Annotated in this window: 53 protein-coding genes (2 of these 53 only partly in view); 23 read left to right on the top strand and 30 right to left on the bottom strand. The window is 52.3% G+C overall.

Going from position 1 to position 57,671, the window contains the following annotated elements:
* From xseA to ACQ0MK_RS13220, 6 genes are all read left to right on the top strand, one after another.
* On the top strand, positions 1–74 hold the 3' end of the coding sequence (gene xseA / locus ACQ0MK_RS13245; RefSeq protein ID WP_430473017.1) for an exodeoxyribonuclease VII large subunit. The gene continues 1,606 nt to the left of window position 1, outside the view; only the last 74 of its 1,680 coding nucleotides appear in the window; its start codon lies beyond the left edge, outside the window; its stop codon occupies positions 72–74.
* A complete protein-coding gene (locus tag ACQ0MK_RS13240) occupies positions 74–928 on the top strand; it encodes a M23 family metallopeptidase (protein WP_430473016.1) in 855 nt (284 codons plus the stop codon). Before xseA ends, ACQ0MK_RS13240 begins: the two co-directional genes overlap by 1 nt.
* Before the next feature lie 15 nt (positions 929–943).
* Positions 944–2,500, top strand: a complete 1,557-nt coding sequence (locus tag ACQ0MK_RS13235; protein ID WP_430473015.1) for a gamma-glutamyltransferase family protein — start codon at positions 944–946, stop codon at positions 2,498–2,500.
* A 391-nt stretch (positions 2,501–2,891) separates the two neighbouring features.
* Positions 2,892–4,124, top strand: coding sequence for a response regulator (locus ACQ0MK_RS13230; protein ID WP_430473014.1), 1,233 nt, complete (start codon positions 2,892–2,894; stop codon positions 4,122–4,124).
* On the top strand, positions 4,121–5,296 hold the full coding sequence (locus tag ACQ0MK_RS13225; RefSeq protein ID WP_430473013.1) for an HD domain-containing phosphohydrolase: 1,176 nt from the start codon (positions 4,121–4,123) through the stop codon (positions 5,294–5,296). Before ACQ0MK_RS13230 ends, ACQ0MK_RS13225 begins: the two co-directional genes overlap by 4 nt.
* Positions 5,297–5,410: 114 nt before the next feature.
* The gene (locus ACQ0MK_RS13220) at positions 5,411–6,805 is read left to right on the top strand and encodes a two-component system sensor histidine kinase NtrB (protein WP_430473012.1); all 1,395 of its coding nucleotides are present in this window, start codon (positions 5,411–5,413) and stop codon (positions 6,803–6,805) included.
* A gap of 26 nt (positions 6,806–6,831) precedes the next feature.
* Here ACQ0MK_RS13220 and ACQ0MK_RS13215 read toward each other — a convergent pair whose 3' ends face one another.
* From ACQ0MK_RS13215 to ACQ0MK_RS13190, 6 genes are all read right to left on the bottom strand, one after another.
* Positions 6,832–7,425, bottom strand: a complete 594-nt coding sequence (locus ACQ0MK_RS13215; protein ID WP_430473011.1) for a hypothetical protein — start codon at positions 7,423–7,425, stop codon at positions 6,832–6,834.
* A 111-nt stretch (positions 7,426–7,536) separates the two neighbouring features.
* Positions 7,537–8,436 carry a lauroyl acyltransferase gene (locus tag ACQ0MK_RS13210; protein WP_430473010.1) on the bottom strand — a complete coding sequence of 300 codons (900 nt, stop codon included), beginning with the start codon at positions 8,434–8,436 and terminating at the stop codon, positions 7,537–7,539.
* Positions 8,429–9,400 (bottom strand): tetraacyldisaccharide 4'-kinase, encoded by a 972-nt coding sequence (gene lpxK, locus ACQ0MK_RS13205; protein ID WP_430473009.1) that lies wholly within the window; start codon positions 9,398–9,400, stop codon positions 8,429–8,431. Before lpxK ends, ACQ0MK_RS13210 begins: the two co-directional genes overlap by 8 nt.
* Entirely contained in the window at positions 9,393–10,685 is a 1,293-nt protein-coding gene (locus ACQ0MK_RS13200; RefSeq protein ID WP_430473008.1) for a 3-deoxy-D-manno-octulosonic acid transferase, read from the bottom strand. Before ACQ0MK_RS13200 ends, lpxK begins: the two co-directional genes overlap by 8 nt.
* Positions 10,682–11,449 carry a lysophospholipid acyltransferase family protein gene (locus ACQ0MK_RS13195; protein WP_430473007.1) on the bottom strand — a complete coding sequence of 256 codons (768 nt, stop codon included), beginning with the start codon at positions 11,447–11,449 and terminating at the stop codon, positions 10,682–10,684. Before ACQ0MK_RS13195 ends, ACQ0MK_RS13200 begins: the two co-directional genes overlap by 4 nt.
* A gap of 27 nt (positions 11,450–11,476) precedes the next feature.
* The gene (locus tag ACQ0MK_RS13190; protein ID WP_430476031.1) at positions 11,477–13,207 is read right to left on the bottom strand and encodes an ABC transporter ATP-binding protein; all 1,731 of its coding nucleotides are present in this window, start codon (positions 13,205–13,207) and stop codon (positions 11,477–11,479) included.
* Between the two features lie 254 nt (positions 13,208–13,461).
* On the opposite strand from ACQ0MK_RS13190, the gene ACQ0MK_RS13185 reads away from it, so the two are divergent.
* Positions 13,462–14,274, top strand: coding sequence for a hypothetical protein (locus tag ACQ0MK_RS13185; protein ID WP_430473006.1), 813 nt, complete (start codon positions 13,462–13,464; stop codon positions 14,272–14,274).
* Between the two features lie 56 nt (positions 14,275–14,330).
* Here ACQ0MK_RS13185 and ACQ0MK_RS13180 read toward each other — a convergent pair whose 3' ends face one another.
* Positions 14,331–15,476 carry a glycosyltransferase family 4 protein gene (locus ACQ0MK_RS13180; RefSeq protein ID WP_430473005.1) on the bottom strand — a complete coding sequence of 382 codons (1,146 nt, stop codon included), beginning with the start codon at positions 15,474–15,476 and terminating at the stop codon, positions 14,331–14,333.
* Entirely contained in the window at positions 15,473–16,390 is a 918-nt protein-coding gene (locus tag ACQ0MK_RS13175; protein WP_350042428.1) for a UDP-2,3-diacylglucosamine diphosphatase, read from the bottom strand. The genes ACQ0MK_RS13180 and ACQ0MK_RS13175 overlap by 4 nt, the downstream gene beginning before the upstream one ends.
* 219 nt (positions 16,391–16,609) lie before the next feature.
* Between ACQ0MK_RS13175 and ACQ0MK_RS13170 the strand changes: the two genes are divergently transcribed.
* A complete protein-coding gene (locus tag ACQ0MK_RS13170; protein ID WP_430473004.1) occupies positions 16,610–17,563 on the top strand; it encodes a diacylglycerol/lipid kinase family protein in 954 nt (317 codons plus the stop codon).
* Positions 17,564–17,626: 63 nt separating this feature from the next.
* Here the strand turns inward: ACQ0MK_RS13170 and ACQ0MK_RS13165 are convergent, their stop codons facing one another.
* Positions 17,627–18,976 (bottom strand): TldD/PmbA family protein, encoded by a 1,350-nt coding sequence (locus ACQ0MK_RS13165; protein ID WP_430473003.1) that lies wholly within the window; start codon positions 18,974–18,976, stop codon positions 17,627–17,629.
* Between the two features lie 231 nt (positions 18,977–19,207).
* Here ACQ0MK_RS13165 and ACQ0MK_RS13160 point away from each other — a divergent pair, with 231 nt between their 5' ends.
* The 3 genes from ACQ0MK_RS13160 to ACQ0MK_RS13150 all read left to right on the top strand — a co-directional run bounded on the left by ACQ0MK_RS13160 (position 19,208) and on the right by ACQ0MK_RS13150 (position 20,413).
* Positions 19,208–19,819 carry a hypothetical protein gene (locus ACQ0MK_RS13160; protein ID WP_430473002.1) on the top strand — a complete coding sequence of 204 codons (612 nt, stop codon included), beginning with the start codon at positions 19,208–19,210 and terminating at the stop codon, positions 19,817–19,819.
* A gap of 61 nt (positions 19,820–19,880) precedes the next feature.
* On the top strand, positions 19,881–20,123 hold the full coding sequence (locus tag ACQ0MK_RS13155) for a type II toxin-antitoxin system CcdA family antitoxin (RefSeq protein WP_430473001.1): 243 nt from the start codon (positions 19,881–19,883) through the stop codon (positions 20,121–20,123).
* On the top strand, positions 20,123–20,413 hold the full coding sequence (locus ACQ0MK_RS13150; protein WP_430473000.1) for a CcdB family protein: 291 nt from the start codon (positions 20,123–20,125) through the stop codon (positions 20,411–20,413). Before ACQ0MK_RS13155 ends, ACQ0MK_RS13150 begins: the two co-directional genes overlap by 1 nt.
* A gap of 10 nt (positions 20,414–20,423) precedes the next feature.
* Here the strand turns inward: ACQ0MK_RS13150 and ACQ0MK_RS13145 are convergent, their stop codons facing one another.
* Complete coding sequence (locus ACQ0MK_RS13145) at positions 20,424–21,950, bottom strand: UbiD family decarboxylase (protein ID WP_430472999.1); 1,527 nt, start codon at positions 21,948–21,950, stop codon at positions 20,424–20,426.
* Between the two features lie 264 nt (positions 21,951–22,214).
* On the opposite strand from ACQ0MK_RS13145, the gene ACQ0MK_RS13140 reads away from it, so the two are divergent.
* The 3 genes from ACQ0MK_RS13140 (at position 22,215) to ACQ0MK_RS13130 (ending at position 25,362) form a co-directional block, all read left to right on the top strand.
* Positions 22,215–22,571: a DUF4170 domain-containing protein gene (locus ACQ0MK_RS13140; RefSeq protein ID WP_430472998.1), complete on the top strand. Its 357-nt coding sequence runs from the start codon at positions 22,215–22,217 to the stop codon at positions 22,569–22,571.
* Between the two features lie 16 nt (positions 22,572–22,587).
* A complete protein-coding gene (locus ACQ0MK_RS13135; RefSeq protein ID WP_430472997.1) occupies positions 22,588–23,337 on the top strand; it encodes a hypothetical protein in 750 nt (249 codons plus the stop codon).
* 327 nt (positions 23,338–23,664) lie between these two features.
* The gene (locus tag ACQ0MK_RS13130) at positions 23,665–25,362 is read left to right on the top strand and encodes a methyl-accepting chemotaxis protein (RefSeq protein WP_430472996.1); all 1,698 of its coding nucleotides are present in this window, start codon (positions 23,665–23,667) and stop codon (positions 25,360–25,362) included.
* A gap of 80 nt (positions 25,363–25,442) precedes the next feature.
* On the opposite strand, the gene ACQ0MK_RS13125 is transcribed toward ACQ0MK_RS13130, so the two are convergent.
* The 3 genes from ACQ0MK_RS13125 to ubiA form a co-directional block, all read right to left on the bottom strand.
* Positions 25,443–26,150: a class I SAM-dependent methyltransferase gene (locus tag ACQ0MK_RS13125; protein ID WP_430472995.1), complete on the bottom strand. Its 708-nt coding sequence runs from the start codon at positions 26,148–26,150 to the stop codon at positions 25,443–25,445.
* Between the two features lie 69 nt (positions 26,151–26,219).
* The gene (locus tag ACQ0MK_RS13120; RefSeq protein WP_430472994.1) at positions 26,220–28,019 is read right to left on the bottom strand and encodes a cation:proton antiporter; all 1,800 of its coding nucleotides are present in this window, start codon (positions 28,017–28,019) and stop codon (positions 26,220–26,222) included.
* A gap of 77 nt (positions 28,020–28,096) precedes the next feature.
* Positions 28,097–29,050, bottom strand: coding sequence for a 4-hydroxybenzoate octaprenyltransferase (gene ubiA, locus ACQ0MK_RS13115; RefSeq protein WP_430472993.1), 954 nt, complete (start codon positions 29,048–29,050; stop codon positions 28,097–28,099).
* A gap of 59 nt (positions 29,051–29,109) precedes the next feature.
* On the opposite strand from ubiA, the gene ACQ0MK_RS13110 reads away from it, so the two are divergent.
* Together ACQ0MK_RS13110 and ACQ0MK_RS13105 are read left to right on the top strand one after the other, a co-directional pair.
* Positions 29,110–29,910, top strand: coding sequence for a 16S rRNA (uracil(1498)-N(3))-methyltransferase (locus tag ACQ0MK_RS13110; RefSeq protein WP_430472992.1), 801 nt, complete (start codon positions 29,110–29,112; stop codon positions 29,908–29,910).
* 11 nt (positions 29,911–29,921) lie between these two features.
* Positions 29,922–31,292, top strand: coding sequence for a glutamate--cysteine ligase (locus tag ACQ0MK_RS13105; protein ID WP_430472991.1), 1,371 nt, complete (start codon positions 29,922–29,924; stop codon positions 31,290–31,292).
* Between the two features lie 70 nt (positions 31,293–31,362).
* Here the strand turns inward: ACQ0MK_RS13105 and glpD are convergent, their stop codons facing one another.
* The 5 genes from glpD to phnD form a co-directional block, all read right to left on the bottom strand.
* The gene (gene glpD, locus ACQ0MK_RS13100) at positions 31,363–32,883 is read right to left on the bottom strand and encodes a glycerol-3-phosphate dehydrogenase (RefSeq protein ID WP_430472990.1); all 1,521 of its coding nucleotides are present in this window, start codon (positions 32,881–32,883) and stop codon (positions 31,363–31,365) included.
* Between the two features lies 1 nt (position 32,884).
* Positions 32,885–33,709, bottom strand: coding sequence for a phosphonate ABC transporter, permease protein PhnE (phnE, locus tag ACQ0MK_RS13095; RefSeq protein WP_430472989.1), 825 nt, complete (start codon positions 33,707–33,709; stop codon positions 32,885–32,887).
* Positions 33,703–34,509 carry a phosphonate ABC transporter, permease protein PhnE gene (gene phnE / locus ACQ0MK_RS13090; RefSeq protein ID WP_430472988.1) on the bottom strand — a complete coding sequence of 269 codons (807 nt, stop codon included), beginning with the start codon at positions 34,507–34,509 and terminating at the stop codon, positions 33,703–33,705. Before phnE (ACQ0MK_RS13090) ends, phnE (ACQ0MK_RS13095) begins: the two co-directional genes overlap by 7 nt.
* The gene (gene phnC / locus ACQ0MK_RS13085) at positions 34,506–35,303 is read right to left on the bottom strand and encodes a phosphonate ABC transporter ATP-binding protein (RefSeq protein ID WP_350042445.1); all 798 of its coding nucleotides are present in this window, start codon (positions 35,301–35,303) and stop codon (positions 34,506–34,508) included. The genes phnE (ACQ0MK_RS13090) and phnC overlap by 4 nt, the downstream gene beginning before the upstream one ends.
* Before the next feature lie 84 nt (positions 35,304–35,387).
* Positions 35,388–36,386: a phosphate/phosphite/phosphonate ABC transporter substrate-binding protein gene (gene phnD, locus ACQ0MK_RS13080; RefSeq protein ID WP_430472987.1), complete on the bottom strand. Its 999-nt coding sequence runs from the start codon at positions 36,384–36,386 to the stop codon at positions 35,388–35,390.
* A 211-nt stretch (positions 36,387–36,597) separates the two neighbouring features.
* Between phnD and ACQ0MK_RS13075 the strand changes: the two genes are divergently transcribed.
* Positions 36,598–37,389 carry a DeoR/GlpR family DNA-binding transcription regulator gene (locus tag ACQ0MK_RS13075; protein ID WP_430472986.1) on the top strand — a complete coding sequence of 264 codons (792 nt, stop codon included), beginning with the start codon at positions 36,598–36,600 and terminating at the stop codon, positions 37,387–37,389.
* Positions 37,390–37,533: 144 nt separating this feature from the next.
* Entirely contained in the window at positions 37,534–38,925 is a 1,392-nt protein-coding gene (gene fumC / locus ACQ0MK_RS13070) for a class II fumarate hydratase (protein WP_430472985.1), read from the top strand.
* Between the two features lie 65 nt (positions 38,926–38,990).
* On the opposite strand, the gene ACQ0MK_RS13065 is transcribed toward fumC, so the two are convergent.
* Positions 38,991–39,470 carry a DUF2867 domain-containing protein gene (locus ACQ0MK_RS13065; RefSeq protein WP_430472984.1) on the bottom strand — a complete coding sequence of 160 codons (480 nt, stop codon included), beginning with the start codon at positions 39,468–39,470 and terminating at the stop codon, positions 38,991–38,993.
* A gap of 62 nt (positions 39,471–39,532) precedes the next feature.
* Here ACQ0MK_RS13065 and ACQ0MK_RS13060 point away from each other — a divergent pair, with 62 nt between their 5' ends.
* The 4 genes from ACQ0MK_RS13060 (at position 39,533) to ACQ0MK_RS13045 (ending at position 41,976) form a co-directional block, all read left to right on the top strand.
* The gene (locus tag ACQ0MK_RS13060) at positions 39,533–40,027 is read left to right on the top strand and encodes a DUF2946 family protein (protein ID WP_430472983.1); all 495 of its coding nucleotides are present in this window, start codon (positions 39,533–39,535) and stop codon (positions 40,025–40,027) included.
* Between the two features lie 72 nt (positions 40,028–40,099).
* A complete protein-coding gene (locus ACQ0MK_RS13055) occupies positions 40,100–40,621 on the top strand; it encodes a copper chaperone PCu(A)C (protein ID WP_430472982.1) in 522 nt (173 codons plus the stop codon).
* Between the two features lie 118 nt (positions 40,622–40,739).
* Complete coding sequence (locus ACQ0MK_RS13050; RefSeq protein ID WP_430472981.1) at positions 40,740–41,246, top strand: cupin domain-containing protein; 507 nt, start codon at positions 40,740–40,742, stop codon at positions 41,244–41,246.
* Positions 41,247–41,328: 82 nt separating this feature from the next.
* Positions 41,329–41,976, top strand: coding sequence for a LysE family translocator (locus tag ACQ0MK_RS13045; protein WP_430472980.1), 648 nt, complete (start codon positions 41,329–41,331; stop codon positions 41,974–41,976).
* A 100-nt stretch (positions 41,977–42,076) separates the two neighbouring features.
* On the opposite strand, the gene ACQ0MK_RS13040 is transcribed toward ACQ0MK_RS13045, so the two are convergent.
* From ACQ0MK_RS13040 to tldD, 11 genes are all read right to left on the bottom strand, one after another.
* Positions 42,077–43,072 (bottom strand): peptide ABC transporter ATP-binding protein, encoded by a 996-nt coding sequence (locus ACQ0MK_RS13040; protein ID WP_430472979.1) that lies wholly within the window; start codon positions 43,070–43,072, stop codon positions 42,077–42,079.
* Positions 43,072–44,085, bottom strand: a complete 1,014-nt coding sequence (gene dppD / locus ACQ0MK_RS13035) for a dipeptide ABC transporter ATP-binding protein (protein WP_430472978.1) — start codon at positions 44,083–44,085, stop codon at positions 43,072–43,074. The genes ACQ0MK_RS13040 and dppD overlap by 1 nt, the downstream gene beginning before the upstream one ends.
* A gap of 3 nt (positions 44,086–44,088) precedes the next feature.
* Positions 44,089–45,024 carry an ABC transporter permease subunit gene (locus ACQ0MK_RS13030; RefSeq protein ID WP_430472977.1) on the bottom strand — a complete coding sequence of 312 codons (936 nt, stop codon included), beginning with the start codon at positions 45,022–45,024 and terminating at the stop codon, positions 44,089–44,091.
* 14 nt (positions 45,025–45,038) lie between these two features.
* Positions 45,039–46,049 (bottom strand): ABC transporter permease subunit, encoded by a 1,011-nt coding sequence (locus ACQ0MK_RS13025; RefSeq protein ID WP_430472976.1) that lies wholly within the window; start codon positions 46,047–46,049, stop codon positions 45,039–45,041.
* A gap of 120 nt (positions 46,050–46,169) precedes the next feature.
* Positions 46,170–47,777: an ABC transporter substrate-binding protein gene (locus ACQ0MK_RS13020; RefSeq protein WP_350042459.1), complete on the bottom strand. Its 1,608-nt coding sequence runs from the start codon at positions 47,775–47,777 to the stop codon at positions 46,170–46,172.
* Between the two features lie 406 nt (positions 47,778–48,183).
* The gene (locus tag ACQ0MK_RS13015) at positions 48,184–49,206 is read right to left on the bottom strand and encodes a threonine aldolase family protein (protein WP_430472975.1); all 1,023 of its coding nucleotides are present in this window, start codon (positions 49,204–49,206) and stop codon (positions 48,184–48,186) included.
* A gap of 121 nt (positions 49,207–49,327) precedes the next feature.
* Positions 49,328–50,350: a threonine aldolase family protein gene (locus tag ACQ0MK_RS13010; RefSeq protein ID WP_430472974.1), complete on the bottom strand. Its 1,023-nt coding sequence runs from the start codon at positions 50,348–50,350 to the stop codon at positions 49,328–49,330.
* Positions 50,351–50,468: 118 nt separating this feature from the next.
* A complete protein-coding gene (locus ACQ0MK_RS13005; protein WP_430472973.1) occupies positions 50,469–52,751 on the bottom strand; it encodes a CHASE2 domain-containing protein in 2,283 nt (760 codons plus the stop codon).
* A gap of 33 nt (positions 52,752–52,784) precedes the next feature.
* A complete protein-coding gene (locus ACQ0MK_RS13000; RefSeq protein ID WP_430472972.1) occupies positions 52,785–54,236 on the bottom strand; it encodes a FecR family protein in 1,452 nt (483 codons plus the stop codon).
* A 2-nt stretch (positions 54,237–54,238) separates the two neighbouring features.
* Positions 54,239–55,813, bottom strand: coding sequence for a tetratricopeptide repeat protein (locus tag ACQ0MK_RS12995; RefSeq protein ID WP_430472971.1), 1,575 nt, complete (start codon positions 55,811–55,813; stop codon positions 54,239–54,241).
* A gap of 147 nt (positions 55,814–55,960) precedes the next feature.
* Entirely contained in the window at positions 55,961–57,394 is a 1,434-nt protein-coding gene (tldD, locus tag ACQ0MK_RS12990; protein ID WP_430472970.1) for a metalloprotease TldD, read from the bottom strand.
* Positions 57,395–57,603: 209 nt separating this feature from the next.
* Here tldD and ACQ0MK_RS12985 point away from each other — a divergent pair, with 209 nt between their 5' ends.
* On the top strand, positions 57,604–57,671 hold the 5' portion of the coding sequence (locus tag ACQ0MK_RS12985; protein WP_430476030.1) for a DUF3422 family protein. It continues 1,201 nt past the right edge of the window; the window shows 68 of its 1,269 coding nt (coding positions 1–68); it begins with the start codon at positions 57,604–57,606; its stop codon lies beyond the right edge, outside the window.

Genomic DNA, 57,671 nt, shown 5'->3' with positions numbered 1-57,671 from the left:
CCATCAAACCAAAACCGGTGAAAAAGAAAAAACCGAACCCACAGGACGATGACAGGCAGGGGAGCCTTTTGTAATGCGTTTGGCAATCACGACCCTTTTGGCGGCATCCGGATTATTGGCCGCAAGCCTGTCGGTTCAGGCGGCTGAGCCAACCTATCAAGGCCAGTTTGTTCAAGGCGGGATCGTTTTTGGTCAAACCGATGCCGGTGATCAGGTTCTGCTGGATGGCGATGCGATTGATACCATAGCGCCAGATGGCCGGTTCATCCTTGGTTTCCCGCGCGATTATGAAGGCCCGGCGAAAGTCAGCATTAAACATGCAAATGGCAATGTCGAAGAATTTGCCTATGACATCGGTGACCGTGAATTTAACATTCAACGCATTGATGGCCTGCCGTCGAAAATGGTGACGCCGGATCCGAAAGTGATGAGCCGGATCAAGGATGATTCACGTCAGGCCCGCGAAGCCCGGACGGAACGCTTTACCGAGAAGTTCCTTGAAAACGGGTTTATCTGGCCGGTTCTTGGTCCGATCAGTGGTGTTTACGGATCACAACGTATTTTAAATGGCGAACCGCGATCCCCACATTGGGGAGTGGATGTTGCCGTTCCAACCGGAACGCCGGTTGTTGCCCCGGCCGACGGAATTGTGACCCTTGCCCATCCCGATATGTATTTTTCGGGTGCGACACTGTTCATCGATCACGGCCTTGGCATGGTTTCGGCATTTCTGCATTTGTCGGAAATTGATGTGAAGGTCGGTGACGTTCTTAAACAGGGCGATTTGATTGGGAAGGTTGGCGCATCTGGTCGGGCAACCGGGCCGCATCTTGATTGGCGGATCAATGTCGGGGCGGCACGGGTGGATGCCCAATTGCTGGTCCCACCTATGGAAGAAGCACAAAAGGCGGCAAACGCCAATAATTGATGGGAAACGTATGCCATGAAAACACACGGGGCCGTTGCAGCAGGACATGATGTCACCGCACGCGCTGCTTCTCGTGTGCTTGACGAAGGTGGCAATGCGTTTGATGCGGTGATTGCCGCAATGTGGGCGGCCTGTGTTGCCGAACCTGTTTTGGCTTCTCTTGGCGGGGGCGGGTTTGTCATGGCCCGGCCAGCGGGGAAACCGCCCAGACTTTATGATTTCTTTGTTGAAACCCCGCTTGAAAAACGCCCGCGCGAAGATCTGGAATTTGAAAGCCGCTTTGCGACTTTTGCCGGTGGCGTAAGTCAGGAATTTCACGGTGGCTATGGATCGGTGGCAACACCCGGTGTGATTGCCGGATTGTTCAAGCTCCACGGCGATCTGGCAAAACTGCCGATGGCACAATTGGCCGAACCAGCGATCATTGCCGCACGGGAAGGCATCATCCTTGATGCCTTTCAACGCTATGTCATGGGGATAGTTCAACCGCTTTTGGCGTTTTCGCCCGATAGCCGGTCGGTGTTTGGAAAGCCCGGATCGACCGATGAACGCGGATTTGAATTGCTTGATGAAGGTTCACTTCATCGTCAGCCAGATTTGGCAGAAAGCATTTCCTATCTGGTGCGGATGGGTGCGGATGGGTTCTATCATGGTGATCTTGGCCATGCATTGGTGCGGGAATGTCAGGAATTAGGCGGTTATCTGACGGCAGAGGATTTGGCGGCCTACCGGGTTTTGATCCGCGATCCGCTTTTGGTCGGCGGGCGCAAAGGGCGGTTTGTTTTAAATTCTCCACCGGCATCTGGCGGGGTTCTGGTTGGATTTGGCCTTAAACTGGCGCGTGAGGTGGCCTTGGGAAGTTTTGGGTCGGCCCGCCATCTCGAAGCCATTTCACGGATCATTCATGCCACAGGGCTGGTGCGCGGTGACTATGGTGCATCCTCGGCCATTTTGGCAGACGAGCTTTGCGAACGCTATCGTCTGATGATTGGCGAACGACCGTTAAGTCAGCAGGGCACGACCCATATTTCCGTTGTGGATGAGCATGGCAATCTTGCTGCTGCCACGATCTCGAACGGGTCTTCATCGGGCCGGGTTGTGCCGCAAACCGGGATCATGATGAATAACATGCTGGGCGAAGCAGATTTGTCACCCGATGGGTTCCATCATTGGCCCTGCGGGGTTCGGATGACATCGATGATGACGCCTGCACTTTATCTCGGCGATGACGGCAGTGCGGTTGCGTTGGGATCGGGGGGATCAAACCGCATCCGGTCGACAATGCTTCAGGTGTTGCTGAACATGGATGTGTTTGACATGACGCTTCATGGTGCGGTGGCAGCCCCGCGTATGCATGTCGAAGAGGGTCTTTTGTCGGTTGAACCGGGATTTGATACGGCCCTTTTGGATCGACTTAGCCTTGACAACCAGCAGCGTTGGGATCGGGAAGATATGTTCTTTGGCGGGGTGCATGCCGCAAAGGTCAGTGCCGGTGGGGTCAAGTTCTCAGCCGTGGGGGATGCCAGACGCAATGGCAATCAGATCATTGGTGCGCGCGAAGACGATGCTTGATCGTTTTCGATAACTTGCCTGTATTGGTGATGGTTCTGCGAACTGCTTTTACATGATCAGCCGTTAATAACGCGCATCACTAGATTTGCATAAATTCGGCGTGCCCGATTATGTGAATTGATTTGTCCACTCGAGGCAAACCTTCATTAACGCAAACCTACCTGTCTGCCGCCCCTCCAAAAAACAACTGCTGCGATCTATTGCACGCTAGGTTTCAAATGTGACCTGACTCTGTTGTGTTCAGGCGATTGCAGACTTATCTAACAGGTAGTTACTGTTCGTATTTCTAAAGTTGGAAAGTAAGGATTATCTCAACCGACAAGGTTAACTGCATTAAATCAATGCGTGATATCCGAAGATTGGCCGAAATAAAAAAGAGCCAGAAGGAGGAATGAATCTGAGCAGTATATTGTTTGTCGATGATAGCGAAAATGTTCTATGGGGACTGCGCCGCCGTTTGCGTTCGGCATGCCCAGAATGGGATGCCACGTTCGTGTCTAGTGGCGCAGAAGCGCTGTCTGTATGCGATGAACATACATTCGATGTTATTGTGACAGACATGAAAATGCCGGGAATGGATGGCGGCGAACTTCTGAAGCAGGTTCAAAACAAGTTCCCGGATACAGCACGCATTATTTTGTCAGGTTTTTCTGAAGACGAAACAATTTTGCGGACTTTGGGGCGGGCGCATCGGTATCTTGCTAAACCATGTGATGACGAAATTCTTATCAATTCAATTCGTCAAATGCTTGATATTCGCAGCTTGCTACCCGAACCCCATATCAGAAGCATTATCGGGAATATAGAGGGACTAGCATCTCCGCCTGATACATATTTACGGCTCGTTACGGCACTTGAAGACCCGAATGTCGATAGTGACACAGTTTCTGCGATTGTTTCCGCAGATATCGCACTAACGGCTGAAATCCTTAAATTGACCAATTCAGCATATTTTTCGGTACCGACGAAGATTACTTCAATTAACCATGCCATTCGCATGATCGGAACTGAAACACTTAAATCAATAACGCTGTTTATGGGGTTGTTTAAGGGGTTTGAAGGCCCAAGCATCGTCAGCTCACGGATGTCGACACTTTGTCGCCGATCTCAGCAAATTGGGGTTGCTGCTTCGCTTATCGCTGAACATGAAAAGCTGGACAAAGAAGCTTGTCGTCTACTTCCGGCAACAGGAATGTTGAGTCACGTGGGCAGCCTGATCCTTAATCTTAACTATTATGAAAAGATGGAACAGGCCTTTGAGCTGATGGAGCGTAAAAATATCTCGATCATTGAAGCAGAAAAGGAACTGTTTGGCGCAAGCCATCCCGAGATAGGCGCTTATCTGCTTGGGCTTTGGGGGTTTGCTGATCCTGTTATTCAGGCTGTTGCACATCACCATTGTCCGGCAAACCTTGCTGGTGATGAAATGACGGGACTGTCTGCGCTATACGTTGCCCAACATTTGACCCGTGAGCTCTCCATGCCAGCGGTCGAAGAAACAACGATTGATCTTTCTTATATCAAACGTATCGGGAAGAAAGAGAAGCTTCCCGAATGGTGCAAAATAGTCGGTTTGGTTCTTGAGAGTTACAATGAGAGCGGTCGTAAAAAGGGGAAATCATGATGGTCGATCAGCGTGTTTTGTTCGTGGATGATGATGAAAACTTGCTTATGGCTTTGCGCCGCCAGTTACGCGGAAAATTTGATCTTCAGACGGCAGCCGGTGGCCAGTCTGCATTAAAGATGTTTGCAGAAAATTCATTCGCAGTTTGTGTTGCTGACATGCAAATGCCAAATATGAACGGTCTTGAGTTTCTTGAGAAAGTACAAAAAATAAGTCCTGACACAGTACGTATTATGCTGACGGGAAATGCTGATCAGGCAACAGCGGTAAATGCCATTAACAAAGGCAGGATTTTTCGTTTCTTCTCCAAGCCATATGAAATGGAGGATTTGGAGAACGCGCTAAACGACGCAATCCGACAGCACCAACTTATTACCGCGGAAAAGACCCTCGTACAGGAAACGCTGGCCGGGAGCGTAAAAGTTCTTACAGATATTATGGCGCAGCTCAATCCAGCCGTGTTTGGTCGGGCGATGAAGATTAAAGGCTGGTGTGACCGGGTTTCCAAGGATCTGAATTATCCCCGCCCGTGGGAGCTGGGTATTGCCGCCCTTTTATATCCGATCGGTATGATTGCTTTGCCACCAGATGTGTTGGCGCGGATGGCAGATGAGAAACCGTTGCAGCCTTTGGAGCGTGACCTTCTGAAACGGACCCCTGAAGTTGGCAGTAAACTTATCGGAAATATCCCACGGCTTGAAGCCGTGGCAGAAATTGTCCACATGCAAAATCGAAATTTTGATGGTAGCGGATTTCCGCAAAATGGACCTGCAGGTGACGGCATACCGCTAGGTGCACGCATACTGCGCATCATTCGAGATTTGGCCGAAATCGGAGATGGGCCTCTTCCGACGGACATAGATTTTGATACGTTGAAGCGCCATCAACACCGCTATGATCTTGATCTTTTCATGAAGATTCGCGACTTGATCGGTGTTGTGGATGAAGACGGCGACCTTCCCCCTGAGGGTCGGGAAATGGTGGTTCGTATTGCGCAGCTCCGTGTCGGAGACTTCTTGATGACAGATCTTGAAACGACTGAAGATCATGTTTTGCTTACGCATGGAAATTACATCTCAGAAGTTCAGCTTCAGCGTCTAAGGGTGTTCCAAAAGGCACATACTTTCAGGGAGCCCGTCGAAATCAAGCGAGGGGTACGCCAGACTGGATAGCCGAGGGTAATGAAGCGGGCTTGGGGAAAATCGTGTCAATTCCTGAGAAATGGAAATTCAGGGCTCATTTTCTAGATTTCACGGAATATGAGCGTTCTAGGCTGGGAAAATGCGGTGAATAAGAAAGAGCAAGACGAAAAAGTTCTTCTTGGCGACCAAGTGGCAGATACAGAGGGCGACGAGCTTCTTGTTGCTGCGCGGGAAATTGATGTGTCTGATGAAGTCAGGGAACAATACCTGGCTTTAATGACTGAGCAGCAAAACCGTCACAGAGAAACCACAGAACGCCTGAAGACGATTTTAGATAGCATCGTTGAAGGTATCTTGATCGTTGATAATGTGGGCACCATACAGGATCACAACAAATCCGCTTCCAAGATATTGCATGACACTGAGGGCCACCTGCTTGGCAGCAATGTTGATCGAATGTTCATTGATCGCAAATCGACATCCAGGAACAAACTTCTTAACCGCTGCATAAATATTCGCAGTGGTGCGTTGCAATATGATTACACAGAAACAATGGCCCGAAGGCTTGATGGTGACAGCTTTCCAATGGAGATCACATTAAGCCCAGCCAATTTCACCGGCGAGATGAGTTATCTCTATATCTTTCGTGACATTACACAGCGCAAAGAAGCAGAAAAAGCGCATAAGCGACTGGAAGGAGAATTGCGCGAAGCCTTGAAGCTGGAAGCTATTGGTCACCTTGCGGGTGGGATCGCCCATGAAATCAATACGCCAAGCCAATATATTCGCGACAATCTGAAGTTTCTGAATGACGGATATGGCGCGTTGTCGCGAATTGTCGGACTTGCGCTACATACCTTGTGGACGCATCAAAAAGATTTGCCCGATGGCGCATTTCGGCAATTTGTACAGAAAATGCGCGATAGCGATGTCGAATTTTTGCTTGATGAAATCCCCCATGCCACTCAGCAATCGCTTGACGGGATCAATCAGGTTGCCCAGATCGTTTTGTCGATGAAGGAATTCTCTCATCCCAGTGGAGCAGAGAAAACGGCAACAGACATAAACCGGGTTCTTTCAAACGTTGCCGTGATTTCCAGAAATGAATGGAAACATTGTGCGAATCTGATCGAAGAATATGATCAGGAAATTCCCCATATCCCGTGTCACGTCAACGAGCTAAACCAAGTTTTCCTTAATCTGATTGTTAATGCATCCCAGGCAATTCAATCTGCGGGGCGACCGGCGGAAGAAGGCGAAGTCAAGATCAAGACTGCTTTTCTTGATGACAGCATTCTTGTCAGTATTTCCGATAACGGCACCGGTATTTCTAAGGAAAATAGATCAAAGGTGTTCAATCCATTCTTTACGACCAAAGATGTTGGAAAAGGAACAGGTCAAGGATTGTCCATCACTCATGACATTGTTCAAAAACGTCATGGTGGGCGCGTATGGTTTGAAACTGAAGAAGGTAAGGGGACAACATTTTTTGTGTTGCTGCCCGGAGAAGATCGGGTTGGAGGCGAAGACAAAGCGTAATGCCAGATGGGGATTGTGCTGTAACCCTATCGGATACGCTGAATAACCGCGAAGATCAGCGAGAATATCGCAACCAGAATAATGGCGACCGTTGCAATCAGCAATGCCTGTTTGGTGCGCAATTCATTGGCTTCTTTACGTTCGATATAAATGATGACGTTCCGGCGCAGCTGATCCATTTCCGGGGCGACATCAAGACTGTTCAGATAGAGTTTGGCGCCGGCGCGTGCCAAAAGATCGTTGGTCTTGTTCATTTCCTGCGTGAACAGGGCATAGCGTTCTTCGGTGTCAGATAGATCCCCCATCAGGTTTTCATCGTTCTCATACGTATGGGCGATGGTGATGGTGGTTTGGGTAAGACCAGATGGATCAGTTTCAACGCATTCAGCAAGGGTTTTGCTGCTTTCATCGGTGGCGCATTCAACCGGGCGGTTGCCATATTCTTCCAAGGCCTTGCGCAAGTGTTCTTTAAGTTGGAGGTCAAGTTCAGATAAACGCAAACGGATATCGCGCGCTGTTTCCTGGATGTTATCGTTGTCATGGTCAAGCGCCATGCTTGGCCAAACGATAAAAATCGATCCAGCGACCATCAAACACAGAATGATCAATAAACGGCGCAAAAAACGAGGGCTCCTGGCAGCATTCTGAAAGGCGAGAACCGCGAGTGTGCGCGATCAGGGTTCGTAATCAGTTAATGAATGCCATAACACTCAAATTAATGGGTCCTGATCCTAGTTAGGCCAGCGTCGATGAACCCAAAGCCACTGTTCAGGGCGCTCGCGGATCCAGGATTCCATCGTCGCATTTACGTCCGTCATAATGTTTGCAATATCCGTGCGACGATCACCGGTCTTTTCAATATTAAGGGCCGGATAAAACGTCATACGGAAATGCGCACCTTCAAGACGTTCAACACGAACGGGAATAATGGGTGCATCATATTTCAAGGCAAATTGCGCCAAGGCGGGGGCGGTCATGGCATCCCGACCAAAGAACGGAACCGCAATGCCGTCGCTCATTTTCTGATCGACCAGCATGCAGGCATGCCCGCCTTCCTTCATGAAGCGGGTGAGTTTACGCGCACCGTCAGGGCCTTTTTTTACCAGCTGCCCACGGAAAGTTTTCCGCGCGCGCATGAACAGGCCATCAACCCATGGATTGTCGGGCGCGCGATAGACACTCATCATGTCCATATCAAGCACGCTGGCAATGCACATGCTGACTTCCCAATTGCCAATATGGCCGGTAAAGAACAGTCCGGCTTTGCCGTCGTCCTTGGATGCCAGACCGTGTTCGGCACCAATAATCTCGATGCGGGGGCCACCGGGCTGCATTTTGTGCAGATGGGGAATTTCGGCCGCAGACCGGCCAAGATGTTCCCACATACCAGCGATGATTTCTTCGATTTCTTCGGCAGATTTTTCCGAAAAGGCGCGCCGAAGGTTGTTGCGGGCCTTTTTTGATTGGCCAAGTCTTGTGCCAATCTTACGCAAAATCCAGCCGCCAAAATTGGATGCCATATCAACGGGCATTGCGGCAAACAGCCAATAGATCAGATATGCACCAAACCCCTGCAGCGGGTGCGAGATGTATTTCTGACGCATTTGATAGAATTTGCTGTTCTTATCCATTGGCAAGTACGGTCTTCACAATCGTCGAAAGCTGATCTGGTGCATCAAAGGCCAGTCGAATATCCAAACTGCTTATGCCGTCGCGGCTTTCCATTGGCAAGCGCATCAGGTCTTTTTGCGTGGTGACAAGGGTTGCGCCAAGCTGCTCTGCCTGTGTCCGCAAGCTTATCAGCTCGTGCTTGCTGAAGACATGATGGTCGTCAAAGTCTTGGGTTTTGACGATTTCGGCCCCAACCTGTTTTAAGCTGTCATAAAACTTTTCCGGGCGTCCGATGCCGGCAAAGGCCATGACCTTTTGATTGGCAAAATCAGCACCATTAATCGGTTCGATCTGTGCACGGAGTACCGGAACAGACGCAGGCTGGTCCGTAATGAATTTTGGCGTCTGATCGCCGATCAGGATAATGGCCCGGACCTTTTCAAGGCCGCTTAGCAGGGGTTCGCGCATTGGGCCTGCGGGCATGACCTGACCATTGCCAATGCCATAATGGCTATCAACAACAGCAAAACTGCAATCCTTGATCAGGGATGGGTTCTGCAACCCATCATCAAGAATAATTGCATCCGCTCCGGCCGCATGGGCCATTTCAGCACCAAGAAAACGTTCGCGCGAAATCCAGGCAGGACCATGGTGGGCAAGTAACAGCGGCTCGTCGCCAACCTGTGCGGCGCGGTCATTGTTCGGATCGACGCGATGTGGACCCAAAATTGATCCGCCATAGCCGCGGCTTACGAAATGCGGTGTACGGCCAAGGGCGGTTAAAAGTTCGAACAGGACAATGGCTGTTGGCGTTTTGCCAGCACCCCCAACCGTAAAGTTCCCAACGCAAAAAACCGGACATCCGGGATGGCGGGCGGTTATGGTCAGGTTCCGAATACATGTCCCGGCACGCCAGAATGCTGAAAGCGGTCTTAGGAGTGTCGGGACAATTCCGTCATGTTGCCAAAAACGCGGATCACGCATGATCCACCTCTTGGATCGCTTTTTCGCTCATGATCGGGCGCAATGCATCAAGGGTGCGATCAAGAACTTCTGCCTTGGAATTGGCATAAGCAAGACCGGCATCGGCGATCTTTTGCACTGTTGCGCTATCGCGCAACAGTGCACCAACCTGACGGGTCAAATCTGCACCGTCTGCGGCGGGACGGCAGGCACCTGCTGCCCGCATTTCTTCGCTGATGGTGATGAAGTTGCTCATATCCGGGCCATGCAGAATGGCGCAACCAAGTCTGGCTGGTTCGAGCGGGTTTTGGCCACCGGTTGCACACATGGTTTTACCCATAAAGCAAATCGGCGAGATGCGATAAAACAGACCCAACTCACCAATGGTATCAGCCAGATATATGTCGGTTTGCGGTGTAATCGCGTGACCAAGGCTGCGACGTGAAACCTGTAATCCTTGGGCGATCAAGTCTGCTTCGATGTCATCAGCACGATTGGGATGGCGCGGAACGACGATGGTCAAAAGACTATTATGTGTCGCGATCAGTTCCTTGTGAACGTCAGCGGCAATGCGTTCTTCGCCTTCAAAGGTACTTGATGCCAGCCAGACCGGGCGTTGGCCGATCTGTTCGCGCAAGTTTGCAAGTTCGGTGTCATCCGCCGGAAGCGACGGGGCCGTGAATTTTAAATTCCCGGCGGTTTTTACATGGGTTGCACCCAGGCTTTCAAATCGTTCGGATTCTTCGACACTTTGGGTCAGGATCAAATCAAACGCCGCAATGACCGGGCGAATGAAGGACGGAAACCGTGAATAGCCCTTAAAGCTTTTGGCCGAAATGCGCCCATTGAGCAGAACCAGCTTCACACCGGCCTTTTTGGCCTTGGTTAGCATGTTTGGCCAAAGATCACTTTCAAGCCAAAGTGCGACATCCGGTTTCCAGTGATGGAGAAAGCGCGCAACGCTGACTTGCCGATCAATCGGAATGAATTGATGGATCACCCCGTGTGGCAAACGGTCATGCATCAATGCCGCCGAGGTAACCGTGCCGGTGGTTACAAGCACCGAAACATTCGGGTATCGTCGACGAATTTCATCAATGACCGGCAAGGCAGACAGGGATTCACCGACACTGGCACCATGTATCCAGACAAGGTTACCTTTGGGGCGCATGGCACTGGGATGACCAAAGCGTTCGCCAATCCGTCCCGGATCTTCCTTGCCGCGGTTTTTCCGGCGGTTGAGATACAGATAAAGAGCCGGGCCAAGCAGGCGTGTTGCCGCGCGATAGGCGTAAAACAGGCTCATTTATCAGCTTCCTCCGCCGCCATTTCGGACCGTTTCTGTTTTGCCTTTTCATTGGGGCCAGCAGGCGGAATGGTTTTAAGGCCAAGGGCCGCGTCGGTGTCCTGCGTTAACTTGGTCAGGGCTGTTTCAAGTTCAAGCCGTTTGGCTTCAATACCAGCTTCGTCAAGTTTGCGATCAACATGGATCGGATCGCCCCAGTGAAAGACACCACGGGAAAATGGCAGGGGCAGAACAAACCTGTCCCAACTGCCCAGCACCTTGCGGTTGGATGCAGAATAGGTCAGGGGGAAAATCGGGACATTGCCCATCCGGGCGGCCTGAATGATACCGTCTGATGCCCGCATGCGGGGTCCGCGTGGTCCATCCGGGGTCATGCCAACAACTTCACCAGCCTTCAAGGCCTTCAGGATTTGCCGCAGGGCCGCAGCACCGCCTTTGCCCTTGCCGGTCGATCCCGCAATGGTTTTGGGGCCGAAATAGGCAATGGTGCGGGAAATGATATCCCCATCGCGGTGGGCTGAGATCAGCATATTAAACGGACGATCCCCGCCAACAGAACGCCATGTATAGGGCATCATCAACAGCCGCTGGTGCCAGAAAGCAACGATGAACGGTTTGCCTTCGGTCAAGTAATGGGCAGGATGATCGCCACCCTTGGTTTGCCAACGTCCTGTCGTATGGATCAGGCGCACATAGTTTGCCGCGAGCCAGCACAAAGTGCTCCGCGTGGTGTCGCCTCTGATGATCCGTTTATGCCACTGCACGCCCGTAAATCCCGAAATTGTCCCGGATCAGTTTCCGTTTTCTTCTGAGAATTGCAGATTGTAAAGGTTCGCATAAGCGCCTCCAAGTGCAAGCAATTCTTCGTGTTTGCCTTGTTCGGTTACCCGACCGTTATTGATCACACAGATTTTGTCTGCGTCAACAATGGTCGACAGACGGTGCGCGATGACAAGAGTGGTCCGGCCCTTCATCAACTCGGCCAGTGCGCCCTGAATATGGCGTTCTGATTCGGTATCAAGAGCAGATGTTGCTTCATCAAGCAGCAAGATCGGTGCGTTTTTCAACATCGCACGGGCAATGGCAATACGCTGGCGCTGTCCACCGGAAAGCTTCACACCGTTTTCACCGACAATGGTGTCATAGCCTTCTTCCAGTAGCAGGATGAAGTCATGGGCGGCGGCATGGCGGGCTGCATCTTCGATTTCGGCCTCCGTCGCACCGGCACGGCCATAGGCAATATTGGCGCGAACCGTATCATCAAACAGGGTGATTTCCTGACTGACTAAGGCGGTAGCTTTGCGCAAGCTTTCAAGCGTTATGTCGCGAATGTCCTGACCGTCGACGCTAATCGCACCATTATCAATGTCGTAAAACCGCGGGATCAGGTTAAGGATGGTGGATTTACCCGCACCCGACGGCCCGACAAGGGCGACGGTTTCGCCCGCCTTGATTTCAAGATCAATATCACGAAGAGCGGTGATTTCCGGGTTATAGGCAAAGGACACCTTGTTGAAATTGATGTTCCCGCCCGAAATGTTTAGCTGTTTTGCATCCGGGGCATCTTTGATTTCAGGTTCAAGGTCAAGAACCATAAAGACACGCTGGGATGCAGCAAGACCCGACTGCAAGCTCATATTGATATTGGCAAGGCGCTTGACCGGTTCATAGGCCAGCAAAAGGGCGGTAATAAACGAGAAGAAACTGCCCGGATCGCTTGCGCCATCAATCACCCGGCTGCCGCCGTAAATGATGATGGTGGTGATGGCTGCACCGCCCAGCGTTTCCATGATCGGGGATGACCGTGCGCTGACGGTTTGTGCCTTGAAGCTGAGTTTGAAAACCGTCTCGACAAGTTTTTCCATACGCGAACATTCGTATGGCTCCATGCCATAGGCTTTTACATGGCGAACGCCTTGGAAAGTCTGTTCCAGAAGGGTGGCAAACTCACCGATCTGTTGCTGGGTATTGGCCGATACCTTGCGCATGCGTTTGCCCAAACGCGCAATTGGCAAAATGGCAGCTGGAAAGACCGTGAAGGCAATGATCGCCAATTGCCAATCCTGATAAAACATCACGCCAATCAGGACGAGGGCCGTGAGTAAATCCTTACCGAACCCTGTAAGGGCAACAGAGACGGCAGCACGCATGGAAGTGATATCGCTGGTGAAGCGCGTAATCAGTTTCCCGGTGTTTGTGCTGTGGAAAAATCCGATGTCGAGGCGGATGACATGGGCGTATAGCTTGTTTTGAATGTCGGCAAGGATACGACCGCCGACATAGCTCATCAAAACGGACTGGCCATAGTTGGCAAAGCCTTTGAGGGCAAAAGAGAAAAGAACCGCGACACCAACAGGGACGAGCATTGCAGAGTTCTGTTTGACGAAGACCTCGTTAATCACGGGATCCATCAAATAGGCATAGCCGCCTGTGGCACCCGCCATCAGCGCCATACAAATCAAAGCGAGAACAATTTTGCCGAAATAGGGGGCTACTGCATCCTGCACGATGCGCTTGACCATCGGCCAAGTGCCCCAGTGTTCAGCAGTCGGGTCCATCGGATTATTTCGCAATGATCTCTTCCTGGTCGTTCGCGCCATTTCCGATTGTATCAATTCGATACTATCTATATGGATATGGCCTCAAAATAAGATTTATTACACGCGCTGTTGCTAGCATGCCCGGACATAGGCGGCAAGCCACTGGAGACGTGTGACGGGCACAAAATCGGTCTGCTGGTCCGCAGATGACGAAGAGCGACATATAAGACAAAAAAATGAACGAGCAACTCCACCTACTTGTCGAACATACAATAGCCCAAGGTGTTGGCGCGCGCGTTTTTGCGCTGCGCTGGGAAAACCGCCGTATCTGGGTCAAACAGGCGGTTCCGGCAAAACACAAAGTCTGGCACCGGTTGCAGCGGTTTCTTGCCAATATTACGGGCATTTCTTTGCTGCGCCCAACGGTGTCTGCCGGTGGGCAAACCGGCCTTGAAAGCGAAGCCAATACCTTGCGGAAACTCGCAAGCCAAGGGGTTCTTGTTCCTGATATTGTTGATATCGGACAGAACTGGCTGGCCATTGGGGATAATGGCGGCATTTTGCAAACGCGCATCGAAGACGACATGTTTGCCAATAATCTGGAAGCTGTCAAAGATCACATATCTTCTGCGGGTGCGTCCTTGGCCGAACTGCACCATGCCGGTATGGCGCATGGTGCGCCATTGTTGCGAAATATGACTCTTCGGGACGACGGAAAGATTGGGTTTATTGATTTTGAAGAAGATCCAAATGCGCGCATGCCAATGATTGATGCGCAGGCGCGTGACATCTTGTTGTTTGTCTTTTCGATCCAGCGTGAATTCAAAAAACGCCCGGAATTTCTGCGTTTAGGTTGGCATGCCTATATGCGTGCAGCAGGTGCCGATGCGCCGCAACTTGTGCCGCTTCGAAAAGTGTTCGGCTTGCTGCGCCCGGTCTATCTGATCTTGCGACCCTTCCGGCGTTGGTTGGGGACCGATGCGATCAATGGCCTAAGCGCCTATCGCATATTGCGCAAAACCCTGTGTGAAGAAGCAATTCAGCCTTGATCGCACTTCTAATTTAACGCCCATATCTGCATGTAACCGAACGGGTCGCCAGCACCTTATTGTGCTGGCTGACCGATCGGTTCAGTCGTGTCGTTTGGCGCAGTTGTCTTGTCGCTGTCAGTGTGGATTTTAATATCCTCTGGCGTGTGTCGTGCTGCGTCATCAAGGGATATGCGAATGGCCTCAATCCCATCAAATCCACCGGAAAATGGTGCCAGATTATGCAGAAACTGGCTGGCGGAATTGTGCCAGCTATATTGTTCGGCCAAGGCGCGGGCGTCTTCGCTTTTAAGTTCCAACGCAGCCATGGCAGCTTCGCGAAGATCGGCATCAATTGCACCGGCCTTGGTACCGCGAACAATGTCGGCGGGGCCCTGAACCGGGAAGACAGCAACCGGTGTGCCTGATGCCAAGGCTTCCAGAATAACAAGGCCAAATGTGTCGGTCTTGCTGGGGAAAACAAACACATCAGCAGACGCAAAGGCAGTTGCCAGTTCTTCGCCGATTTTTTTGCCGAGAAACTGCGTATTGGGGTATTTTCCCTTAAGTTCGCCTAGCTGCGGGCCATCGCCGACGACGAATTTTGTGCCGGGCAAATCAAGGTCGAGAAAATGACCAATATTCTTTTCAACCGCAACCCGCCCAACAAACAGCCAATGCGGTTTTGGAAAGTCACCAAAACTTGCTTCTGGTCGTGGACGAAACAGGTTTAGATCAACCCCGCGTGACCAGATATGAAGATTGTTGAACCCCCAATCAGAGAGTTCCTGACGCAGGCTTTCGGTTGCGACCATCACCGACTGGGATTTCGAATGGAATTTCCGCATGCCGCGATAGGAAATAGATAACGGCAAGCGCCACCGCGCATGAATATATTCCGGGAAACGGGTGTGATAGGCGGTCGAGAAGGGCAAGCCTTTTTTAAGGCAATAAGCCCGTGCGGCCTGCCCCAACGGCCCTTCGGTCGAAATGTGGATTGCGACCGGGTGCAGGGCTTCGATCATTTTGGCCATTTTCCGTTTGGCAAACAGGGCCAAGCGGATTTCCGGATAGGTTGGGCAGGGAATGGTTTTAAACTGATCGGGCGAGATGACATGCACGTCATGCCCCATCTCGCCCAATTCGCCCCGTACGGTTTCAAGGGTACGGACAACACCGTTGACCTGTGGATACCAGGCATCGGTTACGATCAGTATTTTCATGCAGTCTTTCCAATCGGTGCATCATCGCGTTTTTGGGACGCGTTGGATGCGGAACTGCCCGAAGCATGGGCGATACGGAACATGGAAATCAGTTTACCAAGGCCAAGCGACGGCGCACTGGCGGCATCGCGACCGGGTGTGGAATGGGTCATGGCCATTTGACGCATTTCGGCCCAATGAAGTAGTTCCAGCTTGCCATCCATGTCTTCGACAAGGGCAGTGCAGCTTTCGACCCAGTCACCGTCATTGCAATAAAGCACATCCCCGATCATGCGTTTCTCGGCATGATGGATATGCCCGCAAACCACACCATCCACCTTGCGTTTGGCAGCGGCGTGAGCGACGGCGTTTTCAAAATTGCAGATGAATTGAACCGCATTTTTCACCCGGTTCTTCAGATAGGCCGAAAGCGACCAATATCCATAGCCAAGGCGACGGCGAATACCGTTGTAATAGCGGTTAAGCGTAATGGCGAAATTGTAAGCCGTATCGCCAAGATAGGCGAGCCACTTGGCGTATTTAACAACCCCGTCAAATTCATCGCCATGAATGACCAAAAGGCGTTTGCCATCGGCTGTTTCGTGAATGTCGTTCATTTTAACTTCGACATGCCCGAAAGTCATGTCGACAAACTCGCGGGCAAATTCATCATGGTTTCCGGGCACAAAGATAACTTTGGCGCCATTTTTTGCCTTTTCCATGATTGTCGTGATAACGGCGTGATGACTTTCCGGCCAATGCCAGCTTTTCTTAAGCCGCCAGCCATCAATAATGTCACCGACCAGATAATAGGTGTCTGCCGTTACTTCATTGAGGAAATCCAAAAGAAGATCTGCCTGACATCCACGTGTCCCCAAATGGACGTCTGAAATCCAGACCGTGCGGTAATGCGGTTGCAGCGTCATCGCTGTCATTGCCGCTCCTCCGTATCCTGCCAAAAGGATGGCTGGAACCCGACGGTTTAAAACGCCGAATACTGTCCCCAACCAGTATCGGTTTAAAATAAAACGCGCGAACATATAACCCGTTCACAGAAATTTCGCAGTTCTGTAAAGCAACTGTTACATGTTTTCTTTCATATGGTAGTGCGTATGTATGATTTATTTCGGTTTTATTTCGGAAGTATGTTCTGAATGACCCATGCCGGTGTGACTGTGATCTTCAATCCACGTGCGGGTGGTAATAAACAACGGTTTTTGTCCAAGATTCTGCAGCATGCGGGGATCAAGGTGGAATTGTTGCAAACCACTCATCCCGGACATGCCCGTGAACTTGCGCGCAAAGTACGTGCACATCAGCGTCTGTTCGTTGCAGGTGGGGATGGATCGTTAAACGAGGCCCTGAATGGGTTGCTTGATGCCCAGATTGACGGCCATGAGGTGCCACCCCTTGGCGTTATCCCCTTGGGGACGGCCAATGTGTTGGCCGTTGAAGTCGGGCTGGAATGCAAAGCCAAGGCCGTCGCGGATTATATCAACAATCCCGGCATGGTCTGGGTTCGCCCAGGCTTGGTAAACGGGCGGGCATTCTTCCTGATGGTCGGAATGGGGACGGATGCCGATACCGTTGCCAATGTGTCGCTTAAGCTTAAACGCATGATCGGTAAGGGGGCGTATGTTCTTGAAGGTATCCGCAATATTATCTTTCCGCGCCATCGTGATTTTGAAGTGAATATTGGCCGGGAAAATTATCGGGTTGCCGGCGTCGTTATTACCCATGCTCAACATTATGGTGGCGCGTTCATCATATCACCGAGTGCAAAACTGACCGACAATGCCTTTGACGTGGTTTTAATGCCCGGAAATAGCATTGGTGCGCTATCGCGTTACGGATTGGCCCTGACCCTTAATCGCCTGCACGAACAGACCGACGTTTCCGTCGTGCGGGCGGAGCGTATCACGATTGAAAGCCATTGCGGCCCCGCACCCTTACAAATTGATGGTGAAAGTGCTGGTAAGCTTCCGTGTGAAATCAGTCTTTCACCATATCCCGTGCGGCTGATGGTGCCCCCGGCATATGCACAGACCTGCAATGGACAAGAGGAACCAGAATCAAAAGGTGCATTGCTGCGCATTGCGGTTGATTAATCCACACACCACCGGCACCGGGTTTGTAGGTTTTCTATTCTGGTTTTAATTATTGACGGCGGATTATTGCCCAGCCAGTGTCATGCCATCAACACGCAATGTCGGGGCATTGGTACCGTATTTGAATGTAAGATCGCTTGCCGGAACCACGGTTTTGAACATCTCTTTGAGATTGCCCGCAACGGTGATTTCAGACACCGGATAGGCCAATTCACCATTTTCAATCCAGTACCCGGATGCACCGCGCGAATAATCGCCGGTCACGCCATTCACACTGCTGCCGATCATCTCGGTGATGTAAAGGCCCTGCTTGATGTCCTTGATCATGTCTTCGGGGGAGATCGTGCCCGGTTCCATGTAAAGGTTGGTGGTCGAAGGCCCCGGAAGGCTACCGGCCCCACGCGATGCATTGCCGGTGGATTTCAGCCCCAACTGGCGTGCAGATCGCAAATCCATGATCCAGGTTTTCAAAACACCGTTTTCGATCAGATAACGTTTCTGGTTGGCAACCCCTTCGGCATCGAACGGCTTGGACCGCAGGCCCCGTTTGCGGTGCGGATCATCAATGATGTTAATATGCGGGGCAAAGATTTCATTGCCCATGGCATCAAGCAAGAAGCTGGTCCCGCGCGCGATGCCCGATCCATTGATAGCACCAGACAGATGCCCAACGATAGAAGATGACACACGCGGGCTATAAATTACCGGAACCTGCGTGCTTTTGACTTTGCGCGGGTTCAAACGGCGTAGCGTTTTTTCTGCGGCCTGTTTGCCGATATCGACCGGATCGCGCAGATCGGTTGAAAATACCGCACTGTCATAATCATAATCGCGTTCCATGCCTGTTCCGGCACCGGCAATAACCGACACCGAGATATGGCTACCTGACCCGGCATAGCAATTGGCAAAGCCATTGGTGGCGGCCAACGTAACTTGATGACGTCCCCAACCGGCTTCCGATCCTTCGGAATTGGTGATGCCTTCGACCGAACGTGCGGCTTCTTCGCAAGCAGTGGCCCATTCGATCATTTTTGCCTGATCAACTTCGCCCGGTTCGCACAGTTCAAGCGCGTCAACATCGAACGTTTCGGCAAGTTCGGATGGATCGGCAATACCGCAATAGGGGTCCTCGGGGGCGTTTTTCGCCATGGCGACAGCACGTTCAACAAGTTCGTTAAGGGCAGCCTCGCTGGTATCGGACGAGGATACAACAGCCTGTTGTTTGCCAATCAGAACGCGCAGGCCAAGGTCGGCTCCTTCGGAACGTTCCAGCTTTTCGAGCTTGCCCAGACGCTGGGCCACCGAAAGCGACGTTCCTTCGACATAGACGGCATCTGCGTCATCCGCGCCGGCCTTTTTTGCGCGTGCCAGCAAATCGTTGATGCGATCAAGTGTCATGTCGGTCTTGGGCATGGAGGCTCCCTCATGTCGGAATGTGGTTCTTTAGCTTATGTTATAGGGGGCAGAAACGCATTCGCAAAGGCCCGAAAGAAAAAGACCCCTGCAATGTGATGTGCCAAACTTCTGATTATAGAGTTGGCAGGCAAAAGGTCGATCAGCAAGGGCATGTCTTTTGCCATATGGAACCATCTTGCTGTTATAATGGAAAAATCAAAGTCGCCGATCACTTCAGGACCCGATCAGATGAAATTTACGACCCACCGGGAAAAATCAAAGAACCAGTTTGCACGACGGGCGATTTTGCTGGTTGGGTTGGTTCTGATCGCTTGGGGTGGTCAAACCGCTCAGGCCGATGAAAACCCGAACGCGGATGGTGTTTGGACGCTCAATGCCGATGGTAAAACCGACCCGGTATCCGCGGCCCAACTTTACAGCGAGATGCGCATTCAGGGAGGGCAATATGCCCAAAACTATCGCCATCAAATGCTGACCGGTGATTTTACCTGCGATGATGCGGTCGACCGGATTGCTGGTTGGGTTGATCTCGACAGTCCGAAGGGGCCGCAATTCGCATTGCTGTTTGTCACCAACCATGGCGGCAAGGATCAAAGCGAAATCCGCTATATCCCGTTTGAAAGTTCCGAGCAGTTTGCCCTTTGCCTTTATGACGAAACCGCGCCGCCGGTCATGAGCTGGCAGGAAAACAGCGTTGAATATATGGGCGAAGTGATCGGCGATGAGAAGTTATGTAACTTTTCGATCCGAATTGATGACTTCATGTGCGACGCGCCGCAATTTTTCTATTCTGAACAGGCAGCAGGGAACGGCGATCACTGGTTCTTTTTCCGGAATTGAGTTGGCGTCTGTTTGTTGGTAGAGTATGCGCAAGTAATATGCGCATGAAAGCGGGGTTCAAATGACGGTTTCTTCCGCGAAGCCACAGCGAAAGGCGACCAATATTAGTCTTGATGTTGAACTGTTGAACGAAGCGAAGGCTTTGGGGATCAATATTTCCCGAACAGCAGAGCTTGGTTTGAGGGAGGCGGTTGTCAAACAACGTGCGGCCCTTTGGCAACAGGAAAACAAAGCCGCCTTGGAAGCCAGCAACAGCTATGTTGATCGGCAGGGCATTCCGTTGGCATTGCATCGGAAGTTTTGATGGCAAGGGGCGATATTTTCCGGTTTGAAGCAGGCTACGTCGTTGATGTGCAGTCAGATCTTCTTTCAGATCTTCGCACACGCGCCGTTGTCCCATTAAAGCCGATGTCAGAATTTCCGATACTTGCCGACAGACTCAATCCAACAATACGGATTGGCGGCGATGTATGGGTGCTTTTGCCCCAGTTTATCGCAACGCTTAGCGCATCAGATTTGGCAGAGAAAGTTGGTGAGTTTGAAGACACCTTCACCCTCACCAACGCATTGGATATGGTCTTTCACGGGATTTGATGCCGTGAACCTAGTCTTTCCAGATTTTCTTACCCGATCCGGGCAGGCCGTAGCGATCCCATTTCTGATCGACGCGATCAATGATGTCGTCGTCCATAAAGATCTTCTCACCCCATTCCCGGTTGGTTTCACCGGGAAGTTTGTTGGTGGCATCAAGGCCAAGCTTGCCGCCAAGGCCGCTGACCGGGGATGCGAAGTCAAGATAATCAATCGGGGTATCGGTGACGGTGGTGATGTCGCGCACAGGGTCCATGCGGGTTGAAATCGCCCACATGACGTCTTTCCAGTCACGGACATCGATATCGTCATCCACGACAATGACAAATTTGGTGTACATGAATTGTCGCAGGAACGACCAGACCCCCATCATCACGCGCTTGGCATGACCGGCATAAGCCTTTTTCATTGATACGACCGCAATGCGATAGCTGCATCCTTCGGGCGGCAACCAGAAATCGACGATTTCGGGAAATTGCTGTTGAAGCAACGGGACGAACACGTCGTTTAAGGCTTCGCCCAAAACGGAAGGCTCATCTGGCGGACGTCCGGTAAAGGTCGACAGATAGATCGGGTCTTTACGCATGGTGATTGCGGTGACGGTAAATACCGGAAAATCTTCGACCGAATTATAATAGCCGGTGTGATCGCCATATGGCCCTTCAGGGGCATATTCATCAAGCGATACGTAGCCTTCCAGAATGATCTCGGCCGTTGCCGGGACTTTCAGCGGAACGGTTTTACAATCAACCAGTTCGACCTTTTCTCCGCGCAGCAAGCCAGCGAACTGGTATTCCGACAGGGTATCAGGAACGGGTGTGACGGCGGCCAATATGGTTCCCGGATCGGCACCCAATACAATGGCGGCTGGCAGCGGATCGGGTTTTTCTTTTTTCCAGCGGGCATGATGCTGCGCACCACCGCGATGTTTTAACCACCGCATGATGGTTTTGTTTTTGCCCAACACCTGCATGCGATAGATGCCAAGGTTAAATACATCGCGTTTATCGCCGCCCTTTTCCCCGGCCGTTGGGCCTTGGGTAACAACCAGCGGCCATGTAATCAGCGGGGCGGGTTCGCCCGGCCAGCACGATTGAACCGGAATTTTCGCAAGATCAATCTCATCGCCTTCAAGCACGATTTCCTGACACGGCGCCTTGGATACCGTTTTGGGCTTCATTGCCATAACGGTTTTGGCCAGCGGCAGCATTGAAAAGGCTTCGCGGAGGCTTGCAGGTGGTTCAGGCTGTTTAAGGAAGGCCAGCGTTTCACCAACTTCGCGCAGTTCTTCGGGTTTGCGGTTCATACCCGCCGCAACCCGGTCAACCGTGCCAAACAGATTGACCAGAACCGGCATGTCGTATTTTTTGCCATCATCCCCGACAACATTTTCAAACAGAACCGCCGGACCACCTTCGGCGAGCAGGCGTGTTTGAATTTCGGTCATTTCAAGATTGGGGGAAACCGGTTCTGTGACGCGAACAAGACGGCCGGTTTTTTCCAGCGCATCCATGAAGTCACGAAGGGATTGATAGGGCATGGCACCTGTCATCTGCTGATCTTTAAAATATGTCTCTCTTCATACGCGGTGGGGCGTTTTGGAACAACCTTGCTGTTGGTCAAAGCGAAGGTTTGCAACTTTACAAACTGCTCCCCAAATATATACGGGATGCTGCGTTGCATGATCAGACATAATTTTGCGGTTTTGGTTGGCGCATCATTTGGTTATACATGGGTTAGATTATGAGTCGCGTGGCCCACAACACGCGCATTGGCAACTTACCAAAACATGAAGGACGCACAGATGGCCAAATATTGGGTTATCGGGGGCACCTATCAGGATACAGGTTTTGACGTGCCGGTTGGCGAAGAAACCAAAATTGGTCCGTTTGGCAGCTTCGAAGACGCAGAAAAGCACTGGTCGAAAATGGCCTGGCAGTCGGTTGATGATGCAAACTCGCGTTATCGCGTTGAACGCCTCGAAGAATACTGGGTTGTTGGTGGTGAATATGAAACCACCGACTTTGAAACGCCGGTCGGTGGCGAAGAAGAACGCCACGGCCCGTTTGCAACCTTTGAAGATGCCGAGAAAGCTTGGTCAAAATTGGCATGGCAGTATGTCGATAACTGCAATTGCCGTTATCGCGTTGTCGAAGGCTAAGCCGGAAGACCAAACCATGTTTTCGTTTTCTGACGCGCAGATCATCACGGACCCCGTGTTGCGCGCACAGATCGAACAACATCCACGCGCGCAGGAGCTCCTGCGCGCGTTTTTGTATCCCTATGCCGCGCCCGAACATGATTTCCTGTTTAAGGTTGACGCGTGTGAGCCGGTCAAACAGGTTGATACTGTACGACTGGCCTATGGACGGATACCGGTTCTCGCGGTTGGATCAAATCGTGCTCCGGTGCAATTGACCCGTAAGTTTTCCCATCAAAACCTGTCAGACGAGATTCTGATCACCCATGGCTGGATGGATCATCATGACATTGTCTATTCCGCGCATATGACCGGCTATGGTGCGATACCCGCCACTTTGGCCTCGTCACCGGGAACAAAAGTACGTGTTGCAGTCACCTGGCTTACCGCCAAGCAACTAAGCCACATGCATGTCACGGAATCTGTGCCGAGCCATTACAGCTATCAACAGCTTCATGGCCGCGATATCGAACTTGATTGTGGTCTGAAGCCCGATCATGTCGGCACATATCAATCGGTTGCCGGACATATTTTTGATCAGAGTGATATTTTTGCCGTCTCGGCGATACAGGCACAAGGGCGACGCTATAAGTCGTTCAATCAATGGAACATGATTGAATATCTTGCACGACGGGCAGGATACGTCATGCAACCGGAATTTGTGCTGCGTTTGATCGACGATCAGGCTTTGCGGACAGCAGTTACTACCCGGTTTTCCATAAAATGACCCGGGCCCTGTAATCAGGGTGTATTTGACCCCATATATACATACGACTAATTTAACAGCCACACTCTTTATGCAAGAGTGGCGTAATAAATGATGAAAAATCATAGTGTTATCGTGGGATTGAAGGAAATCCGCCCTCAGTGCGGTTTGCTTGTTCGGTTGAATTAAGAACGATCAGTCAAATTCAATCCTGAATGGTGCTTGGAGTAAAACACAAGTTCCAAAACTCTGAATGGTTACTTCCGGGAGAATGCGGGTGGTGAATGTCACATGCGTCGTGAATACACGTGTGTGTTGTCACGTTTCGTGCTTTTGGGAGATAGAATTATGTTTGGTTCAGGGGGCGATGATCGCCATATCGTCCAAGCGATAAAACAGTCGCAGGGAACGATCGAGTTTTCGCTTGATGGTAAGATTATCGACGCAAACAGTAATTTTCTGAAGCTTATGGGTTATGAGCTTTCAGAAGTTCGCGGTAAACATCACAGCATGTTTGTTGATGGGAAATTTGCGAAAAGTGCGGAATACAAAACATTCTGGGATCGACTAAATTCAGGAGAATCTTTTACGGCTGAATTTCAGCGGTTTGGCAAAGGCGGTAAGGAAGTCTGGATACAGGCGACCTACAATTCCGTGCTCAATAATAGCGGTAAGCCTTATAAAGTTTTCAAGATCGCAAGCGACATTACCGCGCGTAAATTAAAGTCCGCTGACTATGCAGGCCAGATTGATGCCATTGGCAAGGCACAGGCCGTGATCGAGTTTGATCTTGAAGGCATGATCCTTGATGCAAATGATAACTTCCTTGGTGCCATGGGCTATTCGCTTAATGAAGTGAAGGGCAAGCATCATCGCATTTTTGTCGATGACAAATTTGCCAAAAGTGATGAATACCGGGAATTTTGGAACAAGTTGCGTTCCGGAAAACACTTGGCGGCTGAATATCAGCGGTTCGGCAAAGGTGGCAAGGAAGTCTGGATTCAGGGCAGTTACAACCCGATCATGGATATGGCGGGACGACCGTTCAAGGTCGTGAAATATGCCACCGATATTACAGCGCAGAAACTGCAGGCTGCTGATTTTGCCGGGCAGATTGATGCGATTCATAAATCGCAAGCCGTGATCTCGTTTGAAATGGATGGCACCATTCGCAATGCCAATTCCAATTTCCTTGATGCCATGGGCTATCAGCTTTCTGAAGTCAAAGGCAAACATCACAGCATCTTCATTGATCCCGCAGAAGCCAACGGCGCACCTTACAAGGAATTCTGGGACGCTTTGCGTCGCGGTGAGCATAAGGTTGCCGAGTTTCGGCGATTTGGCAAAGGGGGGCGTGAAGTCTGGATTCAGGCGAGCTATAATCCTGTTATGGATATGAATGGTCGCCCCTTCAAAGTCGTGAAATATGCGACCGATATTACAAGACAGGTACAGGCACGTCGCAAAGCCAAGGATTTGGCAGAAGGATCAAGCAGCAGTGCCGAGGCCGTTGCCAGCGCGTCAGAGGAAATGCTCGCAGCGATTCAGGAAATCAGCGAAAGCATGCATAGATCCCAAATCGCGATGACCGATATTGTCGCCCAAACTGAAGAAGCCAACAAGGTCCGTGCTGATCTGGAAACGACGTCTGAATCCATGGCAGGTGTGGTGCAGATCATTCGCGATCTTGCCGAACAGGTGAACTTGTTGGCACTGAATGCAACGATTGAGGCCGCCCGTGCAGGCGAAGCAGGCAAAGGCTTTGCCGTTGTCGCAGGTGAGGTCAAAAACCTTGCCAACCAAACAGCAAAAGCAACCGATGAAATCGAAACACAGATCGAAGCAATGATGAGCATCACCAGAAGGGTGGTGGAATCAACCGACGGCATTTCAACATCCGCTGAAACCGTGAGCGGTTATGTCGATAACGTCGCATCGGCGGTGGAAGAACAAACCAGCGTCACGCAGGAAATCTCGAAAAACATTCAGTTCGTGTTTAACGGCATTTCCGAATTGAATGATTGTGTGAAAAGCATTTCGAGCTGATCATGATCAGTCGATAGAAATCCCGATATGTAAAAGCCCGGTGACCATTTGGTTTGCCGGGCTTTTACGTGAATGGTCGATTATCCCCGATCGGGCAAAAGCTGCCATATGCGGGTGAATTTCGTTTCGGTATCCTCGACCGCGACATCGACAGGAACGTCATAGGTTTCCAGTTCGTCAATATTGTGGGTCGGGGCATAAGTCCGCCCTGGATCGGCAAGGATAACGCGCGTGCCAAGGCGGGCTTCAGCCATCAACCATTGCAGAACGGCATTTGCCATATCCTGTTGATAACAAACATCGCCGGCAAAAATCACATCCCAACGTTTTTCTGGTGTACTGGTGCCAACAAAGTTTTCGGTGGTGGTCGGGAATTCAACGCCATTATGCGTGGCATTCAGGCGGGTTGCCGTAATCGCGACCGGATCAATATCATTTGCCAGAATATCTGCTGCACCGGTCATGACACAGGCTATCGCCTGCATGCCGCCACCACAGGCAAAATCAAGCACGCGCTTGCCACGTACCATTTCGGGATGATCAAGAATATAGCGCGTGATGGCCTGCCCACCGGGCCATGCAAAGGCCCAATAGGGTGGTGGGATATCAAGCACACCCAGAATATCTTCGGTTGCCTGCCAAAGGGGAGTGATGTGGGTTGCCAGATACATCTCGATTTCTGGGGCCAGCGGCACGCGTGCAGGCACGGTAAACGTTTCGATCAGATCGGCAAATCGCGGATCGTCGACATCTGGCACAAGGGCGTCGGCAAAGACATTCTCGGTCATGGCATGGGTGCTTTGGCAATGATCATGTGCCCGGAGTATCGGCTTTGCAGGTGATGAGCAAGCGGTTCTTTATGATGGGATCTCGGTATCGCCGGTCCCAAGATACAAGATCACATCACGCGGTTTGGCTTTGGGAATGTCGTTTCCGATAAACAACTGATTGCCGCGCACCATTGCCAGAACAGTCGGTGTTTCTGCGTGAAGGGCTATGAAATCATCCCATCCGAAACTGTCCGTCAGGCGGGTTTGGCGAACAGATATTCCGCTGCGATAATTTCGCCGGATATCATCCGTGGTCAGCGGTTCCGAACAAAACGGTAATCCGCCCAGCGTCTGGTTGGCGCTGTGGCGGCTGCGATCTTCTGATGCGCGGTGAATGCCGGTTTGAAAGACCGATCGACGGCCAAATTCAGGGGCGAAATCGCTGCAAACAAGCGTGTTATAGGCATCGTTGTCCGTGGCGGCGATTAACTTGCCAAGTGCACTGGTATCAAGGTGATGTTCAAACACCTCGGACAAGACTTCGCCGTAGAATGTGGACAGACCCGCTTCACGGGCAGGCCGCAGGGCATGCCAACGCGAATCAGTGATCACGACGGGAATATCAAGCTCGTCCAACCGGGTTGCCAGATCGATGGTCCATTGATGTGCGCCGACAATCAAAACACCGGGCGGGCCATTGACTGCCAGCCCAAGATATTGCGCCATCGGGCGAATGGAAAAACCGTGCAGAACCACTGTTGAAAACACCATGGCAAAGGCAAGCGGGATCAAAAGCGCACCATCGGCATAGCCAAGATGCACCAGTTCGGTGCCAAACAGTCCCGATACCGCGACGGCGACAATCCCGCGCGGCGCAATCCAGCCAACCAAAAGTCGTTCACGCCATTCAATTTTTGAAAAGCTAAGCGCACCCATGATCGAAACCGGGCGGACAACAAACAGCATCACGGCAACAAACAGGCCATGACCCCATGTCAATTCTTTGACCATCGACCATTTCAACGTCGCGGTCAGAATGATGAAGACGCTTGAAACCAGAATAACCGTCAGGGTTTCTTTAAACCGGCGGATTTCATCAATCGCCATCAGATGTGCGTTGCCAATGACAAGACCCAGCACCGTGACGGCCAAAAGACCGGTTTCTTCCTGAACAATGTTTGCCCCGGAAAAACAGGTCAGCAAGACGCCCAAAACCAATGGCGCCTTAAGGAATTCTGGAATCCAGCCACGGCGAAATACCTGCACGGTGCAAAAACCGGCAACAAGGCCAATGGCAATGGCGATGAAGACGTTAAAGGCCAGATGCCCAATCGCACCACTCAGCCCGCTACCATGTTCAAGGGCGACGACAATCTCGTAGACCAGAACGGCAAACAACGCACCAATGGGATCATTGACGATGCCTTCCCATTTCAAAAGCGTGGCCGGATGTTTTGACAGTCGCGCATGGCGCAGCAATGGTGCGATCACGGTAGGCCCGGTGACGATCATGATCCCGCCAAACAGGGCCGCGACCGGCCATTCCAACCCGGCCAGATAATGGGCTGCCAAGGCCCCCAAAAGCCAGGCAATAAGCGGGGCTGCCGTGGTCAGGCGTAAAATGCCACTTACACTGTGGCGCAATTCGCGGAAATCAAGCGCAAGCCCGCCTTCAAACAAAATGACGGCGACAGCAACGGCGATCAGGGGTTGAAGCAACGGGCCGAAATCGGCGACCGGATCAAGCAAGCCAGTCCCCGGGCCAAGGATCAACCCAAGGGCGGAAAGCAAGACAATGGCAGGCACACCTGCGCGCCAGGCAAACCATTGGGCTCCAACCCCGGCAAGGATCAGGCCCGCAATCATCAAGGCAAGCGGTGCGGCCATAAACGCGCCCTTATAAATGTCACAAAAACAGACAGATGGTGTGCGGTTTCAAAAACCCAACCCCGCCTTTGCTGTTATCAGGCAATTGCAATTAAATGGGAAATGACAATTGCGGCCAAAACCAATAATCCGTAATCGCGGTTTGATTTGAACCGTTTTAAGCAATTGGCGGCGTCATCAAGTTTGACCGTCGCGACCTGCCAACCCAAATGAATGCCCGCAAGACCAAGCAAGACAAAATACGACCAGTGCAAATCAGCCAACATGCCGGAAATACCAAGCAGCAAGGTGGTCATGGTATAAAACCCCTGGGCCCATTTCGGTGTGGCATCTCCCAGCCGCAAGGCCAGTGATTTTAAACCGATCTTGGCATCGTCATCCTTGTCCTGATGGGCATAGATGGTGTCATAGCCCAGCGTCCAAAAGAAACCAGCGGCATACATGGCAATCGCGGCGGGCTCGACCGTGCCGGTCACCGCAGTCCACCCGACAAGCGCACCCCAGTTAAAGGCCAGGCCAAGACAGGCCTGTGGCCAATAGGTGATCCGCTTCATGAAGGGATAGGTGACGATGATCGGGATCGAACAGATGCCGACAATGATCGCTTCAATCCGGAACTGAACCAGAATGGCCAAACCCAACAGCATCATGAAGCCAAGAAACAGCAATGCCTGCCATACTTTGACCTGACCACTTGGCAGTGGGCGGGTGGTGGTGCGTTCTACCTTGCCGTCAAAGTTACGATCCGCCAGATCATTGATGACACATCCCGCACCACGCATAATGATCGCGCCAAGCCCAAACAACGCCATCATGATCACGATCTGCTTTGCCGTGATATCGGGACTTAGGCCACCGGCCATGGCGGTTGACCACCAGCACGGTAACAGCAAAAGCCATGTTCCGATCGGACGGTCGAGACGCAAAAGTTTCAGATAGGGGCGCACAGAAGGGGGCATGAGCCGATCAATCCAACCGTCTTGCGGCATATCGTTCTTGGTATTCTGTATTGGTTGGTTGACCTGTGTCATAAATGGCCTATCTAACAAAAAACTTTTCACGATGCCGTAAAACGGCTTTGGGGACCTACATGACAGCAGATGCCACCCGTGCCCGTCAGCGCCTTTTCGTCCATAACCCTATCACGCAAGGGGGCGAGATCGAACTTGCTCCTGAACAGTCTCATTACCTTGAACATGTGATGCGGCTCAAGCCCGGAACGCCAGTTAAGATTTTTAACGGGCTGGATGGCGAGTGGCTAGGGACGATCAGCGAACTTCGCAAAAAGAAAGGCCGGATCACCGCCGAGCGACAATTGCGCGAACAGGGCAATGAAGTCGGACCGACTCTTGTTTTTGCACCGATCAAAAAGCAGCGCCTTGATTTTCTGATTGAAAAGGCGGTCGAGCTGGGTGTCGAAAGATTGCAGCCGGTAATTACCCAGCACGGTATCACAGACAAGGTGCGTCTTGATCGTCTGCAGGCACAGGTGATAGAGGCCGCCGAACAATGCGAACGCCTTACTGTGCCTGAAATTTGTGAACCGGTCCGATTGCTGGATTGGGTCGCAAATGTTGCAGAAAATCACCATCTTTTGTTCTGTGACGAAACAGGAAGCGGGTCACCAATTGGTGATGTGCTAAGTCAGCTATTGGCAAAGGGCGCTGGCTCGGCTATCGACAATACCAATGTTGTTAACCATGCAATCGTAATTGGACCCGAAGGCGGCTTTAGCGCCGACGAACTTGAACGTATAAGCAAACAGCCTTTTGCAACGCCTGTAAGTCTTGGCCCACGCATCCTGCGTGCCGAGACGGCGGCAATTGCTGCATTGACTGTGTTTCAGGATCGCATCGGCGATTGGTCTCACCGACCAGTTGCGAGAAATTAGGGGAAGCCCTTATGACTGTCAGCGCCTCCACTGGTGATAGCCCGGTAATTGAAAGCCGGCGCCAGCTTGTCGAATGGTTTGAGTCCGGCTGTAAGCCGAAAAAAGACTGGGCCATCGGCACCGAACACGAAAAATTCGCCTTTACCCGCGATGACCTTCGCCCCATTCCCTATGAAGGTGATCGTGGTGTCAAAGCCCTTCTGAATGCGCTGGTGGCGCGTTTTGACTGGGAGCCGATCATTGAAAACGGCAATATAATTGCCCTGACCAAAGACAAATGTTCTGTATCGCTTGAACCGGGCGGACAGATCGAATTGTCGGGTGCCCCGCTTAAGAACATTCACCAGACCTGTGGTGAAGTGCATACCCACCTTCATGAAATTCGCGAAATTTGCGGTGACCTTGGCGTTGATATGCTTGGCGTTGGTCACAATCCGAAATGGTCGCGCGAAGACATTCCGTGGATGCCCAAGGGTCGCTACAAGATTATGGGCGACTATATGCCCAAAGTCGGGAAGCTTGGTCTGGACATGATGCTGCGGACCTCGACCATTCAGGTCAATCTGGACTTTTCGTCCGAAGCCGACATGGTCAAGAAATTCAGAACGTCCCTGGCCTTGCAGCCGGTTGCGACCGCGTTGTTTGCCGCATCGCCGTTTGTCGATGGCAAACCAAGCGGGTTCTTATCCGCACGATCCAATGTCTGGACTGATACCGATCCGGATCGTTGCGGCATGCTGCCATTCGTTTTCGAAGACGGTTTTGGCTTTGAACGCTATGTCGATTACATGCTTGATGTGCCGATGTATTTTGTCTATCGCGACGGTAAATACATCAATGCTGCGGGCAAGTCGTTCCGTGATTTCATGAATGGCAAACTTGATGCATTGCCCGGTGAACGCCCGACCATGAATGACTGGTCAGATCATATGACCACCGCGTTCCCGGAAGTCCGTCTTAAGACGTTTCTTGAAATGCGCGGGGCCGATGGTGGCCCGTGGCGTCGTATCTGTGCGCTGCCTGCCTTGTGGGTTGGCTTGCTTTATGATGACACAGCCCTTGATGCGGCATGGGATTTGGTCAGTGATCTTAGCCCGGCAGAACGCGAAGCATTGCGCAGCGATGTCCCACGTACCGCCCTTGCGACCAAGTTCAAGAACGGGACGGTTCAGGATCTTGCGAAAGATGTTGTCGCGATATCCAAGCAGGGCCTTAAAAGCCGGGGTCGTATGGACAGCTATGGCGACGATGAAAGCCACTTCCTTGACGGTCTTGAAGACGTCGCAGAAAGCGGGCGTACTTTGGCCGAAGAATTTTTGGACAAATATGAAACCGAATGGAACGGATCGGTTGATCCGTTGTTCAAGGAATATGCCTATTAAAGGCATCTGATCGGCTCATATGATCTGAAAAGAAAAAGGCGGTGAAGTTTTCACCGCCTTTATTTTTGAATTATTGCGCAGCCCGATCAAGCCGGGTTTGGGCGGCAAACCAATTTTGAATGGCTTCGACCTGATCAGGCTGCATCCCAAGACCAAGCTTGGTTCTGCGCCACAGAACATCTTCTGCGGTGCAGGCCCATTCATTGGCCATCAGGTAGTGCAATTCAACTTCATACAGATTTGGGGCAAGCTCTTGACCCAATTGGGACATCGACGTGGCGTCGCCCAAAATCTTGGTCATGGCGGTGCCATAGCAGCGCGCAAGGCGGGCCAATAAGGGTTCTGGAACCCAGTCGTACTTTGCCTGCATATCACCAATGAACCGGTCAAAATCACCATCTGCCATGTCGCCGCCCGGAAGCGTGGCGGTTGCGGTCCAGTCCGGGGCACTGTTGCCCAGAACCGGGGCCAGTTTTTGCATGGCATGTTCGGCAAGCCGGCGATAAGTCGTGATCTTTCCACCATAGATCGACAGGATCGCCGGGGCGGTTTGGCTATCCCCGGTATCAAGATCAAACACGTAATCGCGGGTCACAGCCGATGCATTGGCGTTCTTGTCATCATAAAGCGGCCTGACACCGGCATAATCCCAAACCACATCGTCACGACAAAGCGGTTTGGCCAGATAGCCATTAACCAGTTCAAGCAGATAATCGACTTCCTGATCGCTGATTTTGACCTGTGCCGGATCGCTGCTGTAAGCAATGTCGGTGGTGCCGATCAGGGTGTAATCACGCTGATAGGGGATGGCAAAGGCAATCCGCCCATCGCCATTCTGAAAGATATAGCAATGTTCATGGTCGTGAATGCGCGGAACCACGATGTGGCTGCCCTTGACCAAACGAAGTCCGGCTGCCTTGTTGCCAAGACCGGCATTCTCGACCATTTGGGTGACCCATGGACCGGCGGCATTGACCACGGCACGGGCCTTGACCGATCGTTTTGATCCGTCTTCGTATGAAAGTTCAGCATTCCAGTGATCGTGATGGCGCACCAGTGTTTTGCACTGAGTCCGTGTGCAAATCTCTGCCCCGCGAACTTGTGCATCCTGTGCGTTCAAGACAACCAGTCTTGCATCATCGACCCAGCAATCGGAATAGGAAAAGCCACTGGTGAAATCGGAGTTCAGCGGTGCTCCTTCTGGCGTGCCTGCAAGGGATAGGCTGCGTGATGCGGGAAGGCGTTTACGTTTTGCCAGATGGTCATAAAGAAACAATCCGGCACGCAGCATCCATTTCGGACGTAAGCCGCGATGGTGGGGCAGAACGAACGTAAGCGGCCAGATGATGTGAGGGGCGGCAGCAAGCAGAACTTCGCGTTCCTGAAGGGCTTCACGCACCAGTCGGAACTCGTAATGTTCAAGATATCGAAGGCCGCCATGGATAAGTTTGGTCGAATTGGAAGATGTGGCCGAGGCAAGGTCGCGCTGTTCGACCAAAAGAACAGAAAGTCCGCGACCGGCGGCATCACGGGCAATACCCGCACCATTGATGCCGCCGCCTACGACCAGAAGGTCGTATGTTTTAACCACGTCAGATCACCTTTTTACGCAGGTAAGCTGAAATCGCTTCGCCAATAACCACCAGACCAATGATGGCCAGAAGTATCGTGGCAACCGTCTGCCAGGCAAAGGTATCAATCGCACCCTGAAGGATGATGCCAATACCGCCCGCCCCGACAAGTCCAAGAACCGTACTTTCACGCAGGTTAATATCCCAGCGCAGGATCGATACCGCAAAGAAGGTCGGCATGACCTGCGGAATGATCCCGTAAACAAGGATTTTAAAACGTGATGCGCCGACCGCTTCAAGCGCCTCGATCGGTGCACGGTCGATTTCCTCGATTGCTTCGCCCAGCAATTTGCCAAGGAAACCAAGGGATCGGAAAACAATCGCCAGAATACCGGCAAGAACACCCGGTCCAAACACGGCAACAAACAGCAATGCCCAGATGATGGTATTGACCGAGCGTGATGACACCAGAATGAACCGGCCAAGCCATAGGGTGAAACGGTTCGGCGTTGTATTCTGGGCTGCGATCAGCGCAACCGGAAGCGACAGGAATACGGCAAAGAAGGTCGCAATCGTTGCGATATTGACCGTTTCAAGCAGGGTCCATGCAATGTTTTCCCAGCCTTCAAGCGATGGCGGGAACATACGGCCAAACAGATCGCCCATTTGTTGCGGGGCATCCCACAACCAAGGCCAGATGACATTGATTGTTGATAGTGACCAGACGACAGCAAGTGCGACCAAGGCCATCAGGCCAAAGCGGCGCCAGCGTTCTTTGGTGGTGTAGCGTGACCATTCACGGTGCGCGATGGCGTCCGGTCCGGTAGGTTGGCTTGTAGCTACCATAGGTTCCTCCTGATCCGGCCACTGATGGCCTCGCTGACAAGGATCACACCAATGATGCAAAGGGTAATCGCCAACGCGAAATCATAGTCGTAGCGCCCGAAAGCATTCAGCAAGGTCGATCCGATACCACCCGCGCCAACGATGCCGACAATGGCAGACGCACGAAGGTTGCTATCAAGCTGATAAATCGAAAGGCCGATCTGACGGGGCATGATTTGCGGGATCACGGCATAAAGCATGGTGACAAAGGTTGCCCCACCTGCCGCACGGATGGCTTCGACCTGACCCCAGTCAATTTCTTCGATCCGTTCGGCCAGCATTTTGGCAACAAAACCGATGGAATAGATCGTCAGGGTCAGAATGCCAGCCAGAGGGCCAAAACCAACGGCTTTGACAAACAGGATGGCGACGATAACCGGGTGGAAGGAACGGGCAATAATGATCACGGCCCGGCCAATGGTATAAAGCCATTTGGGTGCGATATTTGATGCCGATGCAAAGGCAATCGGAACGCTTAAAGCCAGACCCAGAAGGGTCGAGACAATGGCGATCTTGATGCTTTCCATAAAGCCGTCAAACAGCAACTCACCGCGCAGGAAACTTGGCGGGAATGCTCCCTTAAAGATACGGATGGCACGTGGCACACCGTCCTGAATACGTTCCCAATCAAATGGCAGGGTGGTTATGGCCCACCATATATAGGCCGCAACAGCAATCAGAAGGCCCCAACGCAACACGGGGTTGGCGATAAAGGGTGGCTTCTTCCACGTGCGGCCCGTTTTTTCAACGGTGCTGCTCATCTTCCGGCGACCTCACGCAGATGGGTGCTGCTTTCGGCACCACCGCGTTCTTCGGCCGGAACACCGGCATAGATTTCATCCATGGCATCGTTGCTCAGATCGACTGGTTCGCCATCGAAAATGATGCGACCAAACCGCATGCCGACGATACGCTGGGTATATTCCTTGGCTTCGTTGACGTTATGGATGTTGATCAGAACCGGCAGCTGCAGCTCGGATGCGAGTGCGCGCAACAGTTCCATGATTTGACGCGATGTTTTCGGATCAAGTGATGCGGTTGGTTCATCGGCCAGCAGAATTTCTGGTTCCTGCATCAGGGCGCGCACAACACCGACGCGCTGGCGTTCACCACCGGAAAGCTCACTGGCGCGTTTGTCCGCATAATGGGCAATGCCGACACGTTCCATCAGATGGAAAGCACGGTCGATGTCTTCTTGTGGGTATTTGCGGCTCACCGCGCGCCATGCCGGAAGGTAACCAAGACGACCGGACTGGACATTTTCCATGACCGTCAGGCGTTCAATCAGGTTAAAGCCCTGAAACACCATGCCGATACGGCGACGGGCCAGACGCAGCGACTTGCCTTCGAGCGTGGTCAGTTCAGTGCCGTTCAATTCGATGGAGCCTGAAGACGGCTCAACCAGTCGGTTGATACAGCGCAACAAGGTGCTTTTACCAGCACCTGACGCGCCAATGATCGAAACGACGCTTTCGCCAGGGACTTCAAGGTTCAGGTTCTTCAACACTGCCTTTTCATCGCCATAGCGTTTTACAAGTTCTTTGATACGCAGCATTGCGATACCCCGGATAAAATGGGAATGCGCAGGGCCTTGAATGATCAAGGCCCTGCGGTATTCAAGTCGAATGGAAAATGCAGATTACTTCAGGTTGTCCGGGGTGTATTTGACACCGTTGGCGGCCTGAATTTCGCGGATAACCGCCCAGTCATTCTGATAGGTGATCGGCACGAATTTCGAGACACCTTTGAACTCTGTGCCAAGGGCAGTGCCCGTCATGTCGAAGGTAAAGAAGGCTTCCTTGATCTTTTCGACCAGTTCGGGCTTCAGATTGTGGGCATAGTTGAACGACGTTGTCGGGAAGCGATTGCTTTCATAAATGATCTTTACATCTTTCGGATCATAAAGGTCACGCTGGGCCATGCGTTCGACAACTTCGGAGGCAACCGGGGCAGCGTCATAGTCACCGGCTACAACGCCAAGGATCGACTGGTCGTGGGATCCGGAATAGACAACTTCATAATCCTGTTCAGGAACAATGCCCTGACCCGGAAGAAGGGCGCGCGGTGCAAGGTTACCCGAATTTGACGTCGGGGAAGTGTGTGCAACGCGTTTGCCTTTCAGATCCGCAACCGTGTTGATGCCGCTGTCGGTGCGGGTATACAGCTGAAGCGTATAGCCAAAGCGTCCGTCATCTGCACCCATCAGGGCAAACGGAACGGCACCGGCAAGGTTAACAGCAAACGGTGTCGGACCGGTCGAGAAACCGGCAACATGCAGACGGCCTGAACGCATGGCTTCGACTTCTGCCGAATTCGACTGAACAGCAAAGAAGTGAACGTCTTTGCCAGTTACTTCTTCAAGATGTTCGAGAAACGGTTTCCAGATATCGGCATAAACAGCCGGGTCTTCGACCGGGGTATATGCAAATACAAGGGTGTCAGGATCAACGAGCTGGTCTGCTGCCGGTGCATCGGCAACCAGATCGCCATCCATGTCACAATAAAGCTGATCCAGATCGCCGCGTGCGATGCAGTCATCTGCTGCTGCCGCCGGGCTGGATGTCATGCCCAACATGCCAATCGCGGCAAGGAGGGTGGTGATCTTTAAACTGTCGGTTTTTTTCGGATGTGAAAACACGGTACTTGAACCTTTTCTTCCCTGTGAGTGCTGGCTTTTCGCCATTTTTAGTGTGGGTTTGTTGTTCTTATTGTTGCTTTAACCAACATTATTGGTTCGCAAAAGTTGGAAAATCAACATAAAACTGTAACAAAAGATTTCAGCGCATATTGATACGATGCCGGTATTGTTGGGAATGCTGCCAATATTCAGGGGGAATTGGATTTGCGGTTTGGAAAAAAAAGAACGTCAACAGCGTATCTTACAGGAATTGCAGGTTCATCCGCATGTGAGAGTTACCACATTGGCCGAACGATTCGATGTGGCAACTGAAACCATCCGGCGTGACTTGGACGCGCTGAGCAGTGAGGGCCTGATCAAACGGGAGTTTGGCGGGGCAGCAGCGCGCCCGATGGGACACCAACCCGATTTGGCGGAACGGCAATCAACTGCTGTTGCCGGGTTTGAACGAATTGGCATGTTGGCTGCCGACATGGTGCGGGCGGGCGATGTTGTGATGATTGATGCCGGATCAACCGTCGCACAGATTGCACCGTTCTTGGCCGCACGGCGCGGAACGTTACCGCGGACATTTCTGACCAACTGTTATGGGGTAGTTCACGGGATGGGCGATCTTCCAGATCATGATGATGTCTTGATGTGTCCGGGGCAGTTTGATCGACGTGAAAATGCGGTTTATGGCAGTGAGACAGTCGAATATCTTCGTCGCTTTCATGCTAACATTGCCTTTATCGGGGCATCTGGTGTTTCGCGACAGGGGTTTAGCGATGTGAACCGTCGGGCGGTGGCGGTCAAACGTGCGATGATGGAACGATCCGATGAAATCTGGCTGATGGTCGATCACACCAAATTTGATCAGCGTTATCTGGAAAATGTTGCACCACTTGAATCCCTGAGCGGGATTGTCACCGACCGTTTGCCTGTACCAGAAATCGCATCACAGCTTGAACGGGCAGGGATTAAACTTCTGGCGTGGCAGGATCCCATCGCCAAGACGGCCTGATATCGGTTCAAACTTTTCCAAACCAATTGCATTTGCCTTCCGGTTGGTTCCGAACCATATTCCTGATCGGCAGTCCGGATCACGACTGTCGCACCGGGTTTCCCGCCCCGGTCAGTCTGAATTCTGACACGGAGGACTTCTATCGTGACCAATCAAGTGACCACCCGTACCGAACACGACACCATGGGCGCAATCGAGGTGCCTGCAGACCGGTATTGGGGGGCGCAAACCCAACGTTCCAGACAAAATTTCCGCATCGGTGGTGAACGTATGCCCGATGCACTGATCAAGGCATTCGGGGTGCAGAAGCTTGCCGCGGCGCGGGCCAATGCGGCACTTGGCAATCTTGATCCGGAATTGGCCAAGGCGATTGAGGCCGCGGCAACCGAGGTTGCCGAAGGCAAATTGCTGGATCATTTCCCGCTGGTTGTCTGGCAGACCGGGTCCGGTACGCAGACCAACATGAATACCAACGAAGTGATCGCCAACCGGGCCTGTGAAATCATGGGTAAGCCGATGGGCATGCGCGATCCGGTTCATCCCAACGATCACGTCAACCGTGGGCAATCCTCCAACGACAGTTTTCCGGCAGCCATGCATATTGCGGCCGTGGTCGAGATTGAAGAAAAGCTGAAACCGGCATTGGCGCATTTGCGTGCAACCCTTGATGCAAAGGTTGCGGCATTTGCCGACATTGTCAAAATCGGCCGTACCCATATGCAGGATGCTGTGCCTTTGACATTGGGCCAGGAATTTTCCGGCTATGCCGCACAAATCGCCTTGGGTTTGGATCGCATTGATGATGCGATGAAGCGCCTTTGCAAGCTGGCGCAGGGCGGCACGGCCCTTGGCACCGGGCTAAACGCGCCAAAGGGCTTTGATGTCGAATTTGCCAAACAGGTGTCTGCCATCACCGGGCTTTCATTCCAAACCGCCGAAAACAAATTCGAAGCACTTGCTGCCCATGATGCCTGTGTTGAAATGTCTGGCGTGATGAATGTTCTGGCGACATCGTTGATGAAAATTGGCAACGATATTCGTTTGCTGGGATCTGGCCCGCGCTGTGGCTTGGGCGAACTGATCCTGCCCGCGAACGAGCCGGGATCATCGATTATGCCGGGCAAAGTAAACCCGACACAGGCTGAGGCCCTTACCATGGTCTGTGCGCAGGTGATGGGTAATCATGTTGCTGTGACGGTGGGCGGGGCGAACGGTCACCTTGATCTGAACGTGTTCAAGCCGGTGATTATTTATAACCTGTTGCAATCGATCCGCCTGATTGCCGATGCATCGGTGAGCTTTGCTGATAATTGTGTTGCCGGTCTTGAAGCCGATCAGGACAAGATTGATTACTATGTCGAACAAAGCCTGATGTTGGTAACCGCCTTGGCACCCCATATCGGCTATGACAATGCCGCGGCCGTTGCCAAAAAGGCGCATAAGGATCGCTCCAGCCTGAAAGAAGCCACCATCGCCCTTGGCTTCCTTGATGGTGACAAATTCGATGAACTGGTCAATGCGCGCGATATGATCTAAGCGCATTCATTCCTGAACCGGAGAAATCCAAGGCCGGGCTGTTTAGTCCGGCCTTTTGCACTGGGCTATGTACGATAGGCCGCGTTTAACATCGCGGGCACAATACGATTATGGAACGGTGTGATCGTCGCAAGATAGGCGCGACCAAACATATTGTGGCGTTTAACCGCCGTGATGGCCTGAATTTTGGTCTGATTGTTTGCGGTTTCTTCGATCTCAATGATCAGGCGGAAATCAATATGCCGGTCATCCAAGCCCAGAGTGATCGAATTCTTGGCCCGTGCAATTACCGGGAAAATTCCGATAACATCGGCATTTTGTGGGTCGGGGACCCCCGATTTTAACCCAAACGGTCGCACGACCATATCGCGAAACTGCATCAATCGCACAACCCATCCGGGGCGCGATTCCATGATCTTGCGTGCGGCGATGTCGGGGGTGATCCCGGTTTGGGGCGAAGTGATCGTAAAACTGTCGACCCAGTCAGCATCCGGCAGGGCGGGGTGGGGCAGTTTCACTGAGCTGGTCGTTGCACCATTATGCATAAGGTAGCTCCAATTTTGACGATCAAGTATCAGAATAGGAAGGTTATTCTAAAGGTGATGCAATGATCAATGTCATTGCAGCGAAGCCTCAAATCGGGCATATCACGCTTATGGACACAACCAAACGCCCATATCGCCGTTTCGGCTTTTCTGTTGCCCGTGTTGTTCAAACATGGGCTATGGCGGTTGTCATCCTGCTTGCCGGTATCACCCAATCGGGCTTTGTCCCGGCCCTGCTAAACGGGCAGTTTGACGGCATTTCCGGTGCCGCCGCGGCCCCGGGCAGCAACGTTATCCTGATCTGTACCGGTACGGGTATTAAGGCCGTATCGCTGAGCGGTGCTGATGACGTTCCCGATACACCCGCCCAATCGGCGGGACATGGTTTCTGTTCGCTGTGTGCGACCCATCATGGGGCGGTAGTCGATATCGATGTGCTGTATGTCGCGCCGGTATCCGTGTCCCATCATGTCGATTATGTCCACGCGGTTGGTGGGGCGTCTGGTCATGACATTCCGCGTATTCGCCATTCGCGCGCCCCGCCACTTTCCGTCTGATTTCAAAACCAACCCAAATCCATAGATGAAATCGGGCATGCCTGCTGGTGGCCCAAAAGACGGACGAAACACATGAAAAAATTGTTGGCTGTAGTTGCGACTTTGGCGTCGCTGTTTGTTGCGGGTCATGCCTTTGCCGCAGATATCGAAATCAAGGATGCCTGGACCAAAGCATCGCTTGGTCAGGTGCGCAATGGTGCGGGTTTCCTAACCGTGATCAATCATGGTGGCGAAGACCGCATTGTGAATGTGCGTAGTGACGTGGCGGAAAAAACCGAACTTCACACCCATATCATGGCCAATAACGTCATGAAGATGCGTCAGGTCGAAGGCGGCATTGATGTCCCGATGCATGGTGAAGTCCAGTTCAAACCGGGCAGCTATCACGTGATGCTGATGGGCCTTAAAAAGCCGCTGGAAGAAGGCGAGATGATCAAAGTCACGCTGGAATTTGAAAAGGCGGGTGATGTTCCGGTCATGATCAAAGTCATGGGCCCACTGGCCAAAGGCCCGGCGGGCATGGATGCGATGGATCATGGCAACATGAACCATGGTGATGAAGACCATGGCAAAATGGATCACAGTGCACACTAGTCTGCCGCGTGGTTGCATGTCTGTTATTGCGAAATTATCCGGGGGGAAGGTTTGCGCCTTTCCCCTTTTTTCGTCATGATGGCGTGATGTTGTCGCCGTTGGTCAAAGGAAGCCTGTCATGTCAGAAAATACCATCACCATTGACGACCTGATCGCAAAGCTTGGCCTGCAGCCCCATCCTGAGGGCGGCTATTACGCCGAGACTTTCCGTTCGTTTGAAACCTGCAATCCGGGCAACCGGTATCTTGGAGTACGCAGTACGGGAACGGCGATCTATTATCTTCTGACACCTGATACCTTTTCGGGCATGCATATCCTGACCAGTGACGAGATTTTCCATCACTATCTTGGTGATGCAGTCGAACAGCTTCAACTGTTTGACGATGGAACGCATAAGCTGGTTGAAATCGGATCAGATCTTTTGGCCGGGCAGATACCGCAAATGGTCGTACCGAAAAATGTCTGGCAGGGGGCGCGCCTTAAACCGGGCGGGAAGTTTGCTTTGCTCGGCTGCACCGTGGCTCCCGGTTTTGACTTTGCCGATTTCTCGATGGGCAAGCGGGCGGCACTTGGTTCGAAATGGCCTGCGGCATCAGACATGATTGCCGCATTGACGCGCGACTGATTTTCAGGCGAAATCATACTGTCACCAATTTGGGTTCGACGCCTAGGCGGCTTTGTCGATCCCGATATACAGGAATAGCCCCATGCAGTTTGATACCTGGCTCTTTTTTGCCGGGGCGGCTTTCGCTTTGACGATGGTGCCCGGTCCCAATAACCTTCTGGCGATGTTTAATGGTGCGCGATACGGCGTGTTGTCTGCGGCTGTTGGCGGCATTGGCCGGATTGTTGCCTTTGCCATTATGATTGCGATTACCGCAACCGGTCTTGGTGTGGTTTTGGCCGCCAGTGAAACGGCGTTTCTGATCATTAAATGGGTTGGTGCGGTTTATCTGGTTTGGCTGGGCATCAAAAGCTGGTTTGCCAAAGTAAATGACGTTGACGCGGCAACCGGGCAAACCGCCCTGATGGTTTATCCCGGCGCCTTTACCCTTGCGCGGACAGAGTTCTTAACAGCGATTGGCAATCCCAAGGCCATTTTGATCTTTACCGCCTTTTTCCCGCAATTCCTTGATCCGGCGGTGGCCTATGGCCCGCAATTTAGCGTGATGGGTGTCACCTTCCTTGCGATGGAAAGCAGTATCTTGCTGATTTATGGATTGTTGGGTGGGCAGGTCAAAGGGCTTATTAAGTCAGCGCGCCATATGCGGATGCTTAACCGTGTTTCTGGAACGCTTTTGGTTGCAGCAGGCGTGTTGCTGGCCTTTACCGACCGGACACGCACCACGGCCTGATTTTCAATCGGTAATATCTGAAAATGCGCAGGGGCGCAGCCTGTTACAGCGCGCCCCCTTGCTCCCTTGTCTACCTGGATATCCAGGTGATCGCCCGTTCTCAGGCGATTTCTTCGACCCGATGACACGCCACTTCGCGGCCTTCGAAATTGCGCAGTTCAGGGCGAACTTGTGCGCATTCCTCGGTCGCAAACGGGCAGCGTTTATGGAACGCACAGCCCGATGGCGGGTTGATCGGTGACGGCAGTTCGCCGGTAAGCGGTTCTGCCTTTACACGTTGTGTCGGATCGATCTTTGGTGCCGATGCCAGAAGCGCCCGCGTATAGGGGTGCAACGGCTTGGCGAATATTTCGTCGGTCGGTCCTTTTTCCGCGACGCGCCCCAAATACATCACCATGACGTCATCTGCAATATGTCTGACGACAGAAAGATCATGAGAGATGAAAACATAAGCGACATTCATCTCTTCTTGCAGGTCCATCATCAAGTTCAGAACCTGTGCCTGAACCGACACGTCAAGGGCCGAAACCGGTTCATCAGCAACGATGACTTTGGGCTCCAGGATCAGTGCGCGGGCTATTGCAATACGCTGACGCTGACCACCCGAAAACATATGGGGATAGCGCTGATAGAATTCCGGACGCAGGCCAACCTTGGCCATGGTGTCGCGCACACGTTCTTCGCGTTCCTTGCGACCCAGTTGGTCCATGTTGAGCAAAACCGGCTCGGCCAGAATCTGCCCGACTTTTTTGCGCGGGTTCAGTGATCCATAAGGGTTCTGGAAAATCATCTGAACCGTGCGGCGGAACTGTTTGGCTTCCTTGTCGCTCAGATTGCCAACCGCATCGCCATTGATCTTAAGGCCACCGGCACTTGGCTTTTCAATCAGGGTCAACTGACGGCCAAGGGTCGATTTACCGCAACCGGACTCACCGACAACAGCCAGGGTCTTTTGTGCTTCAAGCGTGAAGGACACGCCATCAAGCGCCTTGACCGTGGCATCAGGTTTGCCAAAACCGCGATTTACATCGTAGTGACGCACAAGATCATCGGATTCCAAAAGCGGAATACCGGGTTTGGTATCTAAAAAGCTCATTATACCGTCCCCCCGGTTGATTGGCCGTCGATTTGACCCGTCGGCAGGCCTTGGTCATTTAGCGGATAGAAGCAGCGCACATTGCGTCCGTTGAAATCAGTGACGTCCGGGCGGTTTTTAATGCAGTTGTCATCGGCATAGCGGCAGCGCGGTGCCAGAAGACAGCCCGCCGGGCGGTCATACTGGCCCGGAACCACACCGGGGATGGTGCGCAGGCGATCATGGCCTTCTGACCGTTCAGGAAGCGCTTCAAGCAGTGCCTGCGTGTACGGATGGCGTGGGGCAGCAAATATGCTATCGGCCGGACCGCTTTCAAACAGTTGACCGGCATACATGACCTGAATGCGGTTTGCGGCCTCGGACACCAGTGCCAGATCATGCGTGATCAGCAAAAGCCCCATATCGCTGTCTTCCTGCAGTTTCAGCAGAAGATCAATGATCTGGGCCTGAATGGTCACATCAAGGGCCGTGGTCGGCTCATCCGCGATCAGAAGGCGCGGCTGACAGGCAATCGCCATGGCAATGACGATACGCTGGCTCATGCCGCCTGAAAGCTGATGCGGATAGGCGGTCATGCGCGATTTTGGATCAGGAATACCAACCTGATTCAAAAGATCGAGTGTGCGTTCACGGCGTTGCTTTTTCGTACCACCCTCATGGACCTTAAGGGCCTCCATGATCTGGGCTTCGACAGTAAAGCACGGATTAAGGGCCGACATCGGATCCTGAAAGATCATGGCGATGTCTTTGCCCGTGATCTGGCGGCGTTTTTTCGCCGACATGCCCAGAAGATCCTGACCATCAAAGGTCAGGCTATCTGCTGTGACACGACCGGGAAAATCAATCAGCCCCATAACCGCGAGTGACGAGACCGATTTACCCGAACCCGATTCACCGACGATGCCAAGGACTTCGCCGCGATCAACCGAATAGCTTACGGAATCAACAGCACGAAACGGCTTATCTTCAGAGCCGAACTCGACTGTCAGGTTTTTTACTTCGAGAAGAGCCATGACTTACCGTTTCATCTTGGGATCAAGGGCATCACGCAGACCATCACCCATCAGGTTGAAGGCAAGCACGGTGACAAGGATGCTAAGGCCGGGGAACGTGATCACCCACCAAGCCGAACCCACAAATTCACGGGCTTCGGCCAGCATGGTACCCCATTCCGGCAGCGGCGGTTGCGCGCCAAGGCCAAGGAAGCCAAGGGCAGCAGCGTCAAGGATGGCGCTTGAAATGCCAAGGGTGCCCTGAACGATCAACGGTGCCATGCAATTGGGCAGGATGTTGACGAACATCTGGCGCATGTGACCGGCACCGGCAATTTGCGATGCGATGACATATTCCTTGTTCAGCTCAGACACCACCGATGCACGTGACAGTCGGACATAGTGCGGTAATTGCACAATCGCGATTGCCAGCATGGCGTTTTCAAGTCCCGGGCCAAGAATGGCGACAATGGCCATGGCCATGATCAGGCTTGGCAGGGCCAGCATGATGTCCATCAGGCGCATGATGCCGACTTCGATCCAGCCGCGGAAATATCCGGCAACCATGCCAAGAATGATCCCGGCAACCATTGACAGGATCACGACAAAGACCCCGATCGAAACCGACAATTGAGCACCATGGATCAGGCGCGACAAAATATCGCGGCCAACGGCATCCGTACCCAGAATGTAACGCGGGTCAGCGCCTTCCATCCAGATCGGTGGTTTCAGGAACGCACTGCGATCCTGCAAAATCGGATCATATGGCGCGATCCACTGTGCGGTGATTGCCAGGAACAGAATGATCGCAATCACGATCAAACCGGCCAAAGCACCACGGTTCTTTTTGAAATAGTCCCAGGTCTCACGCAGCGGGCTGGGCGGAGCGCCCATTGGTTCAACAGCAGCTTGCACTACAGTGTTGGCCGTTGCTGCGGAGGGTGTTGTATTCTCACTCATCTCATGCAGCTCCCTTAACGCTTGTGCCGGATACGCGGATTAATAATCCCGTACAGAACGTCGACAATCAGGTTCACACTCATCACAAGGAAGGCAATCATCAGAATGCCACCCTGAATGGTCGGATAATCACGACGGTTCATGGCTTCGACGATCCACTTGCCGATACCCGGCCAAGAGAAAATCGTTTCGGTCAGGATTGCACCGGCCAACAGCACGCCGACCTGAAGACCGATAACCGTAATCACAGGGATAAGGGCGTTGCGCAGCGCATGGACCATGATAACCCGAAGCGGAGCTAGACCTTTGGCACGGGCAACACGAATATATTCTTCGCCAAGGACTTCAAGCATGGAGGAGCGCGTCATACGCGCAATCACGGCCATGGGAATGGTCCCCAATGCGATGGTAGGCAAAATCAGGTGCCTTAAGGCACTGGTAAAGGCACCCTTTTCACCACTTATCAGCGTGTCAATCAACATGAAGCCTGTCGTTGGCTCGATGAAGTAGAACACCGATAGCCGCCCGGAAACCGGCGTCCAGCCCAATGAGGTCGAGAAAAACATAATCAGAAGAAGTGCCCACCAGAAAATCGGCATCGAATATCCGGTGAGGGAAATCGACATCGTCAGGTGGTCAATCCATGTGCCACGTTTAATCGCAGCAAGCACGCCAAGTGGCACACCAATGCCGACAGCAAACAAAATCCCCATAATGCTGAGTTCAACTGTTGCCGGGAACAGTGTGAGGAATTCATCAAGGACGGGTTTCTTGGTAACAAACGATTTGCCCAGATCACCTTGGAAAACACCCATCAGGTAATCAAAATACTGGACGATGATCGGTTGGTCGAAACCGTATTGTGCCTGAAGTTCTGCGTATCGTGCCGGATCAACACCACGTTCACCAGCCAACATCAAAATTGGATCGCCGGGAATGAGACGGATCAGGAAGAATACCAGAAGGGTGACACCGAAGAAGGTCGGGATGATGTCCCCCAAACGGCGAAACAGGAATCCTAGCATGCCATAGGGCCTTTATTGCATCCACGCGTTGGTAGGAAACGGGTGGGTGTCTCTCTCTATTTTGCGGAATTGCAAAGAGGCCCGGAAGACCGGGCCTCTTCGACAAGGTTTTAAATCGACTTATTCTTTGATGTCGACGCCGTAGAAGATGTGACCACCAAACGGATCAATCTTGTAGTCGACAACTTCGTTGCGGATCGGTTCGAAAACGATCGAGTGTGCGATGGTTGCCCATGGTGCTTCACGTTTGAAGACAACCTGTGCTTCTTCGTACAGACGGGTACGCTCAAGAACGTCCGCAGTCGTTTTTGCCTGCTGAATCAGGTTATCGAATTCCTCGTTGCACCACTGTGCACGGTTGGAACCGCCAACGGCATCACAGCCAAGCAGAACGGCCAGGAAGTTATCGGGGTCGCCGTTATCACCGGTCCAACCGAGCATGAAGGTACCCTGTTCACCTTTTTTGGTGCGCTCAAGGTATTCGCCCCACTCGTAGGATACGATTTCGGCATTTACACCGATTTTCGCCCAGTCAGCCTGAACCAGTTCAGCCATACGGCGTGCGTTCGGGTTGTAAGGACGCTGAACCGGCATGGCCCAGATATCGGTGGTGAAGCCTTCCGGGAAACCTGCTTCTGCGAGCATGGCTTTGGCGGCTTCCGGATCGTATTTGTCATCAACGGTGTCGTTGTTGTACGACCAGATCGTTGGCGGGATCGGGTTTTTCGCAGCCGAACCGGCACCCTGATAAACACCTTCGATGATGGCGTCTTTGTTGATCGCCATGTTCAGTGCTTTACGGACTTTTGGATTGGTGAACGGTTCTTTCTGGGTGTTATAGCCCAGATAACCAACGTTCAAACCTTCCTGGCTCAGCAGGTTGATGTCTGCGTCTGCATCCATTGCGGTCAGATCAGCCGGGTTTGGATATGGCATGACATGGCATTCGCCGGCTTTCAGCTTCTGATAACGAACAGTGCTGTCAGGCGTAATGGCAAAGATCAGGTTGTCGATTGCGGCTTTGCCTTCCCAATATTCCGGGAATGCTTTGTAACGGATAACCGCATCTTTTTGATACTGAACCAACTGGAACGGACCGGTGCCGACCGGGTTAAGGTCAACCGTTTCCGGGGTTCCGGCTTCCATCATCTTGTCAGCATATTCAGCCGACAGAACAGATGCAAAATCCATTGCCATGTTGGCGATGAACGGTGCTTCCGGACGGTTCAGAACGAATTTAACGGTGTAATCGTCAACTTTGACAATGTCTTTGACCAGATCTGGCATGGACATCGCGTTGAAGTACTCGTACGAGCCGCCTGAAACGCCGTGATACGGGTGGTTTTTATCAAACTGACGCATGAAGGTGTAGATCACGTCATCAGCATTGAAATCACGGGTCGGGGTGAAGTCACTGGTGGTGTGGAACTTTACGCCTTCGCGCAGATTGAAAGTATATTCCTGACCATCCGCCGAAACGTCCCAACTGGTCGCAAGACCCGGAACGATGGTGGTGGTGCCGCGCTTGAACTGTACCAGGCGGTTAAAGACCTGACGCGAAGAAGCGTCAAAGGTGGTGCCTGAGGTATAAAGAGACGGGTTGAACCCTTCCGGGCTACCTTCCGAGCAATATACCATGGTTTTTGCCGAAGCGGCGGTCGGAGCAGCAAGTGCTGTGGCTGCAAGCAGACCTGCACCAATCGCCACCTTGACGAAATTCGCTTTCATTAAATGCCTCCCTCAAGGCTGGTCCGAACAAACCGATGCTGCCTACATGATCTTGAACAGGTCATGTTTGACAACGTCATCTTTGTGCGGACGGGGTTTACCCGATCCAACAAATAAATATGTTGGCAATCGACGAGGGAAAATAATCAGGGTTTCTAGGTATCGTCAACGCTTGCTGCGTGGTTCTACGTAGGTGACCCTGATCGCTTGAATGATGAATTTATGTCAAGTGTTTGTTATTTTTATGAAAATCACACCCACATTTGCGTATAGGAGCTGTGCATTTTTTTCGGGGCTCAGGCCGCGAAAGCGAATATCACGTCTTATTTATGTGCTTTGAAACGATTCATATCCCTTTGAATTTTAATGATTCGTTTGATTCGCGCATGGCTGAGCGCGCCAGATGCTACCCCAGAGTAGAATTAAGCTGCGTGATTTGCCCGATATCCGTGTTCCATGCAGCAACGAACCGATAGATATCCGCACCAAGTGACGGCCATGCATGGAACATCACACCGGCATCGCGCAATTGTCCTGCCAGATCAGAAGTCAGTTTTACAAACAATTCATTGCCGTCAGACGGGTGCGCAAGGGTGGCACCATGCTGGCATAGAACCTCGCCAAGGGCGGTTGCCGCCTGATTGGCATGGCCGGCATTTTTAAGCCACACGTCATTTTCAACATAGGCCAGCAACTGGGTTGCAAGATAGCGGTGTTTGGAATGCAAATGACCGCTGCGTTTGCGGGCCTGCTCGATCCGGGATTTCAAACTGGTGTCAAACAACACAATCGCATCTACCGCCATGGCACCGTTCTTGGTCGCGCCAAAACTGAGGGCATCAACACCTGCTTTCCATGTGATATCCGCCGGGCTGCAGCCCAGATGGGCAACGGCATTGGCAAAGCGGGCACCATCCATGAAAAGGCGCATATCACGGCTTTTGCAAATGCTTGCGATCGCGTTGACTTCAGCCGGGGTATAGACCGTGCCAAGTTCGGTTGCCTGCGTGATGGCAACACATTCCGGGGCGACGGAATGGACACCGCGGTCGACCTGACTGGTAACGAAGGCATTAAGCGCGTCGGCTTCAAGCTTTGCCGTCGGGCCATCCATCGGCAGCAATTTTGCCCCGCCGGTAAAGAAGGCAACGCCGGTACTTTCATCTTCGTTGATATGGGCTTCGTGATGGCAGATCACGCCGCCATAGGGCGATACAAGGGCGGAAAGACTGATGCAATTTGCCGCTGTGCCGGTGGCAACCGGAATAACCGCAACCTTCGTATCAAACAGTTCGGAAAAGGCAGCGTCAAGCTTTTGGCTGACATCGTCACTGCCATAGGCAGGCGCATTACTGGCAGCTTCACGGCTTAACGCTTCAAGAACTTCCGGGCAAAAGGGCGATACATTGTCAGAGGCAAAATTCATCATCTATCTCGCAAATAATTTGGTGGCGCACAGCATTTGAACAAAATGCTATCGCGTTTTGGTATGATAAGGGACGTTATCACACGCAATCCTTGATCAAGGCAAAAGGCATTCGCCGGTGATTTCAGGAATTGATGGATTTCGGGATATCACGGATCAAATCAATCGGGCTGTTCCACGCGCAGACAAACCGATAGGCATCCGGCCCGATAGACGCCCAAGGACGAAACACAATACCGGCGTCGCGCAGGCTTTGGTCAAGTTCGTCCTTCATATGAATGAAAAGCTCATTGCCTTGTGGCGTAAAGGCGGCCTTCGCCCCAATGCTTTCAAGAGCATGCTGTAACGCAATGGCGGCCTCATTGGCGTGCCGCGCATTACGCAACCACAGATCATCGTTAAGGTAGGCCAGAAGTTGGGCGGCAAGATAACGGTGCTTGGAGAACAGGTGCCCGCCGCGCTTACGGCTTTTTTCGGTATGACGGCGCAATTCGCGATCAAACAGAACAATGGCATCGACCGCCAGCGCACCGTTTTTGGTCGCCCCGAAACTTAAAACATCAACACCTGCTTTCCACGTGATGTCGGCAGGATGGCAATCAAGTGTCGCCACCGCATTGGCAAAGCGTGCCCCGTCCATAAACAGGCGCATGCCATGCTTATGGCAGGTTTTGCCAATGTCCTGTACTTCATCAACGTTATAGACGGTACCAAATTCGGTGGTTTGGGTGATCGCAACGCATTCCGGGTCAACCGAATGCATGCCATTGGGGCTATGTGTGCGAAGAAAAGAATCCAGAGTATCGGCCTCTATTTTCGCGGATGGCCCATCAATACCAAGAAGCTTTGCACCCCCGCCATAAAACGCCACACCGGTTGATTCCGTCATGTTGATATGGGCGCGATGGTGGCAAACAACCCCGCCAAAGGGGGAAACCAGCCCCGATAGCCCGATCAGATTGGCCGCCGTTCCGGTGGCGACAGGAACAACGCAAACATCGGTACCAAACAGTTCGGAAAAGGCAGCATCAAGCTGTTGGCTTTTGTCATCCGCGCCATAAGGAAGGGCTGCGTGATCACTTTCAGCCGCAATCGCGTTCAGGATCTCCGGACAGATTGGCGTAACATTGTCGGATGAAAAGTTCATCGGGGCCTCATTATCGCTGTGGGGCATTTGGGCGGCTGTATTGGCATCGTGCAGGAGGTATTCATCGTGATGTGTGTCGTTGCAGAGTGTTGCGATTTCACTCTTTTGGCAAGAGACGCTATTTGGATGTCGCAACAAAGACACCATCCCAATCGGCGGGTGGTGGTGTTTGTTTGAAAATGTCGATACGGCCAAGATACATATCATAAAGGCCCACCAGTGCCCCGACACCGCGCGATGCTTCACGGCATCGCGCAATTAGATCAATGGCCGCGTCCCAGTTCTTTTGGCGATAGGCCGCAAGCATTTCTTTGTGCAGAGTTTGGCAGTTCTGGAATGCGTCGGAACCATAAAGTGCGCGATCACCCAGCAGGGCATAGATGTGCACAGCTTCGCTTTTGCCTTTTACTGCAATCAGATCAAGCTCAAGAATGGCAAAATCACGCTCAACCCGTTTGGCGACTTCTTCGCCCAAAACGATATCGACACCGTAATTCTTTGACTGGCCTTCCAGTCGGGCCGCAAGATTGACCGCATCGCCAAGGACGGAATAATCAAACCGTTGATCCGATCCCATGTTGCCGACAAGACAATCGCCGCAATTGATCCCAACCCCGACATTCAGCGGCAGGAACGGCGCGTCATCCTGTTTGGCTTCTGCCAACCGTTCTGTATTGAGAACATCAAGTGCGTTTCGCATGGCAAGCGCACTGTCGCAGGCATGATGGGCGTGGTTTTCAACATCAAGTGGCGCATTCCAGAACGCCATGATGCAGTCACCCATATATTTATCAATCGTGCCTTCACGATTAAGGATGCAGTCGCTGAGTGGTGTCAAAAGGCGATTGATCAGACGCGTCAGGCCTTGCGGATTGGATTTGAACCCTTCGGAGATCGAGGTAAATCCACGCACGTCACAAAACATCAACGTCATGTCACGGGTTTCCCCACCGAGCTTAAGCCGTTCGGGGTGGCGGGACAGTTCATTGACCAAGGCCGGGGACAGGTAGTTGCCAAACGCAGTACGGACCTGACGGCGTTCGCCTTCGGTGCGCATAAAGCCAATGGAACTGGTGGCAAGGTAAACTGCAAGCAAGCTGATCAACGGATAAACCGGATCAATTAGAAGGAGCCTGGTTTCATAGGCCCACCATGAAAACCCGAATGCGCCAAACGCAAGTGTGCCACCGATCAGTGCCGGCCAGACCGCACCCAAGCGGGGAACGCTCATGACAAAGAACAACCCAAGCAACAGCAAGACAAGCATTTCGGTTTCCGCCGCCCAATAGGGCCGGGTCAGGAAATGCTCCAGCAACATTTGTTCAAGCATTTCGGCATGGATTTCAACGCCGGGCAGAACAGGGTCAAGCGGTGTGGATCGAAGATCCAGCAATCCTGCCGCACTGGTACCAATCAAAACAAAGGTATCGCGTAAGCTACCCTGCGGAAGGCTGTCATTCATCACGTCCGCAGCCGAGATATAGCGTGCCTTTTGATGGCCGCTGAAATGCACCCACATGTTTCCGGCGTGATCGGTTGGAATGGTAATCTTCCCGACCCGGATGGCCTCGATGCCTTCGGACTGGGTCCAGCGTGTGTCGCCACTGGCACCGGACATCCGGACATTCATTGTATGGGGTGCATCCTGAAGAACGCGCAGCATTTCTAACGATAATGTCGGATAAACAGGCATGCCAATGACTGGCAGGGGATGATCCAGTGCGGCAAGCAACGGGACACGCCGCACAATCCCGTCTTGTTCAGGTGAAACATTGACCAGCGCATTGCCACTTGCGGCATTCTCGATAACCTCAAGATTTTTCGCCGCGCCGGGCAAAACCGCTATGAAATCGGAAAGCTTACGACCTGCTTCGCCGGATACACTGAAATTACCCACCTGACGGGGCGGGCTATCAACGGTTTTGTTGGTCAGCTGAACCGCGGTGACGACCTTTCCTGTGCCGCGAATGAACTGGGCAAACAGGTTGTCATGGTCGGGCAGAGTTTCGGCAAGTTTGGTGATTTCATCGATTTCGCGGCCCTTGGGCCAGTCTTGGACAACCCGGGCGGGTGATGTGCGATCAGGTTCGGCAAAAACCACGTCAAACCCGACAACCTGTGCCCCGGACGAGCGTAACCGATAAACAAGGCCGGCCAATCGGGTACGCGGCCATGGCCATTGCCCCATTTCTTCAAGACTGCGTTCATCAATATCAATAATCCGCACCCCGACATCTTCAAAGGGGCGCGGCGAAACACGCTGATAGGTATCAAAGACATTCAGACGTAACTGATCAACAAACGGCACATCCTGCCAGCGCATGAAAATGCAGCTCAGCAATATACCCAATGGGATCAGGTAATGCAGAACGCGCAGCAGGTTGGTTTTGGTCAGGCGCATGGATGGTGTTTTCGTTTGCCAGCCAATTTCTGATCAGTTCAATGTCGCGCTGCCGTCCGTGCCGGACGAATAAGTTGTGGTCGATAGATTGAAATCGACATTATAGGCATCTTCAAATGTTGCCGTGGCACTACAGCCCAACGTCGCGCAGTTCGGGTCATACGTGAAATCCCCGCTTGCGAATTCGACATTGCCGCTGGTGCCCGTGTAATCAAAGGTTGATGGGTTAAAGCTACCGTCAAGAATGCCAGCCTTACCTGTTAGACCCGAACCAGTTTGGGTAACATTGGAGAACAAGATCGCAATAGTTCGGTTTGCGAAGTCCACGGTAGAGGCAAAGCTATAATCAACATTTGCACCGTTAACATTGATGGTGCCGGTCGAAACTGACCCGCTTGTGATCTGCCGTAATGCGTCATAGGTGAAAGGGCTGTCATTGTTACTAGAGCTGCTGCTACTTTCTGTAACGTTACCAACAATCGATGTAATTTCGCCTTGGCTCGAAGAAGCCGATGTCGATCCAATCTGAGCCAACGCAACGTCAAGGCTTCCGACCATCGTCGAACCTGTCTGCGTATTAGCCTGTTGGGTTTGACCAGATGTCAGGGATGGCTGTTGTGCCTCTGCTGCCGTGGTTTGGCCCGAACTGCTCCCCCCGGTTTCATCGGAACGACGTGACGCGGTGCGCACCAGATTGGTCGAGAAATCAAACGTCGCAACACCCTGTGGGAAGCGCGTCGGTTCGGTTACGACGGTACCGCTTACAAAAACGCCAAAGTTTTCACCGGTGATGTTTTCGCTGTTGCCGTTCTGATCGGTCACAGCAAAAGCGCCGGGGCGTGATGTTGTGTCATTTCGCGCAAGGCCGGGGCCTTGGTTGACCGCCATGAAGACCTGTTGATTGGCGCTTTCCGGTGTGGATGTATCAAAGGATCCGGGCATGATCTGGTTGGCTTCTTCTGCTGAAACCGAACGGATCAATCCGATGGTGCCACGAATGCCAATCGATCCGACGGGAAGGTTGATATCCATGCTCGAAGGATTGTTTAGCGGGATTTTGCCGGTAACAAAGCGCATTACACCGCGTGCCATGTCGGCAACGATGCGGCCATCGCCGGTTGCCGGATCATAAACGAATTCGTCAATCGCAATGTCGCTGTTCGGCCCGATGGTAAAGACCGTCTCGTCAAGGAGCAGGATTTGCATGCCCGAACGTGATGTTGTCGTAATGCGATCACCAAGATAAACCGGCATCCCGCTTTCAACCAGAACGCCAATTTCACCGGTTGCTTTGGCCATGGTGACATCGCCGGTCACAGCAGCAGAAACGCCGGCCATTTCAAGGCTGGCAATTTCAACGGTGTCTTGCGCTTTTGCCGGTTGTGCATGCATTAAGCTTAGCGCCAAGGGGCTGCACAGCATGATTGCACGCATTATCGGCGCAAATTTTTGGTACGAGCGGGTGGTCGCTACGTCGTTTTGCATCACTAGAACTCCCATCGCCGGGTCAGGTAAAACTGTGCCCGGGCATTGTGATATTCGTAGTTGGGAATGTTCGATTTAGTGTTCAGATATTCGCCTGTGATCGACCAGTTTACCGGTGCGAGCAGGTCATATATCTGATTTGCCGTGTTGCTATCCCCAAACAAGTCCGATGGCATTATTTGCGAAAGTGGCGCGCCATAGGTCAATCTTGTCCGTGTGCTGCGATCCGTTCGATGTTGCGGCGAATTACCGGTCACCAGAAAATCAGGATCGTCATATCGGTCAATGCCATGGCGGATACTTCCGCTTAAGTAACTTCCCCCACCAAACAGATAAGCATGGATCAACTCGCCGCTCAAGCTGTCATAGCTGTAATAATTGCGTGCAGCCTGTTTTTTACCCGCAGAAAGATTAAATGTGGTGCGGTTGTTGGGGTTCCATGTGTAATTCGTCCCCAGTCGACTGCCGTAGCGCTGACCGGAGTGCAAACGTAAGGCGCTGGATTCGCTGGTATTCTGATAGCGTTCATCAGCATAGCTGACTTCACCGTTCAGGTTAAAGAACGGGCGCGGGTTCCAGTCCATACGCAAGCGGCCTGAACGTGATGTCAGATACTTTTCCTTGCTCAGCGATTGTACGGTTTGGTTGACCGACGGGGTCAACATCCAGTATCCGCCGCGAATGCGGCTTCCGACATCGACCGAGAATGACCCAAGATCAAGGGAATCTAGCTGAACCTGATCACTGGCGTAGCCGGTCGCGCTGGCAAATATTTCATGGCCTTCCTGATATCCAAGATCATAGCTGACGTCATAACGAAGGGCACCGATATAGGCGATGTCGTTGCGCGGCTTATCTGCACTTGATGTGATGGTCGTCAGCGTGCCGGTGACAAGTTGTTCTTTATCATTCGGTGCGGCATTTCGGTTGCTGTCAATCTGGGAGCCCATGGTCAGGGTAATCGATTGATGCAAACGTTTACGACGGCGTTCGATTGCACTGATGTATTTATCAATGTCGGCCGCGACGTCCGGGGAAACATACATCTGACGCAATTGATCGAACTGTGCACGGGCTTCATCAAGGCTATCAAGGCGATAGAGAACAATCGCGTAATAAAGCCTGACCGGGGCGAGATCAGGATCCAAGACCAGAATGCGTTCAAGGGTCGCCGATGCGCCGCGCACGTCACCGCGCGATAGCTGCGCCTTTGCCCAGCGGAAATTCAAAACAATGTCATCAGGGTTGGTCAGGATATCGGCATAGGTGATGTCGCCGCCATCATCGGTTTGAAGCAACGTGTTGGCACGTTCGGTGACGTCCGTCAGGCGGTCAAAATCTTCGGAAAATTGGCGTGCTTCATCTGTGCGGACATCCACACTTTGCTGTGCCTTGGTACTGGAAATCCCCATAACCAGTACCGCAAGTACGGCTGTTATTGCCGTACTGTGCCGCCATCTGCCTGTTTTCAAGCTTTCCCCCAAGCGTTCCAGATTAATGCGGTCTTTTGAACCGGTCTGGCGCGTCTGGTCGGGGGTAAAACCAGACCAGATGCGCCCATAATCTGTTTTAATCATTATAAACACAGAGTATGGGGTCTGGTGGTTTGATGGAAGCCATGCAGTTGATGGGTGTCATCGGCTTTAAATGGATAGGTTATCTATGCTTGCGCATAGAAAGGTGCCTTAATTCAAAGGCACTTTCTATCCATTAGGTTGTTCTTCCTATACGGCTGTACCGCCGACGGTCAATCCGTCAATCCGCAAGGTCGGTTGCCCAACGCCAACCGGAACGCCTTGGCCGTCCTTGCCACATGTGCCGATCCCGTTATCAAGAGCCATATCATTACCCACCATGGAAACCTTGGTGAGGCTGTCGGGACCATTGCCAATCAGGGTCGCACCCTTGACCGGTGCGCCAAGTTTGCCGTTTTCGATCAAATAGGCTTCGGATGCGGAAAATACAAACTTGCCCGACGTAATGTCGACCTGCCCACCACCAAAATTAACGGCATAAATACCATTCTTGACCGAGGCGAGGATTTCTTCAGGTTCCTTGTCGCCACCCAGCATATAGGTATTGGTCATGCGGGGCATCGGGGCATGGGCATAAGATTGACGGCGTCCGTTACCGGTTGATTTAACACCGGTCAGGCGGGCATTCAGGCGATCCTGCATAAAGCCCTTCAGAATACCGTCTTCGATCAGGACCGTTTGCTGGGTCGGGGTGCCTTCATCATCAATCGAAAGCGACCCGCGACGGTCATGAATGGTTCCGTCATCGACAACCGTAACGCCCGGTGAAGCAATGCGCTGACCCAAAAGCCCGGCAAAGGCCGACGTTCCCTTGCGGTTAAAGTCACCTTCAAGACCGTGGCCGATGGCTTCATGCAGCAAAATACCCGGCCAGCCGGGACCAAGTACGACGGTCATTTCACCGGCCGGTGCGGCAACGGAATCCAGATTTACAATTGCCTGGCGAAGGGATTCATCAACGGCAGTCTTCCAGGTTTTTTCATCAAAGAACCCGTCATAGCCAATCCGGCCGCCCTCGCCATGTGATCCGGTTTCCATCCGGTCGCCCTGTTTGACCACGACCGAAACATTGAACCGCACAAGCGGGCGAATATCGCCGATCCGCTGTCCGCCGGAACGCCATATCTGGACAGCCTGCCAGTTCCCCGAAATTGATGCAGATACCTGAACCACACGCGGATCGCGGGATCGGGCATAGGCATCAATCTGTGCCAAAAGATCAACCTTGGCTTCAAAGGTGGCTTCACCCAGCGGGTTGATATCGGAATAAAGCGAAATATTGGTGCCAACCGATCCAAGATCGACCTTGCCAGAACGACCTGATCCAACGGCCTTGACGGTTTCGGCAGCACGGGCAACCGCATCATTGGACAGTTCGTTGGAATGCGAAAAGGCGGTGGCTTCATCGGCAACCGCGCGCAAGCCAAAGCCCTGTGCGGTATCAAAATTCGCACTGCGCAGGCGGCCATCATCCCAAACAAGGCTTTCGGATTGGCGGTATTCCAGGAACAGTTCCCCGTCTTCTGCCGCGCCAAGCGCGTCATTGACCTGTGTTTCAAGCCGTTCGCGATCAAGATCACCTTTGGCGAAAAACAGATTGTCGGTGGTGCGAAGATCGGTCATGGAACCTCCTTGGGGGCCAGGATTATTCGGCCAGAGAAAATGATTTTCCCCGTTTGATAAAAGCACTTGTGACAGTATTTTCCCTTACGCTTTCTGGGGTTTCTGTCACCTTGAACTTTCGTCTATACAGGTACTGTCAGGAACAAGGCAAAACCTGCCCCTGAACGTTTTATATAGACCGCAATGGCCAATTATGAAAGCCCGTGGCAATGTTTGTTGAACATCCCCAGCGTGTCGCACTCCATAATGAAATTCATGCCCGCCCGTTTGGCGGGGT

This window comes from Thalassospira lucentensis (assembly GCF_050516545.1).
Lineage (GTDB): Bacteria > Pseudomonadota > Alphaproteobacteria > Rhodospirillales > Thalassospiraceae > Thalassospira > Thalassospira lucentensis_C.
The sequence above is the reverse complement of the archived record's forward strand: the minus strand, read 5'-3'. Positions and strand labels throughout refer to the sequence as shown.

Coding starts and splice junctions, on each gene's coding strand:
- ACQ0MK_RS13145 (WP_430472999.1), bottom strand. CDS start 21,950: ATGCCCTATCAATCCCTTCGTGACTTCATGGATGCGCTGGAAAAAACC.
- ACQ0MK_RS13055 (WP_430472982.1), top strand. CDS start 40,100: ATGAAAAAATTGTTGGCTGTAGTTGCGACTTTGGCGTCGCTGTTTGTT.
- ACQ0MK_RS13050 (WP_430472981.1), top strand. CDS start 40,740: ATGTCAGAAAATACCATCACCATTGACGACCTGATCGCAAAGCTTGGC.
- ubiA (WP_430472993.1), bottom strand. CDS start 29,050: ATGACACAGGTCAACCAACCAATACAGAATACCAAGAACGATATGCCG.
- ACQ0MK_RS13160 (WP_430473002.1), top strand. CDS start 19,208: ATGAAATTTACGACCCACCGGGAAAAATCAAAGAACCAGTTTGCACGA.
- ACQ0MK_RS13020 (WP_350042459.1), bottom strand. CDS start 47,777: ATGAAAGCGAATTTCGTCAAGGTGGCGATTGGTGCAGGTCTGCTTGCA.
- ACQ0MK_RS13175 (WP_350042428.1), bottom strand. CDS start 16,390: ATGACAGCGATGACGCTGCAACCGCATTACCGCACGGTCTGGATTTCA.
- ACQ0MK_RS13110 (WP_430472992.1), top strand. CDS start 29,110: ATGACAGCAGATGCCACCCGTGCCCGTCAGCGCCTTTTCGTCCATAAC.
- ACQ0MK_RS13185 (WP_430473006.1), top strand. CDS start 13,462: ATGAACGAGCAACTCCACCTACTTGTCGAACATACAATAGCCCAAGGT.
- ACQ0MK_RS13000 (WP_430472972.1), bottom strand. CDS start 54,236: ATGCAAAACGACGTAGCGACCACCCGCTCGTACCAAAAATTTGCGCCG.
- ACQ0MK_RS13165 (WP_430473003.1), bottom strand. CDS start 18,976: ATGCCCAAGACCGACATGACACTTGATCGCATCAACGATTTGCTGGCA.
- phnC (WP_350042445.1), bottom strand. CDS start 35,303: ATGCTGCGTATCAAAGAACTTGTAAAACGCTATGGCGATGAAAAGGCA.
- ACQ0MK_RS13135 (WP_430472997.1), top strand. CDS start 22,588: ATGTTTTCGTTTTCTGACGCGCAGATCATCACGGACCCCGTGTTGCGC.
- ACQ0MK_RS13030 (WP_430472977.1), bottom strand. CDS start 45,024: ATGAGTGAGAATACAACACCCTCCGCAGCAACGGCCAACACTGTAGTG.
- tldD (WP_430472970.1), bottom strand. CDS start 57,394: ATGACCGATCTTCGCACCACCGACAATCTGTTTTTCGCCAAAGGTGAT.
- ACQ0MK_RS13240 (WP_430473016.1), top strand. CDS start 74: ATGCGTTTGGCAATCACGACCCTTTTGGCGGCATCCGGATTATTGGCC.
- ACQ0MK_RS13120 (WP_430472994.1), bottom strand. CDS start 28,019: ATGGCCGCACCGCTTGCCTTGATGATTGCGGGCCTGATCCTTGCCGGG.
- ACQ0MK_RS13210 (WP_430473010.1), bottom strand. CDS start 8,436: ATGGATAAGAACAGCAAATTCTATCAAATGCGTCAGAAATACATCTCG.
- ACQ0MK_RS13170 (WP_430473004.1), top strand. CDS start 16,610: ATGACCCATGCCGGTGTGACTGTGATCTTCAATCCACGTGCGGGTGGT.
- ACQ0MK_RS12995 (WP_430472971.1), bottom strand. CDS start 55,813: ATGATTAAAACAGATTATGGGCGCATCTGGTCTGGTTTTACCCCCGAC.
- ACQ0MK_RS13140 (WP_430472998.1), top strand. CDS start 22,215: ATGGCCAAATATTGGGTTATCGGGGGCACCTATCAGGATACAGGTTTT.
- ACQ0MK_RS13230 (WP_430473014.1), top strand. CDS start 2,892: ATGAATCTGAGCAGTATATTGTTTGTCGATGATAGCGAAAATGTTCTA.
- ACQ0MK_RS13015 (WP_430472975.1), bottom strand. CDS start 49,206: ATGATGAATTTTGCCTCTGACAATGTATCGCCCTTTTGCCCGGAAGTT.
- ACQ0MK_RS13150 (WP_430473000.1), top strand. CDS start 20,123: ATGGCAAGGGGCGATATTTTCCGGTTTGAAGCAGGCTACGTCGTTGAT.
- ACQ0MK_RS13235 (WP_430473015.1), top strand. CDS start 944: ATGAAAACACACGGGGCCGTTGCAGCAGGACATGATGTCACCGCACGC.
- ACQ0MK_RS13125 (WP_430472995.1), bottom strand. CDS start 26,150: ATGACCGAGAATGTCTTTGCCGACGCCCTTGTGCCAGATGTCGACGAT.
- ACQ0MK_RS13200 (WP_430473008.1), bottom strand. CDS start 10,685: ATGAGCCTGTTTTACGCCTATCGCGCGGCAACACGCCTGCTTGGCCCG.
- ACQ0MK_RS13180 (WP_430473005.1), bottom strand. CDS start 15,476: ATGAAAATACTGATCGTAACCGATGCCTGGTATCCACAGGTCAACGGT.
- phnE (WP_430472989.1), bottom strand. CDS start 33,709: ATGGTAGCTACAAGCCAACCTACCGGACCGGACGCCATCGCGCACCGT.
- ACQ0MK_RS13040 (WP_430472979.1), bottom strand. CDS start 43,072: ATGAGCTTTTTAGATACCAAACCCGGTATTCCGCTTTTGGAATCCGAT.
- ACQ0MK_RS13190 (WP_430476031.1), bottom strand. CDS start 13,207: ATGGTCAAGCGCATCGTGCAGGATGCAGTAGCCCCCTATTTCGGCAAA.
- ACQ0MK_RS13060 (WP_430472983.1), top strand. CDS start 39,533: ATGATCAATGTCATTGCAGCGAAGCCTCAAATCGGGCATATCACGCTT.
- ACQ0MK_RS13130 (WP_430472996.1), top strand. CDS start 23,665: ATGTTTGGTTCAGGGGGCGATGATCGCCATATCGTCCAAGCGATAAAA.
- ACQ0MK_RS13065 (WP_430472984.1), bottom strand. CDS start 39,470: ATGCATAATGGTGCAACGACCAGCTCAGTGAAACTGCCCCACCCCGCC.
- ACQ0MK_RS13025 (WP_430472976.1), bottom strand. CDS start 46,049: ATGCTAGGATTCCTGTTTCGCCGTTTGGGGGACATCATCCCGACCTTC.
- ACQ0MK_RS13155 (WP_430473001.1), top strand. CDS start 19,881: ATGACGGTTTCTTCCGCGAAGCCACAGCGAAAGGCGACCAATATTAGT.
- ACQ0MK_RS13010 (WP_430472974.1), bottom strand. CDS start 50,350: ATGAACTTTTCATCCGACAATGTTACGCCAATCTGTCCGGAGATCCTG.
- dppD (WP_430472978.1), bottom strand. CDS start 44,085: ATGGCTCTTCTCGAAGTAAAAAACCTGACAGTCGAGTTCGGCTCTGAA.
- lpxK (WP_430473009.1), bottom strand. CDS start 9,400: ATGCGTGATCCGCGTTTTTGGCAACATGACGGAATTGTCCCGACACTC.
- ACQ0MK_RS13005 (WP_430472973.1), bottom strand. CDS start 52,751: ATGCGCCTGACCAAAACCAACCTGCTGCGCGTTCTGCATTACCTGATC.
- ACQ0MK_RS13105 (WP_430472991.1), top strand. CDS start 29,922: ATGACTGTCAGCGCCTCCACTGGTGATAGCCCGGTAATTGAAAGCCGG.
- phnE (WP_430472988.1), bottom strand. CDS start 34,509: ATGAGCAGCACCGTTGAAAAAACGGGCCGCACGTGGAAGAAGCCACCC.
- ACQ0MK_RS13045 (WP_430472980.1), top strand. CDS start 41,329: ATGCAGTTTGATACCTGGCTCTTTTTTGCCGGGGCGGCTTTCGCTTTG.
- ACQ0MK_RS13225 (WP_430473013.1), top strand. CDS start 4,121: ATGATGGTCGATCAGCGTGTTTTGTTCGTGGATGATGATGAAAACTTG.